54 protein-coding genes and 1 pseudogene (1 of these 55 running past the window's edge) are annotated in these 55,772 nt (G+C 69.0%); 22 read left to right on the top strand and 33 right to left on the bottom strand.

Features of this window, described 5'->3' with window-relative positions; genetic code table 11:
- Both ACIBL3_RS33230 and ACIBL3_RS33225 read left to right on the top strand, forming a co-directional pair.
- A protein-coding gene (locus ACIBL3_RS33230) for a LacI family DNA-binding transcriptional regulator (RefSeq protein WP_396357750.1) crosses the window boundary here: on the top strand, positions 1-952 show its 3' portion. The gene continues 71 nt to the left of window position 1, outside the view; 952 of the gene's 1,023 nt are visible here — the last part of the coding sequence; its start codon lies beyond the left edge, outside the window; its stop codon occupies positions 950-952.
- Positions 953-989: 37 nt separating this feature from the next.
- A complete protein-coding gene (locus ACIBL3_RS33225; protein WP_396357749.1) occupies positions 990-3,632 on the top strand; it encodes a glycogen debranching protein in 2,643 nt (880 codons plus the stop codon).
- A gap of 457 nt (positions 3,633-4,089) precedes the next feature.
- Here the strand turns inward: ACIBL3_RS33225 and ACIBL3_RS33220 are convergent, their stop codons facing one another.
- The 10 genes from ACIBL3_RS33220 to ACIBL3_RS33175 all read right to left on the bottom strand — a co-directional run bounded on the left by ACIBL3_RS33220 (position 4,090) and on the right by ACIBL3_RS33175 (position 12,058).
- The gene (locus ACIBL3_RS33220; protein ID WP_396357748.1) at positions 4,090-4,863 is read right to left on the bottom strand and encodes a hypothetical protein; all 774 of its coding nucleotides are present in this window, start codon (positions 4,861-4,863) and stop codon (positions 4,090-4,092) included.
- Positions 4,860-5,816, bottom strand: coding sequence for an ATP-binding cassette domain-containing protein (locus tag ACIBL3_RS33215; RefSeq protein WP_396357747.1), 957 nt, complete (start codon positions 5,814-5,816; stop codon positions 4,860-4,862). Before ACIBL3_RS33215 ends, ACIBL3_RS33220 begins: the two co-directional genes overlap by 4 nt.
- Positions 5,816-6,175, bottom strand: a complete 360-nt coding sequence (locus ACIBL3_RS33210) for a GntR family transcriptional regulator (protein WP_396357746.1) — start codon at positions 6,173-6,175, stop codon at positions 5,816-5,818. Before ACIBL3_RS33210 ends, ACIBL3_RS33215 begins: the two co-directional genes overlap by 1 nt.
- Before the next feature lie 91 nt (positions 6,176-6,266).
- Positions 6,267-7,010, bottom strand: a complete 744-nt coding sequence (locus tag ACIBL3_RS33205; RefSeq protein WP_396357745.1) for a GPP34 family phosphoprotein — start codon at positions 7,008-7,010, stop codon at positions 6,267-6,269.
- A complete protein-coding gene (locus ACIBL3_RS33200; RefSeq protein WP_396357744.1) occupies positions 7,003-7,212 on the bottom strand; it encodes a hypothetical protein in 210 nt (69 codons plus the stop codon). Before ACIBL3_RS33200 ends, ACIBL3_RS33205 begins: the two co-directional genes overlap by 8 nt.
- Positions 7,213-7,221: 9 nt before the next feature.
- On the bottom strand, positions 7,222-8,133 hold the full coding sequence (locus ACIBL3_RS33195; protein ID WP_396357743.1) for an SPFH domain-containing protein: 912 nt from the start codon (positions 8,131-8,133) through the stop codon (positions 7,222-7,224).
- Positions 8,134-8,218: 85 nt separating this feature from the next.
- Positions 8,219-8,911 carry an aminotransferase class IV gene (locus ACIBL3_RS33190; RefSeq protein WP_396357742.1) on the bottom strand — a complete coding sequence of 231 codons (693 nt, stop codon included), beginning with the start codon at positions 8,909-8,911 and terminating at the stop codon, positions 8,219-8,221.
- Entirely contained in the window at positions 8,908-10,284 is a 1,377-nt protein-coding gene (gene pabB, locus ACIBL3_RS33185) for an aminodeoxychorismate synthase component I (RefSeq protein WP_396357741.1), read from the bottom strand. Before pabB ends, ACIBL3_RS33190 begins: the two co-directional genes overlap by 4 nt.
- A 42-nt stretch (positions 10,285-10,326) precedes the next feature.
- Positions 10,327-11,106 carry a class I SAM-dependent methyltransferase gene (locus ACIBL3_RS33180; RefSeq protein ID WP_396357740.1) on the bottom strand — a complete coding sequence of 260 codons (780 nt, stop codon included), beginning with the start codon at positions 11,104-11,106 and terminating at the stop codon, positions 10,327-10,329.
- Between the two features lie 247 nt (positions 11,107-11,353).
- On the bottom strand, positions 11,354-12,058 hold the full coding sequence (locus ACIBL3_RS33175; protein ID WP_396357739.1) for a metal-dependent transcriptional regulator: 705 nt from the start codon (positions 12,056-12,058) through the stop codon (positions 11,354-11,356).
- A 125-nt stretch (positions 12,059-12,183) separates the two neighbouring features.
- Between ACIBL3_RS33175 and ACIBL3_RS33170 the strand changes: the two genes are divergently transcribed.
- The 4 genes from ACIBL3_RS33170 (at position 12,184) to ACIBL3_RS33155 (ending at position 15,877) form a co-directional block, all read left to right on the top strand.
- The gene (locus tag ACIBL3_RS33170; protein ID WP_396357738.1) at positions 12,184-13,494 is read left to right on the top strand and encodes a cryptochrome/photolyase family protein; all 1,311 of its coding nucleotides are present in this window, start codon (positions 12,184-12,186) and stop codon (positions 13,492-13,494) included.
- A gap of 72 nt (positions 13,495-13,566) precedes the next feature.
- The gene (locus ACIBL3_RS33165; protein WP_396357737.1) at positions 13,567-13,959 is read left to right on the top strand and encodes a GntR family transcriptional regulator; all 393 of its coding nucleotides are present in this window, start codon (positions 13,567-13,569) and stop codon (positions 13,957-13,959) included.
- Entirely contained in the window at positions 13,956-14,840 is an 885-nt protein-coding gene (locus ACIBL3_RS33160) for an ABC transporter ATP-binding protein (RefSeq protein ID WP_396357736.1), read from the top strand. Before ACIBL3_RS33165 ends, ACIBL3_RS33160 begins: the two co-directional genes overlap by 4 nt.
- The gene (locus tag ACIBL3_RS33155) at positions 14,837-15,877 is read left to right on the top strand and encodes an ABC transporter permease (protein WP_396357734.1); all 1,041 of its coding nucleotides are present in this window, start codon (positions 14,837-14,839) and stop codon (positions 15,875-15,877) included. The genes ACIBL3_RS33160 and ACIBL3_RS33155 overlap by 4 nt, the downstream gene beginning before the upstream one ends.
- On the opposite strand, the gene ACIBL3_RS33150 is transcribed toward ACIBL3_RS33155, so the two are convergent.
- From ACIBL3_RS33150 to ACIBL3_RS33140, 3 genes are all read right to left on the bottom strand, one after another.
- Positions 15,843-17,180: an APC family permease gene (locus ACIBL3_RS33150; RefSeq protein ID WP_396357733.1), complete on the bottom strand. Its 1,338-nt coding sequence runs from the start codon at positions 17,178-17,180 to the stop codon at positions 15,843-15,845. The genes ACIBL3_RS33155 and ACIBL3_RS33150 overlap by 35 nt on opposite strands.
- Positions 17,137-17,661, bottom strand: coding sequence for a hypothetical protein (locus ACIBL3_RS33145; protein WP_396357732.1), 525 nt, complete (start codon positions 17,659-17,661; stop codon positions 17,137-17,139). Before ACIBL3_RS33145 ends, ACIBL3_RS33150 begins: the two co-directional genes overlap by 44 nt.
- A gap of 72 nt (positions 17,662-17,733) precedes the next feature.
- Positions 17,734-18,291: a hypothetical protein gene (locus ACIBL3_RS33140; protein WP_396357731.1), complete on the bottom strand. Its 558-nt coding sequence runs from the start codon at positions 18,289-18,291 to the stop codon at positions 17,734-17,736.
- An 83-nt stretch (positions 18,292-18,374) separates the two neighbouring features.
- On the opposite strand from ACIBL3_RS33140, the gene ACIBL3_RS33135 reads away from it, so the two are divergent.
- Positions 18,375-18,629: a hypothetical protein gene (locus ACIBL3_RS33135; RefSeq protein WP_396357730.1), complete on the top strand. Its 255-nt coding sequence runs from the start codon at positions 18,375-18,377 to the stop codon at positions 18,627-18,629.
- Here ACIBL3_RS33135 and ACIBL3_RS33130 read toward each other — a convergent pair.
- The 5 genes from ACIBL3_RS33130 to ACIBL3_RS33110 all read right to left on the bottom strand — a co-directional run bounded on the left by ACIBL3_RS33130 (position 18,626) and on the right by ACIBL3_RS33110 (position 23,236).
- Positions 18,626-19,462, bottom strand: coding sequence for a ketose-bisphosphate aldolase (locus ACIBL3_RS33130; protein WP_396357729.1), 837 nt, complete (start codon positions 19,460-19,462; stop codon positions 18,626-18,628). The genes ACIBL3_RS33135 and ACIBL3_RS33130 overlap by 4 nt on opposite strands.
- Before the next feature lie 11 nt (positions 19,463-19,473).
- Positions 19,474-20,379 (bottom strand): 1-phosphofructokinase family hexose kinase, encoded by a 906-nt coding sequence (locus tag ACIBL3_RS33125; protein ID WP_396357728.1) that lies wholly within the window; start codon positions 20,377-20,379, stop codon positions 19,474-19,476.
- A 7-nt stretch (positions 20,380-20,386) separates the two neighbouring features.
- On the bottom strand, positions 20,387-21,517 hold the full coding sequence (gene nagA, locus ACIBL3_RS33120) for an N-acetylglucosamine-6-phosphate deacetylase (protein ID WP_396357727.1): 1,131 nt from the start codon (positions 21,515-21,517) through the stop codon (positions 20,387-20,389).
- On the bottom strand, positions 21,514-22,464 hold the full coding sequence (locus ACIBL3_RS33115; protein WP_396357726.1) for an ROK family protein: 951 nt from the start codon (positions 22,462-22,464) through the stop codon (positions 21,514-21,516). The genes nagA and ACIBL3_RS33115 overlap by 4 nt, the downstream gene beginning before the upstream one ends.
- Before the next feature lie 145 nt (positions 22,465-22,609).
- The gene (locus ACIBL3_RS33110) at positions 22,610-23,236 is read right to left on the bottom strand and encodes a TetR/AcrR family transcriptional regulator (RefSeq protein ID WP_396357725.1); all 627 of its coding nucleotides are present in this window, start codon (positions 23,234-23,236) and stop codon (positions 22,610-22,612) included.
- Between the two features lie 292 nt (positions 23,237-23,528).
- On the opposite strand from ACIBL3_RS33110, the gene ACIBL3_RS33105 reads away from it, so the two are divergent.
- Positions 23,529-24,248 (top strand): hypothetical protein, encoded by a 720-nt coding sequence (locus ACIBL3_RS33105; protein ID WP_396357724.1) that lies wholly within the window; start codon positions 23,529-23,531, stop codon positions 24,246-24,248.
- Here ACIBL3_RS33105 and ACIBL3_RS33100 read toward each other — a convergent pair.
- The 4 genes from ACIBL3_RS33100 to ACIBL3_RS33085 all read right to left on the bottom strand — a co-directional run bounded on the left by ACIBL3_RS33100 (position 24,245) and on the right by ACIBL3_RS33085 (position 27,135).
- Positions 24,245-24,859: a CGNR zinc finger domain-containing protein gene (locus tag ACIBL3_RS33100; protein ID WP_396357723.1), complete on the bottom strand. Its 615-nt coding sequence runs from the start codon at positions 24,857-24,859 to the stop codon at positions 24,245-24,247. The genes ACIBL3_RS33105 and ACIBL3_RS33100 overlap by 4 nt on opposite strands.
- Before the next feature lie 4 nt (positions 24,860-24,863).
- A complete protein-coding gene (locus tag ACIBL3_RS33095; RefSeq protein ID WP_396357722.1) occupies positions 24,864-25,850 on the bottom strand; it encodes an SPFH domain-containing protein in 987 nt (328 codons plus the stop codon).
- Positions 25,850-26,140: a hypothetical protein gene (locus ACIBL3_RS33090; RefSeq protein WP_396357721.1), complete on the bottom strand. Its 291-nt coding sequence runs from the start codon at positions 26,138-26,140 to the stop codon at positions 25,850-25,852. Before ACIBL3_RS33090 ends, ACIBL3_RS33095 begins: the two co-directional genes overlap by 1 nt.
- Before the next feature lie 281 nt (positions 26,141-26,421).
- Positions 26,422-27,135: a TetR/AcrR family transcriptional regulator gene (locus ACIBL3_RS33085; protein WP_396357720.1), complete on the bottom strand. Its 714-nt coding sequence runs from the start codon at positions 27,133-27,135 to the stop codon at positions 26,422-26,424.
- 113 nt (positions 27,136-27,248) lie between these two features.
- Here ACIBL3_RS33085 and ACIBL3_RS33080 point away from each other — a divergent pair, with 113 nt between their 5' ends.
- Positions 27,249-29,429: an MMPL family transporter gene (locus tag ACIBL3_RS33080; protein ID WP_396357719.1), complete on the top strand. Its 2,181-nt coding sequence runs from the start codon at positions 27,249-27,251 to the stop codon at positions 29,427-29,429.
- On the opposite strand, the gene pdxH is transcribed toward ACIBL3_RS33080, so the two are convergent.
- From pdxH to ACIBL3_RS33065, 3 genes are read right to left on the bottom strand one after another with little or no spacing between them, the layout of a single operon-like run.
- Positions 29,378-30,019 (bottom strand): pyridoxamine 5'-phosphate oxidase, encoded by a 642-nt coding sequence (pdxH, locus tag ACIBL3_RS33075; RefSeq protein WP_396357718.1) that lies wholly within the window; start codon positions 30,017-30,019, stop codon positions 29,378-29,380. The two genes, ACIBL3_RS33080 and pdxH, sit on opposite strands and share 52 nt — an antisense overlap.
- Positions 30,020-30,061: 42 nt before the next feature.
- Positions 30,062-31,990 (bottom strand): hypothetical protein, encoded by a 1,929-nt coding sequence (locus tag ACIBL3_RS33070; protein ID WP_396357717.1) that lies wholly within the window; start codon positions 31,988-31,990, stop codon positions 30,062-30,064.
- A 31-nt stretch (positions 31,991-32,021) separates the two neighbouring features.
- Positions 32,022-32,696, bottom strand: coding sequence for a hypothetical protein (locus ACIBL3_RS33065; RefSeq protein WP_396357716.1), 675 nt, complete (start codon positions 32,694-32,696; stop codon positions 32,022-32,024).
- A gap of 217 nt (positions 32,697-32,913) precedes the next feature.
- Here ACIBL3_RS33065 and ACIBL3_RS33060 point away from each other — a divergent pair, with 217 nt between their 5' ends.
- Entirely contained in the window at positions 32,914-34,026 is a 1,113-nt protein-coding gene (locus ACIBL3_RS33060) for a citrate synthase 2 (RefSeq protein ID WP_396357715.1), read from the top strand.
- On the opposite strand, the gene ACIBL3_RS33055 is transcribed toward ACIBL3_RS33060, so the two are convergent.
- A complete protein-coding gene (locus ACIBL3_RS33055) occupies positions 34,027-34,803 on the bottom strand; it encodes a helix-turn-helix domain-containing protein (RefSeq protein WP_396357714.1) in 777 nt (258 codons plus the stop codon). It lies immediately after the preceding gene.
- A 123-nt stretch (positions 34,804-34,926) separates the two neighbouring features.
- On the opposite strand from ACIBL3_RS33055, the gene ACIBL3_RS33050 reads away from it, so the two are divergent.
- The gene (locus tag ACIBL3_RS33050; protein ID WP_396357713.1) at positions 34,927-35,790 is read left to right on the top strand and encodes a phytanoyl-CoA dioxygenase family protein; all 864 of its coding nucleotides are present in this window, start codon (positions 34,927-34,929) and stop codon (positions 35,788-35,790) included.
- Between the two features lie 142 nt (positions 35,791-35,932).
- Positions 35,933-37,072: a phosphoserine transaminase gene (gene serC, locus ACIBL3_RS33045; protein WP_396357712.1), complete on the top strand. Its 1,140-nt coding sequence runs from the start codon at positions 35,933-35,935 to the stop codon at positions 37,070-37,072.
- 66 nt (positions 37,073-37,138) lie between these two features.
- Here the strand turns inward: serC and ACIBL3_RS33040 are convergent, their stop codons facing one another.
- From ACIBL3_RS33040 to ACIBL3_RS33030, 3 genes are all read right to left on the bottom strand, one after another.
- Positions 37,139-38,281 carry a hypothetical protein gene (locus ACIBL3_RS33040; protein ID WP_396357711.1) on the bottom strand — a complete coding sequence of 381 codons (1,143 nt, stop codon included), beginning with the start codon at positions 38,279-38,281 and terminating at the stop codon, positions 37,139-37,141.
- Complete coding sequence (locus tag ACIBL3_RS33035; RefSeq protein ID WP_396357710.1) at positions 38,281-39,567, bottom strand: class I SAM-dependent methyltransferase; 1,287 nt, start codon at positions 39,565-39,567, stop codon at positions 38,281-38,283. Before ACIBL3_RS33035 ends, ACIBL3_RS33040 begins: the two co-directional genes overlap by 1 nt.
- Positions 39,568-39,661: 94 nt before the next feature.
- Positions 39,662-40,027, bottom strand: coding sequence for a hypothetical protein (locus tag ACIBL3_RS33030; protein ID WP_396357709.1), 366 nt, complete (start codon positions 40,025-40,027; stop codon positions 39,662-39,664).
- Positions 40,028-40,217: 190 nt separating this feature from the next.
- On the opposite strand from ACIBL3_RS33030, the gene ACIBL3_RS33025 reads away from it, so the two are divergent.
- Positions 40,218-40,817 (top strand): helix-turn-helix domain-containing protein, encoded by a 600-nt coding sequence (locus ACIBL3_RS33025; protein WP_396357708.1) that lies wholly within the window; start codon positions 40,218-40,220, stop codon positions 40,815-40,817.
- 9 nt (positions 40,818-40,826) lie between these two features.
- Positions 40,827-42,116 (top strand): MFS transporter, encoded by a 1,290-nt coding sequence (locus ACIBL3_RS33020; RefSeq protein WP_396357707.1) that lies wholly within the window; start codon positions 40,827-40,829, stop codon positions 42,114-42,116.
- Here the strand turns inward: ACIBL3_RS33020 and ACIBL3_RS33015 are convergent.
- Complete coding sequence (locus ACIBL3_RS33015; RefSeq protein WP_396357706.1) at positions 42,046-43,158, bottom strand: hypothetical protein; 1,113 nt, start codon at positions 43,156-43,158, stop codon at positions 42,046-42,048. The genes ACIBL3_RS33020 and ACIBL3_RS33015 overlap by 71 nt on opposite strands.
- A gap of 163 nt (positions 43,159-43,321) precedes the next feature.
- On the bottom strand, positions 43,322-44,959 hold the full coding sequence (locus ACIBL3_RS33010; protein WP_396357705.1) for an acyltransferase: 1,638 nt from the start codon (positions 44,957-44,959) through the stop codon (positions 43,322-43,324).
- 86 nt (positions 44,960-45,045) lie between these two features.
- Between ACIBL3_RS33010 and ACIBL3_RS33005 the strand changes: the two genes are divergently transcribed.
- The 5 genes and pseudogenes from ACIBL3_RS33005 to ACIBL3_RS32985 all read left to right on the top strand — a co-directional run bounded on the left by ACIBL3_RS33005 (position 45,046) and on the right by ACIBL3_RS32985 (position 49,779).
- Positions 45,046-46,113, top strand: coding sequence for a LacI family DNA-binding transcriptional regulator (locus ACIBL3_RS33005; protein ID WP_396357704.1), 1,068 nt, complete (start codon positions 45,046-45,048; stop codon positions 46,111-46,113).
- Positions 46,114-46,614: 501 nt separating this feature from the next.
- Complete coding sequence (locus ACIBL3_RS33000) at positions 46,615-47,937, top strand: ABC transporter substrate-binding protein (RefSeq protein WP_396357703.1); 1,323 nt, start codon at positions 46,615-46,617, stop codon at positions 47,935-47,937.
- Between the two features lie 91 nt (positions 47,938-48,028).
- Positions 48,029-48,997 carry a carbohydrate ABC transporter permease gene (locus ACIBL3_RS32995; protein ID WP_396357702.1) on the top strand — a complete coding sequence of 323 codons (969 nt, stop codon included), beginning with the start codon at positions 48,029-48,031 and terminating at the stop codon, positions 48,995-48,997.
- Between the two features lie 76 nt (positions 48,998-49,073).
- Positions 49,074-49,496 (top strand): annotated as a pseudogene (locus tag ACIBL3_RS32990) (carbohydrate ABC transporter permease); the annotation flags it as partial.
- A gap of 70 nt (positions 49,497-49,566) precedes the next feature.
- Positions 49,567-49,779, top strand: coding sequence for a TetR family transcriptional regulator (locus ACIBL3_RS32985; protein ID WP_396357894.1), 213 nt, complete (start codon positions 49,567-49,569; stop codon positions 49,777-49,779).
- 12 nt (positions 49,780-49,791) lie between these two features.
- Here the strand turns inward: ACIBL3_RS32985 and thpR are convergent, their stop codons facing one another.
- Positions 49,792-50,355, bottom strand: coding sequence for an RNA 2',3'-cyclic phosphodiesterase (gene thpR, locus ACIBL3_RS32980; protein WP_396357701.1), 564 nt, complete (start codon positions 50,353-50,355; stop codon positions 49,792-49,794).
- A 33-nt stretch (positions 50,356-50,388) separates the two neighbouring features.
- On the opposite strand from thpR, the gene ACIBL3_RS32975 reads away from it, so the two are divergent.
- A complete protein-coding gene (locus ACIBL3_RS32975; RefSeq protein ID WP_396357700.1) occupies positions 50,389-51,843 on the top strand; it encodes an LLM class flavin-dependent oxidoreductase in 1,455 nt (484 codons plus the stop codon).
- Here ACIBL3_RS32975 and ACIBL3_RS32970 read toward each other — a convergent pair.
- Complete coding sequence (locus ACIBL3_RS32970; RefSeq protein ID WP_396357699.1) at positions 51,826-53,229, bottom strand: mycothione reductase; 1,404 nt, start codon at positions 53,227-53,229, stop codon at positions 51,826-51,828. The genes ACIBL3_RS32975 and ACIBL3_RS32970 overlap by 18 nt on opposite strands.
- A 56-nt stretch (positions 53,230-53,285) precedes the next feature.
- Between ACIBL3_RS32970 and ACIBL3_RS32965 the strand changes: the two genes are divergently transcribed.
- Together ACIBL3_RS32965 and ACIBL3_RS32960 are read left to right on the top strand one after the other, a co-directional pair.
- On the top strand, positions 53,286-53,996 hold the full coding sequence (locus ACIBL3_RS32965) for a DUF4429 domain-containing protein (protein ID WP_396357698.1): 711 nt from the start codon (positions 53,286-53,288) through the stop codon (positions 53,994-53,996).
- 119 nt (positions 53,997-54,115) lie between these two features.
- Positions 54,116-55,543 carry an IS1380 family transposase gene (locus tag ACIBL3_RS32960; RefSeq protein ID WP_396357697.1) on the top strand — a complete coding sequence of 476 codons (1,428 nt, stop codon included), beginning with the start codon at positions 54,116-54,118 and terminating at the stop codon, positions 55,541-55,543.
- The last annotated feature ends 229 nt before the right edge of the window (positions 55,544-55,772 follow it).

The following is a 55,772-nucleotide window of genomic DNA, read 5'->3' as shown; positions in this document are numbered from 1 at the left end:
ACCCCATCGCCTCCGGCCCGACACGCTCGAACGAGTGAATCGCTCGATCGAGCTGCTCAACTACCGGCCCAATCGTAATGCCCGCAGCCTGCGCACCAGCGCGGTCGAGCTGATCGGCTACTGCGTCCCGAGCTGGCCGAACCAGACCCACCTGGTGATGGACCAGTTCCTGCACGCGCTCTGCGCCGCGGCGGAGACGAGCGGCCGGCACATCCTGCTGTTCACCGCCCCCGCAGCCGTCGACGGCATGCCCGTGTACGACGACCTGCACGCCCGTCGTCTGGTCGACGGGTTCGTGCTCTCGCAGACGGAGACACACGACCCGCGGCACGGCTGGCTGAAGGACAAGCAGATCCCGTTCGTGTCCTTCGGCCGCGTGTGGAAGCAGACCACCCAGCCCGGACCGTGGGTCGACGTCGACGGCGCCGCCGGGTCCGCGCTGGCTGTGCAGCACCTGTACGACGGCGGCCGCCGCCGGATCGCGTTCCTCAGCTGGCCGAAGTCGTCCGGCCTGGCCGAGGACCGCTTGACCGGCTGGCGCAACCGCTGCAAGAAGCTCGGGCTGACTACCGCCGGGCTGGCGGCTCGCTGCACCGAGGACAGCATCGACGAAGGCGCCCGAGCCACCGCCGAGCTGCTGGACAGCGACCATCCGCCGGACGGAATCGTTGCCCTGAGCGACATTCTCGCGCTCGGCGCGCACCGCGAGCTGAGCGACCGTGGCCTGACCCCGGGCGTCGACGTCGGCGTCACCGGCTTCGACGACTCCCCCCTCGCCTCGGTCGTCTCCCCCGGCCTGACCAGCCTCCGGCAACCGATGGACCAGATCGCCGCCGAGCTGATCGCCATTCTCACCAAGACCCCGAGTCTCACCGGCACGCCGAACGGCATGCCGACCGAACGCCTGCTGCAACCCGAACTGGTGATCAGGGGTAGTTCAGCCCCTGGCTGATTGCGGTGCACGCGCGCCGCGAGAAGGAGGACCCGCCATGTCTCCCCGCCCAACCGTCAGACGCAGCACAGCGCCACCGCGCCGGGCCCGGCGTACGGCCGGCGTCACGCTGCTTGCCGCCGCCACGATCCTGGCCGGCACCGCCTCCGCCACCGCCGGCTCGCCCCCGTCCCAGGGCAGCGCCGGACCAACTGTCCAACCATCAGAGCTCTCCGAGACGACCCGGCTGGCCGACCGGCGGTCACTGGTCGTCGGCGACCGCGCCTACGCGATGGGCGACGAGACCGGCCTGTACCCCGCCGCCGGGTGGCACATCCGCGGTGAGATGGGCGGCTTCTGGACCCAGCCGATCAAGCTCCTCGACGGCCTGTGGTTCGGCCTCGACGGCGCCTGGCTCGGCAAGGACGTGGCCGCGCAGAAGTACACCAGCGGCCACGGCTACAGCCGCATCGACTACACCGGCGACGTCAGCGTCCGCCGTACCGACTTCGTCCCGGACGGCATCCGGGCGACGCTGGTCGGCCTGACACTGGAGTCCGGTACGGCGAAGACGGTCAAGCTCGACGTGGACGCGCACTCCGAGCTGATGGCGTCGTACCCGTGGGGCTGGACGACCCCGAGCGCTGCCGCCGCCAACCTGCCGGACACGGGCGCCTACGCGGACGGCTCGCTGCGGTTCCGTGAGCAGGGCACGCCGTCGTACCCGAACGCGACCGAGCACGACTACGCCGCGTTCGTCGGATCGTCCCTGCGTCCGACGAGCCACGCCCTCAGCCCGAACAACCGTGGCCCGCAGGACCCAGCAGTGATCTGCCCGGCCGACGGTACGACGCCCGCACGCTGCGACGACTCGCTGGTCGGCAAGGGCACCGGCGGCCGGCTCACATACGACGTGAAGTTGGCGGCGGGTGAATCGAAGACCATCTGGTTCGCCGTGGCCGGGTCGGACGACGGTACGTCGGCGGCGCAACGCGAGTACCGTCGTGCCCTGAGCAGCCCGGATGCGTTGCTCAAGGCAAAGATCCGGGACCGCAAGGAGATCGACAGTCTGTCCGCGGTGGACCTGCCTGGTGACCGGCTACTGCAGCAGAGTGTCGAGTGGAGCAAGCAGAACCTCGCCGACTCCGTGCAGGAGGCACGCAACCTGCGCATCCGGGACGTCAACGAGGGCAGGGACTACCCGGCACCGGTGGGCACCGTCGAGGCGGCGCGCTGGTTCGGCGCGGGCTTCCCGGACTACCCGTGGCTCTTCGCGACCGATGGTGAGTACATGGCGTTCGCCGCGGTCGCGGCAGGCCAGTTCGACACCGTGAAGGAGCACCTGCGCGCGCTGCGGGACATCAGCGACATCCTGAACAACCGCAGCGGCAAGGTCGCGCACGAAGTGGTCCCGACCGGTGACGTGTACTTCGGCTCGAACCAGAGCGCGGGCAACACCGACGAGACGGTGAAGTTCCCGAGCGCGGTCGCGCTGCTGTGGCGGTGGACCGGTGACGACAGGTTCCGCGACTCGATGTACGACTTCAGCGTCCGTAACCTGCAGTACGTCTACCGTGAGCTGGACAAGGACAACGACGGCTGGCCGGAGGGCCTCGCGAACGTCGAGCGAGCCGGCATGGGTGTCGAGAAGCTCGACAGCACCGTCTACCTCGCCCGCGGTCTGCGCGACCTCGCCGACCTGGCCGCTTCCAAGCGCGACACCACGGTCCAGCAGTGGGCGACCGCCCGCGCGAACGACCTCGAGTCCCGCTTCGAGGCGCAGTGGTGGGTCCCGCAGGCGATGGGGTACGCCGACTCGGTCGACGACCCCGCGAATCCGGCCAACGACAACACACCGATCTTCCAGCGGCACTGGATCGGTGTCACTCCGATGGAGGCCGTCCTGACCCGGCCCGGTCAGCCGGCGTCCCCGCTGGCGTCGGCCGAGCACGGACAGATCGCGCTCGAGCAGCGCGAGAGGCCTTGTTTCACAGGGGAGTTCGGCCTGTACCACACCGGCACCGGACCGACCTCCGACCCGGCCGGCAATCCTGGACCGTCGTGTGACCCGATCGTCTCGCAGGTGAGGAGCGAGCGGGCGATGTTCGGCCTGAACACCTCGATCATGGCTGTTGCTGAGGGCAACTTCGGTCGGCTGGGCCAGGACCAGCAGCAGGTCTACACGACCGGCAACGCGCGCATCCAGCTCGACCCGTCGGTCTGGGAGACGCCGGGCGCGATGCCGGAGATCGCACCGTCGCCCGACTCGCCGGCGAACATCGGCCGGCCGTTCTACGACCGCTCGATGGCACTCCAGGCGTGGGGCGCGTACGGCATCCTGTGGCCGGTCGTGCACCAGCAACTCGGTGTCGCGCCGGATCTCGGGCACGGCAAGGTCGCGGTGATTCCGCAGCTGCCGGAGGGCCAGCAGAAGGTGGCCGGTAGCAACATCCGGCTCGGTCGCGGGTCTGTCGATGTGTCCGCACGCCTTGCAGGTAAGGAATTGCGGACCGATGTGACGGTCAAGGGGGTCGGCGCGAAGTTCACGATCGGCGCCGTACTGCCAGCCGGTGCGACCGTCAAGAGTGTCACGCTGGACGGCAGCTCGGCGTCGTACCAGCTCGTCACCACGACGCGTGGGGTGGAGGTGCACGTTGCGGCGCGCGGTTCGTCCTCGGCGCTGAAGATCACACTCAATTGATTGAACTCCGGGCTCCCTGACTCAGGCCCCGGACCGCCGGCCGGCGCACATCCGTTCTGTGCGCCGGCCGGCTTGTGTCGTGGGTTAACGGCACCGGCCGGTACCGGTGAAGCACAAGGAAGCGGGGCCCCTCCGAGTATGAGTCGGAGGGGCCCCGCAATAGCTGAAGGAAGGTGACGTCTCCAGCCTCCCGAACGAATCCGTGGGGCCGGCAGACCCCGTCACCGGTCTACCTCGGTGGGGATCCCCACCGCCTGGGTCCTCGGTTTCCGCTCGACCCGCCGCTCAGATCAGAAGCGGCGTGTCGACATTTTTACCGCTGTCGCAGGGGGCCGCACAACCCTTTCCTGCCGAGAGATTTCGTCAAATCGCCACCTGGCGCGTGTCATCCACAGTGATACCGGAACCATCCACAGGTAACCCCCGACTTATACACACCCCCTGTGTATAAGTCGGCTCAGCTCTTCGACGGTTTGAGTCCCATCGGCCGCAGCAGCAGGTAGCCGGCGTAGCACCCGAGCGCACTGACCACCAGGATGGACGGTGCGGCGACAGCGAGTGCCGGACGATGGTAGTCGAGGCGGCTCAGCACGTCGGCGAGCCACTGAGCGATCAACAAGAACTCGGCGGCCGCCGCCGGGATCACCGCGAGCGGCAGCATCAGCACGCCGCGCCAGAAGCCGAACCGGTAGAACGTGATGCCGAGCAGCCAGCCGGCCGCCTCGTGCGACAGGATCAGCAGGAAGAACTCGGTGAAGATCAGCCCGCGCTGTGACGTGTCGGTGAACAGGTGCGGGTTCTGCAGCGCCTGCGACCACCCCTGCGCGCTGTAGACGACGTGCTCGACCTGGTACACCAGCACCCACAACGCCGCGGTCGCGAGCGCGGCGCCGGTGAGATAGATGCCTGCGGCAACGGAGAACATCCGCCGGGTCACACCTTGCGCGATCAGCAGGGTGAAGAACCCCGGGGTCAGCGTGATGCCCATCGCCATCGAGAAGTACTTCGGCGACTGGGTTCCGAAGTCCCACATGCTCTGGTCGAGACCGCCGGTGGCGATCAGGAACCCGACACCGATCGCGGTGAACGACACCAGCATGACGGCCCAGTACCCGATCACTGCCGGCCGGGTGCCGACCACCATCGCCAGCAGCGCCTGTCGCAGCCGGTGAGTCGCAGTGACACCACGTGGAAGCGCGTACGCCGGGGCTGCCTTGTCGAGCGCGGTCACCGGCGGACTCCCTTGCCGTTGGACGTGAGATGCACGAAGAGGTCCTGCAGTCCCACCGGCCCGATCTCGAGCCCGGCTGCACCAGCCTCGGCGACCAGGTCAGGATCGAGGTCGCCCAGCACGGTGGTGGACTTGGTGCCGCCGAGCCGCTCCTCCGCGAGCACGGTGAGCCCGGCCGTGAACCTGTCCACCACCGTCGCCGGCCCGACGATCGAGGCGCCACGACCGCGCAACGCGTCCACCGGCGCCTGGGTGACCAGCCGACCGTTGTCCAGGATGACGATCTCCTCGAGCATCGTGCTGACCTCGCTCACCAGGTGTGTCGACAGCACGATCGTGCGTGGCACCTCGGTGTAGTCGGCGAGCAGTGCGTCGTAGAACAGATTGCGGGACGGCACGTCCATACCGAGGTAGGTCTCGTCGAAGATGGTCAGCGGCGCGCGGCTGGCCAGCCCGAGGACGACGCCGAGCGCGGACTTCTTACCGCGGGACAGCTTGTGCACCTTCTTGTTCGTCGGCACCTCGAAGCGGTCCAGCAGGTCACCGGCGAGCTCGCTGTCCCAGAACGGGCGCAGGCTGGCGGCGAGACCGAGCACGTGCTTGACCGGCGCCGACGCGACCAGGTCGCCCGATTCGCGGATCAGGCAGATCCGGCTGGTGACGACCGCGTTCTCGTAGGGCTCGGCCGCCGTACCGAGGTGGCCGCCGTCGATCACGACGCGACCTTCGTCCGGCTGCCGGAAGCCGGCCAGCGTCGCCGCGAGCGTGCTCTTGCCGGAACCGTTGCGGCCGAGCAGGCCATGGATCTTGCCCGGCGCCAGCCGCAGGTCGAGCCGGTCCAGCGCGGACTCGCCGGCGAACCGGACCGACAGGTTCTCCGTCCGCGCCGCGAGCGGTGGCTCGACGTCCGTCGTACGCGCGAGCTCGGCTGTTTCCAAGGTGCGGTTGGTCATCACGCGTCCCCGTAGGTTCGGATGTGCTGGACGACGTCCTTCAGTGGTACGCCGATCGCCGTGGCCTCGCGGATCATCGGGTCGACCACGTCGGCGAAGAACGAGTCCCGCCGGCCGGTGCGGAGCAGCTCGCGCGCGTTCGGGCTGACGAACATCCCGATCCCGCGCTTCTTGTAGAGCACGCCCTCGTCGACCAGCTGGGCGAAACCTTTCGCCGCGGTGGCCGGGTTGATCCGGTAGAACGCGGCGTACTGGTTCGTCGACATCACCTGCTCGTCCTCGGCGAGGGCGCCGGTGACGATGTCGTTCTTGATCTGCTCGGCGATCTGCAGGTAGATCGGACTCCGATCGTCGAACATCCCGGCCTCCTCTCGGCCACGACAGGTTCTTAGGTTCATTACTTGAGTAACGAACCATAGCACCCACCCGGGTCAACAGCGACTGGGCTGGTCAGCCACCGGCCGACGAGTGCGACTGCTGCAGCGCCTTCTTCAGGGCTGGGACGACCGGGCCGACCCGTACGGCGAGCTGCGCGAGGCGATCCTTGTGGCGTTTGCGCTGATCCTTGGTCAGGACGGTGTGGAGGTCGCCGGTTGCGGCCAAGGAGATGACCGCGGCGTCGCGGAGGTCGACCCGGGTGACGAGCCGGGCGGGTCGGAGGGTGTCGGTCGCGTTGCGCAGGAGCTGACGCCGTACGAGCGGGTGCCGCAGGGTGATGCGGTCGGCGGGGAACAGGCCGAGGATGCGGTAGTGCTCGACCTTGATCAGGCGGGCACGTTCGAGCTCGTCCCGGACCTCCCGGACGATCCGGCCGTGGCGGCGGTCGATCCAGGTCCGCCACTTGCGCGGACCGATCCGGCGGATGTCGTTCAGCACCGCGGCCAGGACCGGGTCGACCGGGTCGGCCGCCTTGGTCAGCCGGGCCCGGCCGTTGTCGTCGGCAAGGTTTCCGCTGAGCTGCAGGTCAATGAGCGCGGCCGCAGGGAGAGTTCTTCCCAGCCTCGTCCACCGGCCGGTCAGGCGGCCCGTCGACGGGTCGTAGGCGAGCAGGAAGATCCTTGCAGCCAAGGCGTCCGGGGCCTTCACCCTGCCCAGCGCGGCGACCTGACGGCGACGAACCGGCGGCCGTCGCGGCAGCGTCCCGCGGGTGCCACGCACCAGGGTCAGATGGTTGCCTGAGGCGACTTCAGTCATCGTCTTCCTCCTTGGACGGGCGGCCCGGCCGGCGCATCTTACCGACTCCGGACGGGAGCCGGCCGGCGTCGGCGAGCGCCCGGCGGAGCAGGTACTCGATCTGGGCGTTGGTGCTGCGCAGGTCGTCGGCCGCCCAGCGGGCCAGCGCGTCGTGCACCACGGGATCCAGCCGGAGCAGGATCTTCTTGCGTTCGACGGCCACGGCGGCCGCTCACTGGTAGAGCGTGCCGGTGTTCACGACCGGCTGGGCATCCCGATCGCCACACAGGACCACCATCAGGTTGCTGACCATGGTCGCCTTGCGCTCCTCGTCCAACTCGACGACCTCATGCTCGGAGAGCCGGGCCAGGGCGAGCTCGACCATGCCGACCGCGCCCTCGACGATCCGCTGGCGAGCGGCCACGACGGCGCCCGCCTGCTGACGGCGCAGCATCGCCTGGGCGATCTCGGGCGCGTAGGCCAGGTGCGTGATCCGGGACTCGATCACGCGGACCCCGGCGGCCTGCACCCGGGCGGAGATCTCGGTGGACAGCGTCTCAGTGATCTCGTCGGTGCTGTCCCGCAGCGACAGCGCGCCGTCCTCGGTGTGCACGTCGTACGGGTAGCTGTTGGCGATGTGCCGGACCGCGGTCTCGGTCTGGATCGCGACGAACTCGACGAAGTCGTCCACCTCGAACGTCGCCTGCGCGGTGTCCTCGACCTGCCAGACCACCACTGCCGCGATCTCGATCGGGTTGCCGTCGGCATCGTTGACCTTGGCAACGGCGGTCTCGTGGTTGCGGATCCGGGTGGACACTTCCTTGCGGGTGGCGATCGGGTTCACCCAACGCAGCCCGTCGGTGCGGATCGTCCCGGCGTACCGACCGAGGATCTGCAGCACCCGCGCGCGGCCCGGCGCCACCGGCGTCAGCCCACCGGCCACGATCAGCCCGGCCAGGAAGACCAGGATGGAGATCACGACCACTGCGCCCTGCCCGTTCCCGATTCCGAGGACGAACAGCACCACGCCGACGATCACCAGCACCAACGCGAGCGCGGCCATCGGCCACCCGTTGATCTCCCGGGCCGCCCGCTCGGTCACCTTCGGGGCCGGCATCTCGACCGCAACATCCAAGTCCGCCATCACAAGCTCCTCTCGATAGCCTCAAGGTAGCATTGTGATATCACTTTTTCAACACAGCTCCGCCGCCTTGCGGCAGCGGCGCGTGCTACAGCGGTTGGGCGAGGTCGGTCAGGCGCTGTTGCCAGGTGGTCGACTGGGAGTTGGGGAGCGGGTCGATCGCGGAGTCGGACCAGGCGTGGATCGGGCGGATGCCGTGCAGCGCGTTGAGCAGCCAGACCTCACAGGACTGGAGGTCGGCGGGAGTGGCCGCGCGTTCGGCGACCTCGACACCTTGAGCCTGGGCGATCCGGCGGAGCAGCTTGGCCGTGACGGACGGGAGCAGTGGACGGTCGGCCGGCGGGAAGCACAGCACGTCGTCGTCCCACCAGGCGATAGCGGAGTACGCCGCCTCCAGCACGGTGCCGTCCTGGTCGAGCAGCAGGATCTCGTCGGCGCGGTTGGCCACAGTCTCCCGGAGCTTGCCGAGCAACTCCAGATCCGGGCCCTTCACTCGCGGCGCCGTCCGCGGATCCGGACCGTCGTGGACGACGACCCGGAGCCGACCCCCGATCGGCGGCGCCGGCCGGAGCTGGACGGCCAGCTCACCCGAGTCCTTCAACTCGAACCGCGGGAACCAGCGCCCGAACCCGGGCAGCCGGCCGATCTGCTCGGCCCAGAACGCCGAAGCGTCGACGCCGACCGCCGCGCACGACCCGACGAACCGCTCCCGGTGCAGCTCTACCCCCCGAGCCTTCCCGTTCGCCACCAGGAACGAATCCGCCACCTGCAAACCACTCATTTCCCCCACCCTTCGGCCGCGGCGTCCCCGCCCACGGCTGCCGTTGCCTTCAGCACCATTTCGTCGTACTCCGCGACCGGGTCCGAGTCGAGCACGATCGCACCCCCCGTGCCGATCACGGTCTCCGACGGCGTCAAGACCGCCGTACGGATCACCACACTGAGGTTCGCCCGCCCGTCCAAGGTCAGGTAGCCGAGCACCCCCGAGTACACCCCGCGCGCACTGTCCTCGAGCCCGTCGAGGATCTCCATGGTCCGGATCTTCGGCGCCCCGGTCATCGACCCCGGCGGGAAGCAGGCCCGGACCGCGTCGACCGCGGACACCCCGGGCCGCAGCCGGCCACGCACGGTGGTGACGAGCTGGTGCACGGTCCGGTAGCTCTCGACCTGCATCAGCTGCGGGACGTGCACGGTCCCCGGTTCGCTCACCCGGCCGAGGTCGTTGCGGATCAGATCGACGATCATCAGGTTCTCGGCCCGGGTCTTCTCGTCCTCGGCGAGCGCCTTCGCGGCCAGCTTGTCCTGCATCGGGTCGGGGTCCCGCGGTGCGGTGCCCTTGATCGGCCGGCACTCGGCCCAGCCGTCCGCGTCCACGCTCAGGAACCGCTCGGGTGACGAGCTGGCCACCGCGAGGTCGCCGTACCGGAGGAAGGCGGCGTACGGCGCCGGGTTGTGCGCGCGCTGCCAGAGGAAGAAGTCGAACGGCTCCGGTACGGCGGGCAGCCGGACGCGGTTCGTCAGGCAGACCTCATATGTCTCCCCGGCCTCGAGCGCGGCCATGCACTTGCCGACCCCGGCCAGGTACGTCGCCCGGTCCTGCTCCAGGTGCGCTTCGAGGTCGAGTCGCGCGACGGCCGGCGGCTCGACCTCGGCCATCGACCAGTGCGAGGCGATCCGCGCGGCCCGGTCCAGCCAGCCGTCGTCGGCCGAGTCGAGGCTGACCAGGTAGCTCGTGTCCCGGTCGTGGTCGATGACGACGAACCGGTTCGCCCAGATCCACAACGCGTCCGGCGTCGGCGACTCGTGCGCCGCGGCTCCCCCGGTCAGCGCCTTGAGCTCGTAGCCGAAGTACCCGACGTACCCGCCGTTGAACAGCCCGGCGAGCTCGTCCGGTACGCCGTCCAGCCGGGCAGCCCGGTCCGCGATCAGCCCCTGCAACTCCGCGAACACGTCGCCGTCGGCAACGGCCCGTACGACGACCTCCGCGTCGGCGCCGAGCGTCGTACCGAGCACCGAGACCCGGCGAACCGCCCGATCGGTCAGGCTGCCGTCCAGCCAGAACGCAACGGACTCACCGGCCAGCAGCTCGCGGTAGACCGTCTCACCGTCGAGCGCCCGATCCACCCTCCGCACGAACCAGCGCAGCGCACTCACAGGCACACGTTACCTACCGTGGGCCCGGTTGGACTCCCGCGATCAAGTGCCGGTCAGTGCAAGCTTCGTGCGCATTGCGGTGATTCGGCGGATCGGGATGGCGACCTCGAGGCCGTCTTTCGACTCGGCGCGGTCGGCGAGCCAGCCGGCGGCGGTGTCCCGGCGGGCGTCCGGCGTACCGGGGAGGTAGAGCGCGTTGACCAGGCGCTGGGCGTCGTCGCGGGTGCGGATCAGGTAGACGTACCGCTCGCGCTGGCTCTCCATCACGTGGAAGCCAGCGTGGTGCAGCTTGTCCTTCAGTTCGGTGATCTCGCCACCGGCAGGGAACTGCGGAGTCGACCTGAGCCGCGTGGTCAGCCCGCTCAGCGTGCGGATGTCACCGCGCCGCAGCGGTCGCACGGCGGGCACGATCGCCGCGAGTACGCCGCCCCGCCGCAGTACCCGAGCCGCCTCGGACAGGACAGCGGGGAGTGGCTGCAGCACCGCCAGGCCCATCGAGCAGGTGACGACGTCGAAGACCTCGTTCGCGAACGGCAGGTGCAGCGCGTCCGCCTGGACCTTCGGACCCGGCGCACCAGCGAGCTGAGCCGGGTTGTTGTCGACACCGACGACCCACCGCCCGTACAGCTCCCGGGCGACCGGGCCGTTGCCACACGCGAGGTCGAGCACCCGGCGCGCCTCACCGGAGACGGCGCGCACCAGCCAGCGGTACGGCGTGTGGTCGCCTGCTACCGCGCGGGACAGCAGGGCTTCGGTGCTGCCCGGCGTCGCGGTGTGGAACTCCCGCAGGTACGCCGGCCAGTCGATCTCGTTCTCAGGCATCGCGGACAGAGGCTACCTCTTGCACACACCCTGTACAGCATCGAGCGCTGAGCGTGCGCAGTCTTAATACAGCTTTGAACGTTAGAGGGGGTCTGGGATTTCTGCGCCGTCGCGAGCAGGTGCTCGGCGGAGTGCAGCGCAAGGCGGAGGGCGAGGCTCGGAGTGGGGTTCTCCGTGCCTCGTCCTCCAACGCCGCGATGTGCCCGTCGAGCGCCGCGCAGTAGGCGCAGAAATCCCAGACCCCCTCTTAGACCCGGCTCACGAAGATGTGCCCGGCCGTCTCATCGCTGATCACGCCGCCGGCGTCGCGGCTGCCGACCAGCACACCGTCGGCATCGAGGGTGGAGTCAACCTCGCGGCCCGGCAGCGCGCCCGCCTTGCGCAGCACCGCCATCGCGCCGTCGTCGGTCTGGACCGGCTCGGCGATCCGGCGGACCAGCACCCGGACGCTCTCGCCGGTGGCCTGGTCGAGCACCTTGTCCAGCGGCTCCACGCCGATCCGGAACTCCTCGATGCCACTCGCCTCGCCCTCGTTGAGCAGCTCCTCCAGACCCGGGATCGGGTTGCCGTACGGCGACTCGGTCGGGTGGTTCAGGATCTTGAGCAGCCGGAGCTCGACCGCGTCGCTCATCACGTGTTCCCAGCGGCAGGCCTCGGCGTGCACGTCCTCCCACTCGAGCCCGATCACGTCGACCAGCAGCCGCTCGGCGAGGCGGTGCTTGCGCATCACCCGGGTCGCCTGCTTGCGGCCGACGTCGGTGAGCTCGAGGTGCCGGTCACCCTCGACCGTGACGAGCCCGTCGCGCTCCATCCGGGCCACCGTCTGGCTGACCGTCGGACCGGACTGGTGCAGCCGCTCGGCGATCCGCGCGCGCAGCGGGAGGATGCCCTCTTCTTCCAGCTCGTAGATGGTCCGCAGGTACATCTCGGTGGTATCGATCAGCTCGCTCACGAAAACCATTCTCGCCTATGCAGGCAAGCCTTACCCAATTCCGGTGAACGCCACCGGTCCGCGACACGCACAGTCGCGGACATCTCAGTTCGCTTACAGGCGGTGCTGGGCACCAGGATGAGGTGATGGCACCGGCAGTGATGTGGTTTCGGCGGGATCTTCGGCTGGCGGACAACCCGGCGCTGCTGGACGCGGTCGCTGCCGGGGACGGGCGCGTGGTGGGTTTGTTCGTGCTTGATCCCGCGCTCTGGGATCCGGCCGGCGAGGCTCGACGGGAGCATCTGACCGCTTCACTGCGGAGCCTGTCCGAGTCCATCGGCGGCAAGCTCGTCGTACGGCGGGGAAACCCTGCCGACGTGGTCCCCGCGGTCGCCAAGGAGGTCGGCGCGGCGAGTGTCCACATCAGCGCGGACCATGCGCCGTACGGGCGTCGTCGTGATGCCGCGGTCGAGGAGGCTCTCGACTGTCCGTTGGTGGCGACAGGATCGCCGTACGCCGTCGCGCCGGGGCGGGTGCTCAACAAGCAAGACCGGTTCTACCAGGTGTTCACGCCGTACTTCCGCGCGTGGCTGGACCATGGGTGGCGGCAACCGGTCGATGCGCCCTCGAAGGTACGCTGGGTTGGCCTCGACGGTGAGTCATTGCCCAAGACAACGGTCGACGACGCGGGCGAGCAGGCTGCGCTCAAGCGTTGGCACGACTACCTGGAGGAGGTCGTGCGGTACGACGACGAGCGCGACCGGCCCGATCTCGACAGCACCTCACGGATGTCGGTCCCGCTGAAGTACGGCGAGCTGCACCCGCGCACGATGCTCGCCGACCTGGCCCGCAAGCGCAGCGCGGGCGCGGAGGCGTACCGGCGCGAGCTCGCCTGGCGGGAGTTCTGCGCCGACCTGCTGGCGCGGAACCCGCAGGCCGCGTGGAAGCCGTTGCGGTCGGAGTTCGAGCGGATGGAGTACGACGAACCCGGCGAGCTCTTCGACGCCTGGTGCGCGGGACGGACCGGTTTCCCGTTCGTGGACGCCGGGATGCGGCAACTCGCGGAGTCCGGCTTCCTGCACAACCGGGTCCGGATGGTCGTCGCGTCCTTCCTGGTCAAGGACCTGCATGTGCACTGGAAGTACGGCGCCCGCTGGTTCATGCGGTCGCTGCGGGACGGCGACCTCGCCTCGAACTCGCTGAACTGGCAGTGGGTGGCCGGCTGCGGCGCGGACGCGGCGCCGTACTTCCGGATCTTCAACCCGGTCGGTCAGGGCACCAAGTTCGACCCGGACGGCGAGTACGTCCGCCGCTGGGTGCCCGAACTGCGGCACCTCGACGGCAAGTCCGCCCACGAACCGTGGAAGCACGGCGGCGCCGACGGCTACCCGGACCCGGTCGTCGACCACGCCGAGGCCCGCCGCGAGGCGCTCCGCCGGTACGACGCCATCCGCTGAACCCCTTCGCTCTTGACTCGGTCCAGCGGCATACCCCTATAGTGCTAGTTACCTAGATGAATGGGGTTGTAGATGATCGAGTTCCATCTGGACGGCCGGTCGGGGGTCTCGCCGTACCAGCAGATCGTTCAGCAGACCCGGAACGCGCTGCGGCTCGGGCTGCTGCGGGAGGGGGACCAGCTGCCGACCGTGAAGGACGTGGTCGCGGCGCTGGCGATCAACCCGAACACGGTGCTCAAGGCCTACCGCGAGCTCGAGCACGAAGGCCTGGTCCAGGCCCGTCCCGGCCGCGGCACCTTCGTCACCCGGACGCTGACCGACAACACGCTCGCCGCGCACGGCCCGCTCCGGCAGGACCTCCGCCGCTGGCTCACCAAAGCCCGCAAAGCCGGCCTCGACGACGAAAGCATCGAGGCCCTCTTCATGACAACCTTTCGGACCGCCTCTGAGGAGGAAATAGCATGACCGCGGTTCTGCGGGCCCACGGGCTGGGGAAGAGGTATGGGCGGCGGTGGGCGTTGGCCGACTGTGAGCTGGAGGTGCCCTCGGGGCATGTGGTTGGGCTGGTGGGGCCCAACGGTGCTGGTAAGAGCACGCTGCTGAATCTGTCGGTGGGGATGCTGACGCCGACCGCGGGGTCGGTCGAGGTGCTGGAGGCGCCGGCCGGGGCACAGCAGGCGAAGGTGGGGTACGTTGCGCAGGACACGCCGACGTACAGCCGGCTGAGTGTCGCCGATCATCTGAAGCTGGGCGCCCGGCTCAATCCGGCGTGGGACGATTCCCTTGCGCAGCAACGGGTTCAGCGGCTCGGGTTCGACCTGAAGCAGCGCGCCGGGAAGCTTTCGGGTGGGCAGCGGGCGCAGCTCGCGTTGACGCTCGGACTGGCGAAGCGGCCCGAGTTGCTGATCCTCGACGAGCCGGTCGCGGCGCTCGATCCGCTGGCCCGGCGCGAGTTCCTGCAGGATCTGATGGAGGCAGTCGCCGAGCAGGAGCTGAGCGTCCTGCTGTCCTCGCACCTCGTCTCCGACCTGGAACGCGCCTGCGACTACCTGATCGTGCTGGTCGATTCGCGGGTACAGGTCAGCGGCGAGATCGACACGCTGCTGGCGACGCACCACCGGCTCACCGGGCCGCGGAAGAGCGCGAAGGAGCTGCCGCGCGACCAGCACGTGGTCACCGAGAGCCACACGGACCGGCAGTCCACGTTCTTGATCCGGACCGACCGGCCGATCCTCGATCCGGCCTGGAACGTCACCCAACTCACGCTCGAGGACCTGGTCCTGGCCTACATGAGCCGCAATGTCGCGGCCAAGCCCGAGCGTCCGGTTCTGGAGGTGCAGCGATGATCTGGCTGACCTGGCGGCAGTTCCGTGTCCAGTTCCTGGTGGTCGCGGCGGTGATCGCCGTGGCCGTCGGCTTCCTGATCGCTACCGGACCGGGTCTCGCCGACGACTACCGGCGACTGACCACGGGGTTCATCCGCAACTTGTCGTTCGAGCGGCTCAACCCGCAGCTGTACTACATCGGCCAGGCGCTGCTGTACGCCGTACCACCGGTGGTCGGGGCGTTCTGGGGCGCACCGCTGATCGCGCGGGAGCTGGAGATCGGGACGCACCGGCTGGTCTGGAGCCAGAGCATCGGCCGGCGGCGCTGGCTCGCCACGAAGGTCGGGTTCGCCGGCCTGTCCGCGATCGCGATCACTGGCCTGCTCAGCCTCGCGGTGACCTGGTGGTCGGACCCGATCGACGACGCGATCAACGCCGGCCAGGAGTCGAACACCTACCTGCCGCGGATGTTCCCGCCGGTGTTCTCCGGCCGTGGCCTGGTCCCGATCGGGTACGCCGCCTTCGCGTTCGCTCTCGGGGTCGCCGTCGGCCTCGTCGTACGGCGGACTCTCGTCGCGCTCGCGGTCACACTGGCTGCCGTGATCCTGGTGCAGATCCTCACGCCGACCTTCGTCCGGCCGCACCTGATGGCGCCGACGGAGCAGAACATCACCCTCACCAAGGACAACGTGCGCGGCTTCATGATGACCGGCGATCGAATGGATCCAACGCTCAGGCAACTGGAGGTGGCGAGCGGGTCCGTCGGGGCCTGGAAGTTCTCCGACAAGACCGTCGACAAGTCTGGGCAGGAAATCAGCTCCCTGCCGGGCTGGGCGATCAAATGTGCGCCACGAGACCCGCACGGCCCGATCAGCACTCCGGAAGAGCAGGATGCCTGCTACCAGCGGCTCGCGGACGAGGGGTATCACCAGCACATCAAGTACTTCACCGCGGATACCTTCTGGGCACTGCAGTGGCGCGAGTTCGGGTTGTTCATGCTGCTGGCACTCGGCCTGACCGGCTTCAGCTTCTGGCGGATCCGGAGCGACCTTTCCTGAGCCGTCGTATCAGCAGGGCGACCGCGAGCAGGGCGGCGGCCACCACAGCCGAGGTCCACGGCAGGGTGACCGCGAGCACGACGCACCCGACCAGGCCGAGCACGTTGACGGCGCGCGGCCAGCGACGCTGATCGGCCGGTTGGGTGAACGCGGACGCGTTCGCGATCGCGTAGTAGAGCAGTACGCCGAACGACGAGAAGCCGATCACGCCGCGCAGATCGGTGGTGAGCACCAGGATCCCGACCACCACGGCGAGCGCGAGCTCGGCGTGGTGCGGGACCTGGAAGCGCGGATGTACGGCGGCCAGCCAGCCGGGGAGATCGTGGTTGCGGGCCATCGCCAGCGCGGTCCGGCCGATGCCGGCGATCAGGGCGAGCAACGCGCCCAGGCTGGCGAGGGCAGCGCCGACCCGCACCACTGGTTCGGCCCAGGCCGCGTCGACAGCCTCGGCCAGTGGCGCGGTCGTCGTCGCCGGGTCGAGCACTCTCAGGAGCGCGATGCCGATGAGCAGGTAGATGCCGATGGCAATGAGAAGCGCGATGGTGATCGCTCGCGGGATGGTCCGCTGGGGTTCGCGGACCTCCTCGCCCATCGTCGCGATCCGCGCGTAGCCCGCGAACGCGAAGAACAGCAGGCCGGCCGCCTGCAACACTCCGTAGACCGAGGTGTCGGAGAGCGCCGGCAGCTCCCGGGGTGAGCCGTTCGTGAAGAGCAGCACCAGGACGACGGCGAGCACCGCGAGGGTGCACGAGACCAGGATTCTGGTCAGCCGGGCGGTCCTGGTCACCCCGCGATAGTTCACCGCAGCGAGCGCGACGACAGCCGCGAGAGCAAGCAGCCGTTGCAGCCACTCGGTCCCCGGTACGGCGTACGTCGCGAACGTCAGCGCCATCGCCGCACACGACGCGGTCTTGCCGATGACGAAACACCACCCGGCCGCGAACCCCCACCACTCCCCCAGCCGCTCGCGCCCGTAGACGTACGTCCCGCCGGACACCGGGTAGACCGCCGCAAGCTGCGCCGACGACACCGCGTTGCAATAGGCAACAAACGCGGCGATCACCAGCCCGAGCAGCAACCCTGATCCCGCTGCCTGCGCGGCCGGCACCCAGACCGCGAACACCCCAGCTCCGACCATCGAGCCGACACCGATCACGACCGCGTCGGTCAAGCCGAGCCGCCGCGCCAACGACGGCTGGGTCTGCGACGCGGGTTGCGCGTGCGGCTCGGGCTGGGCTTCAGGCGGGGTGGACGGCATCTCAGTCGCCCGCCGCCATCGCCGCAGCGATCTTCCGCTCGGCATCGGCGACGACCTCCCTTGGCGCTTCGGGCAGCAGGTCCGCCCACAGCGGCAGCATCTCCCGGCGGGCCTCGAGCATGCCGAGCGGCCGCGGGAAGAACCACACGTGGAAGTGGGCCGAACCGTCGCCCCAACGATAGACGTGCACCCGCGCGATGTCGCCCAGTGCGAGGATCGCGCGCTCGACCCTGGCAACCACCGGCCCGTAACTCGCTGCGACCCGGTCGGGCAGGTCGGCGAACGAGTCGTGGTGTCCGCGGCTGGCCAGCCAGACCACACCGGGGATGGTGACATCGGCTGCGCGGCACAGCGCCCAGTCGTCGTCGACCCAGAGCGGCGGCTCGTGCTCGGACTGCTCGTAGTTCGCCAGCCAGTCGCACAGACCGCACGGGTCACCGCCGGGCTCCCCGACCCGCGGCGGCTCCGGGATCACCCGCGGCTGCGGCTCCAGGCGGACGAGTGGTTCGGCGTACGGAAGAGTCATGGCGGTCCCTCCAGAACGTGGTTTCCGCCAGTGAAACACGTCCGTTGCAGAAATTGCAACGGCCATGTTTCATCAGAACGCGACGACGCCGCGCAGCACCAGGTCGAGGGTGAGCCGGCGGACCCGGGCGCGGGACCAGTGGTGCCGGCCGCGCATGTGCACGTACGTGAAGGTCGCGGACACCATCAGCACCTCGGCCACGTCGCTGATCCGGCCGTGCGGGTGCAGGGTGCCGTCGGCCTCGCCCTCGCGGAGGAACCGCTCGAACGGGTCGATGAACGACACCGGGCCGTTGCGCGCCTGCTCCTGGTGGAAGACCAGGTCCGAGGACATGATGAGCGGCAAATGCCGGTCGATCACGTCGAACAAGGCTTCCAGCGTCCGGACCAGGCCTTCACGACCGGTGCCGGAGCCCGCAAGCACCGGCCACATGGTGTTCCGGTAGTCCTCGGCCAGCGCGTCGAGCAGCGCGTTCAGCAGGACGTCGACGGTCACACCCTGCCGCCACAGCGTGACCCGGGAGCGGCCGACCTTCCCGGCCACCCGTTCCAGCGTGACCCCGGTCCAGCCGTGCTCGGCCAGCACCGCGATGGTCGCCGTCCGCAGCGTCTCGTCCACCGTCACGGTCATCCGGCCGGCTCCTCACCCGCGAGTATTGTGCAACACGATCGTTGCACGGCACCATGACTGTACCAAGCGCACGAGGAGTGGACGTGGACAGCAGAACCGAGATCACGCTCCGGCTCACCGACCACGAGCGGACCGGGCTGACCGCGCTCGCGGCCGGGCTCCGCGAGGTGGCCGAGTCCGACCTGTCCGAGGAGGACGCCATGGTCGCCGCGCTGGAGCTCGCCCTCACCCGGTTGATCGAGGACTTCGAGGTTCCCGACCCGAAAGCACGCGAGCAGGTCCAGGCCGCGCGTGACGAGCTGCGCGCGCACTGGGTGCGCGGCAGCGCGACCCTTTAGACAGCCTTCAGGACGCCCAGCAGGCGGGCGACCTCGGCAGCAACGGCGTCGCGAGCCGGTCCGAGGTACTTCCGGGTGTCCACCAGCTTCGGGTTCGCGTCGAGGGTCTGACGGACCGACTCGGTGAACACGTTGTTGAGGTGGGTGGCGATGTTGACCTTCGTCATGCCGGCCTCGACGGCCCGGGTCAGATCCGGGTCGGCCACGCCGGACGAGCCGTGCAGGACGAGGGGTACGGCGACCGCGGCGTGCAGCTCACCGATCAGGTCGAAGTCGAGGGTGGCGGTGCGTTCGGTCATCGCGTGCCACGAGCCGACGGCGACCGCGAGCGCGTCGACACCGGTGGCTTCGGCGAAGGCAACCGCCTCGTCGGGGCGGGTCCGGGCGCCGGGTGCGTGGACGCCGTCCTTGCCGCCGACCTCACCGATCTCGGCCTCGACGAAGACACCGTGGTCGTGGCAGAACTTCGTCACTTCGCTGGTCGCCGCGACATTGTCGGCGTACTCCAGCTTGGAGGCGTCGTACATGACGGAGGTGAAGCCGAGCGAGACGGCTTCGGTGACCAGGTCGCGGTCCATCGCGTGGTCGAGGTGGACGACGACCGGGACGGACGCGGCGGCCGCGGCGGCGAGGGTGGCGACACCGATCGGCTTCAGGGCGCCGTGGTACTTCACCGCGTTCTCGCTGATCTGCAGGATCACCGGCGCACCGGCCTGCTCGGCGCCGGCGATCAGCGCGGTCGCGTGCTCCAGCTGGATCACGTTGAACGCGCCGACCCCTCGGCCTGCCCTGGCAGCAGCCAGCACGACCTCGGCCCCGGATACCAACGGCATGAGCTCTCCTCCTAGTTCACGGCAACCTGAGGTTGCCACCGCCGGTACGCGGCAAGATCGATGTCGCCGGCAACCGGCGTCAGCACGGCAGCAGCCGACGCGGCGACAGCAGACTTCAGTACGACGGACCAGTCCGGATCCGACGCCTCCGCGACGGCCGCTGCGACGACAGCCGTACACGCATCGCCTGCACCCGTGGGGTTTCCGGACACCTGCTCGACAGGAAGCGCGCGCCAGACACCTTTGTGGCTGGCGGCAACCATTCCGCGGGATCCGTCGGTGATCACGGCCGCGGTCGCGCCGAGCTGGACCAGCTCGCGCGCACCCTCTTCGACCGTGGTGTCACCCAGCGCGTCCCGCAACTCGGCCGCGTTGGATCGCACGACCGCACCAGCCTTGGCGGCCGCGGTCAGCGCGTCACCACCCGCGTCGATGACCGTCAGCACGTCGTGATGCCGAGCCCGGACCGCGATCTCGGCATACGCATCGGCCGGCAACCCCGGCGGCAGGCTGCCCGAGCACGCGAGCACTCCCAGCCGCCCCCACGGCATCCGGTCGAGGAACGCGCGCCACTCGTCGGCGGTCACCGACGGACCGGCCTCGTTGAAGATCGTCGCGTCCCCGTCGGCGCCGTTGACGATGGCAACAGTACGGCGGGTCTCGCCGGCGATCGGAGTCAGCAGAGCAGTCAGCCCGGCGTCGAACAGTTCCTCGGCGACGAGCTCACCGGTGAGTCCGCCGACGAACCCGAGGACGAGCACCTGGTGCCCGAGCGTCGAGGCCACCCGGGCGACGTTCACGCCCTTGCCGCCGGCCCGCTGCCGGATCCCACCAACGCGATGACTGCCGCCGACGACGAGCTCGTCGACCTCGTAGGTGACGTCCAGCGCGAGGTTGAGGGTGACGGTGCCGATCATGGTCCGATCAGTCCAGCCACGACCCGGCCCGCATCACCTTCTGGACGGCGTACTCCGCGTCCAGTAGCACCAGGTCGGCCCGCTTACCGGTCTCGATCGCGCCGACGTCGTACCAGCCGAAGGTCTGAGCCGGCGTGGTCGACGCCATCCGGGACGCGTCCACCAAGGACACCCCGGACTTGACCGCGTTGGCGTAGGCGACGTCCATCGTCAGCGTGCTGCCGGCGATCGAGTGCGTGCCGTGGGCCAGGGTGACCAGCCCGTCCTTCACGTCCACCTCGAGGTTGCCGAGCTTGTACCGGCCTTCCGGCATCCCGGTCGCCTCCATGGCGTCGGTGATCAGCGCGATCCGGCTGACGCCCGCGGCGGCGAGCGCGACCCGGACGACCTGCGGATCCAGGTGCAGCCCGTCGTTGATCACCTCGAGCAGCAGCCGGTCGTCGTTGATCGCGGCGCCGACCGGACCGGGGTCGCGGTGGTGGAACGGCCGCATCCCGTTGAACAGGTGCGTCGCGACGGTCGCACCGGCGTCCGCACCGGCGATCATCTGCTCGTACGTCGCGTCGGTGTGCCCGAGCGCCGCGACCGCGCCGGCGTCGACCACCTGCCGGATCGCGTCCAGTCCGTTCTCGAGCTCCGGTGCGATCGTCACCATCCGGACGACATCGCTGAGCACCTTCGCCACGTCCTCCTTGACCGGCGGCCGCAGCAGCGAGGGCTCATGCGCACCGCAGCGCGCCTCGGACAGGAACGGGCCTTCCAGGTGGACGCCGGCGATCACGCCGTCCGCGACGAGGTCGGCCAGGCACGCGGTCTGCGAGACCAGGTCGTCGAGCGGCGACGTGACCAGGCTGGCCATGGTCGTCGTCGTACCGTGCTTGGCGTGGAAGGCCGCGACCTTGCGCGCCTCTTCCGGGTCGGTGGTCGAGTACGTCGATCCGCCGCCGCCGTGGGTGTGGATGTCGACGAAGCCCGGGACGACGGTGACGTCGCCGAGCTCCTCCGGCCGTTTGCCGTCGGCCGGCATCCCGTCGGAACGGCGGCCCAGCGCGACGATGTCCTCGTCGACCACCTGGATCCACGCGTTCTCCAGGACATCATCCGGCGTAACCAGCCGGCCCACCCTGTACGTCGTCATGCCGTCCCCTCGTTCTCGTCCGCGGTGACGCGGTCCCAGGCCATCAGCGCGGCGCCGAGGCAGCCGGCCTCCTCACCCAGTACGGCGGCGACGATCTCCGGCTCGCGCTGGAACGTCAGCCGTGCGTGGATGCCGTCGCGGAGCGGCTGCAGCAGCGTCTCGCCTGCTCCCACCAGTCCACCACCGATCGCGATCCGCGTGGGCGCGACCAGGGTCGTGTAGAGCACGAGAGCGTCGACGAGGACGGTGAGCGCGTCGTCCCAGACCTGCGCGGCATCCGGGTCGCCGGCGGCGAGCAGCTCCAGCACCTCACGGGCGCCGTCCACGGTCCGTCCGGTGCGAGCGCCGTACCTGCGAGCCAGAGCGGCGGCGGAGGCGACGGTCTCGAGGCAGCCCCACTGGCCGCAGGCGCACAGCTCGGCGGCGTCACCGTGCACGAACCGGGTGTGGCCGAGCTCACCGGCGTACCCGTCGCCGCTGACCAGGGAGCCGTCGACCACCATCGCGGCCGCGATCCCGGTGCCGAGCGGCAGGAACATCGAGTTCGTGGTGCCGGCCAGGGCGCCGTGCCGGAGCTCGGCGTACCCGCCCGCGCGCACGTCGTGGGCGAGCACGACCGGTACGCCGTCGCCCACCGCGGCGGTCAGCTCGGCGAGCACCGGCGTACCGACCCAGGCCAGGTTCTCCGCGCTGACGGTGCCGGTGGCGGCGTCGATGACACCGGGGACGACGACGCCGATCGCACGCACCCGGTGGCCGTCCGCGGTCGCCTTCTGGCTGAGCTCGACGACGGTCTCCAGCAGGGCGTCGAGCACGGCGCGGCCCCCAGCGTCCCGGGGTGTCGGCCTGGTCTCGCGGTGCAGCACGGCACCGTCGGCGGCGACCAGGCCGCACTTCATCCGGGTTCCACCGAGATCGACGGCAACCACGACTTCACAGGGGTCCACGGAGCGCCATTATGCAGCGTTACCCGGCAGTCCGAACATCCGTGAGCAATCCTTGGACAGCTCTGGCCAGACCACCTGTGAGGCTGGTCCGGTTGCGTCCGAAGAACCGCGGGCAGGGCGCCGCGGGTGATCGGCCGCCTCCGGATCAGGCGCGCAGGCCGCGGTCGAAGGCCGCGACCAGGAACGCGATCAGGTTCTCGGCCAGCTTGCCGGAATTCTCCGCGTCCTCCAGGCCCGGTGCCCGCGACAGCGCCTGCGACTGGTGCAGGGCGAGCAGGCCGAGCATGTTCACGTACCCGAACGCGACCGCGTCCGGGTTCGCGTGCGGTAGTGCCGACTGCAGCGCGGCCAGGTACCGGGCCTCGATCGGGTCGGACTCGGCCGCGTACAGGTCGCGGATCCGCTGGCTCGGATCGAACGCGATCCGGCCGATGAACCGCGCGACCACGGCACCGCGATCCCCCCGGCGCAGGACCAGGTCCAGCCCGGGCTCGATGAACGCGCGGATCAGCTCCTCCGGCGTCGGGCCACCTCTTGCCTCGAGCTGATCCAGGCGGCGCCGGCGTTCGGTGTTGACCGGCGCCATCGCGCGCGCCACCGCCGCGCGCAGCAGCGCCTCCTTCGAGCCGAAGTGGTAGTTGACCGCCGCGATGTTCGCGGCTGCCGCGACCGTGATGGCGCGCAGCGACGTGCCTTCGTAACCCCCTTCGCCGAATCGCTGCTCAGCAACGTTGAGCAACCTCTCCCGGGTCGTTTCGACCGGTGTCTCCACAGAGTTCTCCTTCCCCCCGGCCACTGCTTGCTCAGGCACCCCACCTGCTCACTCGCCGTAGCCTGCAGTCAGCATAGTTCAAGCGGTCGTTTGAACAGGAGTACTCAGCTCAGTTATCTCCGAGAATTCCTCAGATTTCCCTGAAACTCCTTCTTTCCCGCCTGGATCGGTCTCACACCTGTGTATTTCACCAAGCGTCAAGACATCCGCCGCCGACGGGGCACAAAGGTTTGTTTGGTTACTCTGTGTGGCAAGACAGCGCACCAACCGTGAGCGACTAGGGTGAGGGGGCATGTGGATCGCCAAGCGGTTTCAGGGCCCCGAGAGATCCGGCAACGGCGGCTATGTGGCCGGACAGGTCGGGACCGCGCTGGCCGGTCTGATCGACGCCGGGACCGTGCCGCAGGTGACTTTGCGGATGCCGCCGCCGCTGGAGCGGGAGCTCGACCTGCGCGCCGACGCGTCGGGCGCGTGGCTGAGCGATGGCGAGTCCTTGGTGGCCAACGCCGTACCCGTCGGCGCTGACTTTCTGGCCGACGCGGTGGTCGATCCGGTGTCGCCGGAGGAGGCTCTTGCGGCCGAGGCGTCGTACCGGGGTCTGCAGAAGCACCCGTTCCCGTCGTGCTTCGTGTGTGGACCGGCCAACGACGGCGGGTTGCAGCTCAAGCCCGGTCCACTGGGCGACGGGCGTACGGCGTGCACTTGGAAGCCGGCCACCGACCTTGCGACCGGCGAGGACGATCTGGTGGACGCGGTGTTCGTTTGGGCCGCGCTGGACTGCCCGGGCGGCTGGGCGATCGACCTGGAGGGCCGACCGTCGGTGCTCGGCCAACTGACAGCGTGCATCGACGCACGCCCGCGGGTCGGCGAGGCCTGTGTGGCGCTCGGCCGCTACCTGGGTGAGGACGGCCGCAAGACGTTCACCGCCAGCACCCTGTACGACGCCGACGGCCGGATCCTCGCCCGCGCCCGGCACACGTGGATCGCGGTGGACCCGGCGCTCTTCAACTAGCGCACCCGGGCGGCGTGGGCCCGGACCTTCGCGCGGTTCCCGCAGGTCGCCATCGAGCACCAGCGCCGGCGCCCGCGCGGATCGAGGAACAACCAACCGCACGACTCCCCCGGGCATCTGCGAACGTGCGCGTGCGCATGGCCGGTCAGCAGCTCACCCGCGAGCAACGCAATGTTGTCGAGGGGCTGCGCCAAGTCCTCCGGCAACTCCCACGTCGCACTCTCTTCGGTACGCACGAGCTGCCGCCGGCCGGATGCGTGCTCGATCACCCGGGCCACTGCTTCGAAGGCCGCACCGGTCGTTCGGCCGGTCAGGACGTCGTACAGATCGGCCCTGAACTCCAGGGCCGTGTGCAGCCGGCGGACCGCCTCGGCCGGCTTGCCGCCGGCCTGCTCGCGCAGCCGGGAGACGGTCGCCGGCGGCAACAGACCGACGTACGAGTTCCAGATCAGGAAGGCGTCGTACGACGTCAGCCACTCGGTCCGGGCCGGGCCACGGACGGTGGTCCAGTCGGACCGAGTGTTGACGAAGTCGAGCACCGGGTCCGCGCCGACCGGCCGCGGCAGGACGACGCCCTGCACGAGCTCGAGGTGCGACGGGATCCCGGTCATCTGGTCAGCGGTTCGGCTGGCCGGACTGGTTCGGCTGGGTGGTCTGGACCGTTGTCGGCACCGGGATGCTCACGTTGCCGTTCTGCGGGATCACCATGAACTGGATGCTGCCCGACTCGATCGCGGTCTTCAGTAGGTAGCCCTGCGAACCCAGCAGCGCGACCTGCTGCTTGACCGACTGCAGCTCGACGTTGACCTGCTGGTTCTTCTGCTCCTGCGTCGCCCGCGCCAGCTCGGCCCGCTGCTTGGCCTCCAAGCCGTCGATGATGCCCTTGTCCAGCGGCGTCGGCTTCTGGATCGTGAACGACAGCTCGCCGCACGGGTTGTTCCCGGTGTACGACGGCCCGCAGAAGTAGTCACCGCCGACGGCGGCCGGCAGCAGCCGGGTGAACTCCTCGGCCGCGGCCTTCTGGAAGGCGGACTTCTTCGCCTCGTTGTTGTAGAGCTCGGCCCAGTTGTAGTTGGTCGCGACCGCCGACAGCGCGCGGTCGATCTGCGGCCGGAAGTAGCTCTGCAGCATGTCGTTCCAGCCGTCGTCCTCGTAGGCGTCGGTCTTCAGGCCGATCCGCTCGTGGAAGGACCTCAGGGTCACCTCGTTGCGGTTGAGGGTGAAGTAGACCTGCACCCGGACGCCGAGCCGGACGTTGTCCTTGCTGACCACGGTGACCTCGTCGGCGCTGTCGGTGTCCGCGCCGTCGCCGCCGATGATGTAGGAGCGCTGGTCGATCGGGTAGGCGTAGACGGTGTCACCGGGGCCGATCAGCTTGTTCGTCGAGCCGGGCGGGATGATCGACTTGAAGGACTTGTCCTCGACCACGCCGCCGCCGTAGTGCAGGCCGATCTTGTTCGCGTCGGTGTCGGCGAAGTTGAAGATGTTGAACAGCACGATGACGAAGATCACGGCCAGCACCACCCCGCCGATCACCTTGCCCTTGACCCCGCCGCTCCCCTTGGCCTTCACCGCGGCCGCGGCGTTCCCCAGCTTTGCCATCAGTCGTCGAGCTCCTTGCGTTCTACCAGTCGCCGGATGTCGGCGAGGGTCAGGTCGGCGGTCACCGCGACGTCGCGCGGCACCGACGGGTGCGAGCTGAGCGTACGCAGGCCCTGCTCGGCAGCCGCGACCGCCCGTTCCAGCGCCCTGGCCTCGTGCAGCAGCGCCCGGTTCTCGGCGTGCAGCTCGGCCAGCGCCCGCTCTGCCTGGGCGGCCCGGCGGTACGACGCCCACGCGAACCAGCCGGTTCCTATCAGCAGCACGAGCGGAATCAGGCCGAATCTGATCATGGCCCGATTGTCGTTCATCCCTGGGCGAAAACCGGTTGAACGGGGGTCCGGCCGGCAGTAGGTTTTCGGTACACGCGAAGGGAGGTGGTCCAACGCATGAATTGCTATCGGACTCGTGAGGTGGCGGCGGGTTGACCGCCAACCACTGAATAAGTGGGACAAGTGGTCGGCCAATCCAACGCCAGCCACCGGGCCCGCGGGCAGTCAGGTCAGTCCGCCTGACCCAGAAGTTCGGCCACCCGGTCGTTCGCCTGGAAGCGTCCGCGGGCTTCCTTATGTCCTCATTCGGGGACCGGGCAGTCCAGCCCGAGCGCCTCGCCGATCTCGAAGAGCTGGGCCTCGAAGTAGGCGCCGGCGTCGTCCAGCGCCCAGTGCAGCTGGCCGAACACCTCCATGCAGATCAGGCCGTAGAGCCGGGTCCAGTAGTTCAGCGACAGGTAGATCGCGCCGGGTGGCATCCCGTCGAAGTACTCCGACTTGCGGGCCAGCTGCGCCACCAGCACCGGGCCGAGCTCCTGCTCGGACGGATGCGGGAACGGCTTCTGGTGCCAGACCTGCGCGACCAGCGCCTTGAACACCGCCGCGAACCGCATCGCCGCCTGATGGCCGGGAAGGTTCTCGTGGCCTTCGGCGTCCGGGTCCGGGATCGCGGTGCCGAACAGCAGCCCGAACTCGGCCGGGTGGGCCAGCGCCCAGTCCCGTAGACCGTTCGCGAGCAGGTAGAGCTGGGCGCCCAGGTCCGGGTCGGCCTCGTTCTGCTGCAACTCCACCAGCGCGGCGGTCAGTTCGTCGTACAGGTCGGCGATCAGCGCCTGGAGGAGTGCCTCGTGGCTCGGGAAGTACCGGTAGAGGGCGGGCGGGGTGAGGCCGAGCTCGCGGGCGACGGCGCGCAGACCGACCGCGGCCACGCCGCCGCTGACCAGCAACCGCCGCGCGGCGGCCTTGATCTCGGCCAGCGTCGCGGCTCGTTGGCGATCGCGCCGACTCGGTTCCACAGATTCTCCCTTGACAAGCGTGCCTACCGGGTCTTTAGAGTTAACACCGTTAACAGTTAACGGTGTTAACGCAGTCATCCGACGCTCAAATCTACGCCCTGGGGGAGAGTTTCGTGTTCGAGACGCTCGGCCGGTTCACCTATCGGCGCCGCCGCCTGGTGCTCGCCCTGACCGCAGTCCTAGTCGCCGTCGGCCTCGCCTGGGGCACCGGTGTGTTCGGCTCGCTGGCCAACGGCGGGTTCGACGCACCCGACACCGAGGGACACCGCGCGGTCGCCACCATCGAGCAGGCGATCGGCCCGACCGGGACCGACGTCATCCTGCTGTACGACGGCGGCACGCAGACCGTGGCCGACCCGGCCTTCCGGCAAGCGGTGGAGAGCCACCTGTCCGGGCTGCCGTCGGCTGACGTGATCGGCAAGCAGACGTACTGGAGCACCCGGTCGCCGGTGTTCGTGTCCAAGGATCAGCACAGCACGTACGCCGTACTGACGCTGGCCGGTGCGGACGAGGAAGCGCGACTGGCGACGTTCGACCGGATCGCCGACAAGTTGCGCGCGGCCCCGGACGGGCTGGAGGTGAAGGTCGGCGGCGAGGTGGCGGTGTTCGAGGAGGTGAACACCCAGACCGAGCACGACATCGTCCGGGCGGAGACTATCTCGACGCCGATCGTGCTGGTGCTGCTGGTCGTCGTCTTCGGTGGCCTGGTCGCCGCCAGCCTGCCGCTGTTCGTCGGCGCGCTGGCCATCCTGGGCGCGTTCGTGCTGCTCCGCGGCCTGTCGCTGGTGACCGACGTGTCGATCTTCTCGATCAACATCGTCACCATGATCGGGCTCGGGCTGGCGATCGACTACGCGCTGTTCATCGTCACCCGGTTCCGCGAGGAGCTTGCCAAGGGCAATGACGTGGAGACCGCGCTGGCGGTGACGATGTCGACGGCCGGCCGGACGGTGGCGTTCTCCGGGATCACGGTGGGCGTTGCGATCAGCAGCCTGGTGCTGTTCCCGGTGATGTTCCTGCGCTCGATGGCGTACGGCGGAGCGGCGGCGGTCGCGGTCGCGATGGTGGCGGCGTTGACCGCGCTGCCCGCGTTGCTCGCCGTACTCGGCCACCGGGTGAACAACCTGCGGATCTTCAAGCCGAGGAAGGCGTCTGCTGAGCACGGCGCGTGGTACCGGCTGGCGCACAGCGTGATGAAGCGGCCGGTGCGGTACGTGGTGGTGCTGATTCCGATCCTGCTGGTGCTCGGGATTCCGTTCCTGCAGGCGCAGTTGGGCGGGGTCGACCACCGCGCGCTGCCCGAGGGAGCGACGTCCCGGACCGTGACGGAGACACTGCAGCGAGACTTCGCCGGGGCCGGCGGGTCGGACATCTTCGTCGCAGTGCGGTTCGAGTCAGCGCCCGCGGATCCGGCGGCGGCGTTGGCCGGCTACGTGGGCACCTTGCAGCAGATCGCGGACGTCGACAACGTGCGGCTCGGTGGCTACAAGGACGGTGTGGCCTCGGTGGTGGTGCACACGCACTTCACCGGACAGGAGTTGCCCGCGCGGGACGTCGTAGATGATGTGCGGGCAGTGGCCGCGCCGACCGGGACCTCGGTCGAGGTCGGTGGCGAGACGGCGGCCGTGATCGATCTGCTCGACGTGCTGGCCGAGCGGGCGCCGTACATGGCCGGGTTCATCGTGCTGGTCACGTTCGTACTGCTGTTCGTTGCCTTCGGCTCCTTCGTGCTGCCGGCCAAGGCGCTGGTGATGAACGTGCTGTCGCTGTCGGCCGCGTTCGGCGCGATGGTGTGGATCTTCCAGGACGGCAACCTGTCCGGGCTGCTCGACTTCACCCCGGCCGGGTTCCTGGACGCGACCAACCCGGTGCTGCTGTTCGCGGTCCTGTTCGGGCTGTCGATGGACTACGAGGTGTTCCTGCTCAGCCGGATCCGGGAGGAGTACGACCGGACCGGCGACAACACCCAGGCGGTGGCGCTCGGGCTGCAGCGGACCGGCGGGATCATCACCAGCGCGGCGTTGCTGCTGATCATCGTGGTGGCCGCGTTCTCCACCTCGGGCATCGTGTTCGTGAAGATGATCGGGGTCGGGCTGGTGATCGCGATCGCGCTCGACGCGACCATCGTCCGGGCGCTGCTGGTGCCGGCGACGATGCGGCTGCTCGGCCGCCGGAACTGGTGGGCGCCTGGCCCGCTGGTGCGGTGGTGGGAACGGTACGGCTTCCGGGAGACGTCGGACCCTCAGGGCTGGAGCCGGGAGAGTTCCCAGCCGTCGGAACTGGTCCGGCGGTAGGCCAGGCGGTCGTGCAGCCGCCCGGTCCGGCCCTGCCAGAACTCGAAGGTGTGCGGGTACACGAGGTAGCCACCCCAGAAGTACGGCGTGGCGATCTCGGTGCCCTCCGGCCACTGCCGCTCGTACGACGCGTACTGCAGGTCGAGCTCCTCGCGGGACTCGACCGGCTGGCTCTGCTGCGACGCCCAGGCGCCGAGTTGTGACTCGCGTGGGCGGGCGGCGAAGTACGCGTCGACCTCGTCGGTGGGGAGCTTGCTGACCGTGCCCTCGACCCGGACCTGCCGCTCCATTGCGTGCCAGGGGAAGACGAGTGCGCAGTGCGGGTTCGCTGCCAGGTCGTCGGCCTTGCGGGACTGCTGGTTCGTGTAGAACACGAGGCCGCGGGCGTCCAGCCCCTTGAGGAGGACGGTCCGGGCGGACGGGCGGCCGTCGGCGTCCGCGGTCGCCAGCACCATCGCGTTCGGCTCGGGCAGGCCGGCTTCGGTCGCCTGCCCGAGCCAGGTACGGAACTGGACGATCGGGTCCGGGTCCACCTGGCTCTCGAGCAGTTCACCTAGTTGGTAGAGGCGCCGCATCTCCGCAAGATCCACGGTCCGAGCCTACTGACTAGGTTCTGACTGCGGGATCAGCAGTCAGAACCTGAGGCTGCGCCAGGATCGTCCGAGTCTGGTACTGCGGAACGCCTTCCACACCCGGCTGCGCGCCAAGCGCCGTACGACCGGGTGCTTCACCAGGCGTCTGCTGGGCGCAGCGGCTTTCGCGGGTGGTGGCGGGCTGCTCAGCTTGACCGCCGGCCGTGCGGGGCGTGCTGGCAGGTGGCGGTTGACCTCGTCCAGGTGCTGGTCGAAGGTCGCCCGCCAGAGCGCCTGGTTGAGCGCGGCCTCGCCCGCCGCCGAACTCGCTCCGGCTATGGATGCCGCCCACAACGTGCTGACTGCTTGCGGGTCGAAGCCGTCGACGTCGGTGATGAGCTCTGCGATTCGATCGCGGTCGGGGGCGTCGGCGAGGCAGCGTGGTCTTGCCGGGGTTCGGCGCGCTACCGGCTGTGGCTTGAAGAACGGGATGTCCGCCCACTCCGGGATCAGCCGTTGCACGAGTTGCCGGTGCAGGGCGTTGTCGACCCGTTCCGCCGGGCTGAGGGCGAACGCAGACCGCACGAACGACGGGACGAGCAGCGGTGACACGACTCCGCTGCGCTCTCCCGTCGTACCCCAGCGGCGGAGCCGTTCGACGAGGTAGAAGTAGTCGAGCATGGTCGCGTTCTCGATGCCGCCGTGCACCGCGGTCCGCAGTACTCGGTCGATCTGCTCGGCGACGGCCATGCGGGAGAGTTCGGCCGGACCGGCGGTCGGCATCAGCCGGGTCTGCAGGCGGCTGCCGAAAGCATGCACCTTGTCGTGCAGGGGAAGCGCGTCCAGCTGCAGTACGTCGGCCGGGTAGAAGTGGCCGTGAGCAACTTCTCCGCCGGCGCCGCCGATGGCCAGGTGGACGACGTTGGCGAGGGTGGCCGGCGGGGCGTGGAAAAGGTAGCTGGCCGGGCGGAGTCCCTCGGCGTACCGGTGCCAGCGGAGAGCACGGTCGACCAGTGGCGGCGGCGTGGCTGGACGCGGGTTGGCCACGGGCTTGACGGGCTGCGGTTTGGCCGGTGCCGGGGTCGCGTGCTCGACCTGGAAGGGCAGTGCCTGGACGAGAGTCTCGGCTACCTGCAGTTCACCGGGGACTGCGTCGTAGCTGTTGAGCTTCAGGTCCACACCGGCCGTGAGGAACGCGGCAGCGACCACTCTGGAGTCCCGGCCACCGCTGAGGTCGACAGTCGGCTTGCCGGGCCACAGGCGGGCCACTGACTTCGCCACGTCCTGCAGCGCTTCGGCTGTCTCGTCCACAGTGTCCGGACTGTCGGTGGACCAGATGCTGGTGGTCTCGATGCGGGTGACCGTCTGCCTGCGACTCCTCCCGTCGGCAACAATGTGCGTCGCCCCTGGTACGGCGAGCACACCGTCGTACGGGGTGCTGTCGTCCATGAACCAGCCACACGCCGCGGCATAGCTCCAGCCCCGTGGCGCGGCTGCGGCGGTCATGCCGGCGAACAGCAGCGCCGCGGCAGGGCGGTTGCTCCACACCCAGCCGTCCGACAGTCGCAGTTGGAACAGCCTGCCGACGCCAATGGAGTCGGTGAAGAGGTCTAGGCGCTCCTCGGCTGGATGTAGCGCCGCCATGGTGAACGGTGGCGCCAACTCCAGGAAGTCCGCCGGAGTACGCCGTACTGCATGGGCCAGCCGTGCCGGACCGTCGTACGGCGAGACGTCGCCGATGACACGTTGATAGCCGAGCGGTGCGTACAGACTGGCTACCCGGAGATCGCTGGTGTCGTGCCAGGAAGGCCAGAGGCACGTGGTGTCGTCGCGATCCCAGATATGCAGGCCGATCGTGCTCGTGTCACAGCCCTTGTGGGTGGCCTTCTGATCCCACAGCCCGTCGTAGTACGCCTCGACCCGTGCGACCCCCGCCGCTGCCCTGGTCCCTGTCTCCCCGTGGAACGCATAGGCGACCAATGTTTCCATGCAGAGCCAGATGCAGGCCCCGCGCGGAAAGTTATCGCGGCGGCTGCTGCTGCCCTGGGTGCCCGCCCGGCGGTTGCTGACCGTAGTGCTGCGGTGGCTGCTGCGCGGGGAAGGTCTGGCCGTGCTGCGGCTGCTGGGCCGGGTACGGCTGTTGCTGCTGGGCCGGGTACGGCTGTTGCTGCTGGCCCGGGTAGCCGCCCCATTGCTGCTGCTGCGCTGGGTACACCGAGCCGTAGGCCCGGTCCTGCGCCCGTCCCTGGGCGGTCAGCAGCCGGTGCACCTTGGCGTCCGACGCCCAGCGCCGTACGCCGACCAGCAGGACGACGATGCCCAGGAACAGGAAGGTTCCGTCGAGCATCATGTACGGGATCAGCCGCCGCGTTCCGGGCACCTCGAAGACCTTGACCAGGTCGAACGCCTGCCGCAGCGGGAGGAGCAGGAAGGCCAGGCCGAACAGCGTCATGAACGCACCGGCGCCGGTCATCACGCCGGACCCGATCGTGGGCACGGCCATCAGCACGGCCGCGACGACGGCGGTACCCAGCAGCAGGACGAGCCACGGCAGGCTGCGGCCGAGGTCTTGGTCGAGCATCCCTCCGCGCAGCATGGCGAGCTTCGAGGAGGCGTAGGACGTGCCGACCATGGTCGCGTAACCGATGACTACCCCGATGACGAGTCCGAGTCCGGGAATGGGCTTAGCGGGCATGCGCACGAGACTAGACCTCTCCCCGGTTCAGCCGGCCGCCCTCACGAACCGCTGTCTCATCCCCCGGTCCCCCGGCCCGCACGTGCTCGTGGCGACGTGCCGAGCACGTCACAGATCTGTCCGGGGGTCGCCGCCGAGAACTATGCTGCCTGGGCGCCTAGCAGTGCGCCGGCCACTGGTGGGCCTGGTGCGCTGACCACGAGGACGAGGGAGCCGCATGTCAGATCCGAGGACCGAGGTGCAGCACGGGCTGGAAGGCGTGGTCGCGTTCGACACGCAGATCGCCGAGCCGGACAAGGAAGGTTCGGCGCTGCGCTATCGCGGCGTGGACATCGAGGACCTGGTCGGCCGGGTGCCGTTCGAGAACGTCTGGGGCCTGCTCGTCGACGGCGCCTTCACCCCCGGTCTGCCGCCGGCCGAACCGTTCCCGCTGCCGGTCCACACCGGCGACGTGCGGGTCGACGTACAGTCCGCGCTGGCGATGCTCGCACCCGCCTGGGGTCTGCGGCCGCTCTACGACATCGACGACGTCCAGGCTCGTGAGGACCTGTCGCGCGCCGCGGTGATGGCACTGTCGTACGTCGCCCAGGCCGCTCGTGGCATCGGGCAACCGATGGTGCCGCAACGCGAGGTGGACAAGGCGAAGACGATCACCGAGCGGTTCATGATCCGGTGGCGCGGCGAGCCCGACCCGAAGCACGTGAAGGCGGTCGACGCCTACTGGACCTCGGCAGCCGAGCACGGCATGAACGCCTCCACCTTCACCGCCCGGGTGATCGCCTCGACCGGTGCGGACGTGGCAGCTGCGCTGTCCGGTGCTGTCGGAGCCATGTCCGGCCCGCTGCACGGTGGAGCACCTGCACGTGTGCTGACGATGATCGAGGGTGTGGAGCGCAGCGGCGACGCGAGTGCCTACGTCAAGGGCCTACTGGACGCCGGTGAACGGCTGATGGGCTTCGGGCACCGCGTGTACCGCGCGGAGGACCCGCGGGCTCGCGTGCTTCGTCGTACGGCGCGAGAGCTCGACGCACCGCGCTACGAGGTAGCCGAGGCGTTGGAGCAGGCCGCACTCACCGAGCTGCGCGATCGCCGGCCGGACCGGGTGCTGGAGACGAACGTGGAGTTCTGGGCGGCCATCGTGCTGGACTTCGCCGAAGTACCGCCGCCGATGTTCACGTCCATGTTCACCTGCGCCCGCACAGCCGGCTGGAGCGCGCACGTGCTGGAGCAGAAGCGCACGGGCCGCCTGATCCGCCCGTCGGCCATCTACTCCGGTCCGCCCACCCGCCCCGCCACGTCCATCGAGGGCTGGAACCCCGACTGGGCCTAGTCACACGCGGGCTGAGCTCGGCGACCTACCTGTGCGCTGCTTGTACTGCCTGCTGAAGTACGGCACGTCGGTGTACCCCAACGCAGCAGCAACCTGCGTCACCGTCATCCCGGTCTCGGTGAGCAGTTGGTCGGCCCGATCGATCCGCGCTTGGATGAGGTACTGCGCCGGCGACATCCCCAGCTGGGCGACGAACCGCCGGGTGAACTGTGCCCGCGACAAAGCCGCCCGCCGAGCCATCTCGGCAACCGTCCACTCCCGCCCAGGATCCTGCCGAAGTTGCCGAGCCACCTCATCGACCACGGTGTCCGTGCCGCTCCGCCCCGGGTTGTGCACCGCGTCCCAGATCATCCCCAGCAACTGCTCCAAACACAGCTCAGCCTGCCGCCTCCCGAGCAGATCGCCCCGCCGATACCCCGCATCAGAAGCCCGCGCCAACACCCCGAGCAACTCACGATCCACCACCTCGCCCCACCGAATTCCCGGCACCACGCCGGCCCCGGCCTCGAAGTGCATTCCGAAGACCAGGAGGCGGCGCTTCGGGTCGTGGCCGGCGGTGGGTGCATCGCCTGGCGCGAAGACCGCGCAGATGCCCGGATGAAGCTCCCGATCGGCTCCGTCCAGCTCGAGTCGACCGCGCCCGTCCAGCACGCACCACAACAGGTGGTCCGGGAGTGGTCGCGACACCCATGACCAGCTCGACTCACAGCGCCAGAAGGTCGGCGCCGACAGCAGCCGCAACTTGAGCGGCTCACCCGCCGCCAACCCGTGCGCCAATAGTTCAACTCCTTGCGCCGATCCTCCGTGGCCCGACCCGGGTGCCGACTCGGAGAATTGCAGTCAAGGAACCAGAGTACGGCGATCCGGTCCTAGCCACCGGGACTACTGCGGGAGTAGCGCATGAGCGTTTCGTACAAGGTCGAGGAGCACCACGCCTCGACGTACAAGGAAGAGTTCGACCGCACCGGGTACACGCTGGTGCGCGGGCTGTTCAGCACCGACGAGGCCGAGCGACTGCGGGACCACTACATGGAACTGCGGAAGCGTGGGTCGGACCCGCACGACTTCGCCGGCCACACGTCCGTCAGCCGCGACCCGCTGCGCAGGTACCCGCGAATGGCGCAGATGCACCGCTGGGACGACGTCTCGCTGCGCTGGCTGACTGACGAGCGGATCGATCAGGTGATGACGGCGCTGCTCGGCAGGTCGCCGTACGCGGTCCAGACGATGCTCTACTTCAAGCCGCCGGGGTCCCGCGGGCAGGCGCTGCACCAGGACAACTTTTACCTGAAGGCGGAGCCGGGGACGTGTGTCGCCGCGTGGATGGCGCTCGACCGGGTGGACCAGGCGAACGGCTGCCTCGAGGTCGTCCCCGGTAGCCACCGCTGGCCGATCCTGTGCACCGAGAAGGCGGACACCAAGATCAGCTTCACCGACATCACGGTCCCGCTGCCGGACACCGACGCCGCCGTACCGGTCGAGATGGAGCCCGGGGACGTGCTGTTCTTCCACGGCGCCCTGGTCCACGGCAGCGCGCCGAACGTCACCACCGACCGGTTCCGGCGCGCGCTGATCGGCCACTACATCGAGGGCGAGGCCGAGCGGGTCGCGCAGTACTACCACCCGGCCCTCCGGATGGACGGCAGTCCGCTGGAGCTCGACGTGGCCGAAGGCGGCGGCGCGTGCGGCGAGTGGGTCGAGGGCCCCGACGGCCCGGTGGTCCAGCTGACCGGCACCGAGACCATCACCCGCAAGCACGAGTAGCCGACTCGCGGCGGGTTTGTGGGTGCGGGCCGCACGGGTCGGGTGAGACCCGGGGTGGTGGGTTGGGTGGGGTGTGGGAGGATAGAGCGCGCTGACAGCGTCGTCGGCTCTGGAATGGCAGACGACGAAGGGAAAGACGCTGGTGACCAGCGCCGATCAGAACAACACAGTCCAGATTCCTGCAGAGCTCAAGCCCGTGGACGGCCGCTTCGGCGCGGGACCGTCGAAGGTGCGCCCGGAGGCCGTCGCCGCGCTCGCGACCGAGGGCGCCAAGCTGCTCGGTACGTCGCACCGCCAGGCGCCGGTGAAGAACCTGGTGGCCCGGGTGCAGCAGGGCGTGTCCGACCTGTTCCAGCTGCCGGACGGCTACCAGGTCGTGCTCGGCAACGGCGGTTCGACCGCGTTCTGGGACGTCGCGACGTTCGGGCTGATCCGGGGGAAGAGCCAGCACCTGAGCTTCGGCGAGTTCTCCTCGAAGTTCGCCAAGGCCGCGCAGCTCGCGCCGCACCTCGGTGAGCCGAGCATCGTCAAGTCCGACCCGGGCACCCGGCCGGTCGCGGTCGCCGAGGCGGGCGTCGACCTGTACGCGTGGCCGCACAACGAGACCTCGACCGGCGTGATGGCACCGGTCAAGCGGGTCGAGAGCGCCGACGAGGGCGCGCTGGTCGCGATCGACGCCACCTCGGGCGCCGGCGGCCTGCCGGTCGACATCAACGAGGTCGACGTCTACTACTTCGCGCCGCAGAAGTGCTTCGCCTCCGACGGCGGCCTGTGGATCGCCGTGATGAGCCCGGCAGCGCTGGCCCGGGTCGAGGAGATCACCGCGAGCGGCCGGTGGATCCCGGCGTTCCTGGACCTCGCCACCGCGGTCGACAACTCCACCAAGCACCAGACGTACAACACGCCGTCACTGGCCACGCTGTTCCTGATGGCGGAGCAGACCGACTGGATCAACAACCAGGGTGGCCTGGAGTGGAGCGTGGCCCGGACGACCGACTCGAGCAACCGGCTGTACACGTGGGCCGAGAAGTCCGAGTACGCGACGCCGTACGTCGAGGACCCGGACGCTCGCTCGCTGGTGATCGGGACCGTGGACCTGGACGACTCGATCGACGCCGCCGCGGTCGCCAAGACGCTGCGCGCCAACGGGATCGTCGACACCGAGCCCTACCGCAAGCTCGGCCGCAACCAGCTGCGCGTCGCGATGTTCCCGTCGGTCGACCCCGACGACGTCGAGAAGCTCACCCAGGCCATCGACTACGTGGTCGAGCGCCAGAAGTAGCCCCTCGCCAACCACCACGTCAGCAGCCGCCGCCCACACCCCGGACGGCGGCTGCTCCACGTGTGGTCAGTGGTGGGTGCGGCGGCGGGGGGTTGTTGGGGACTGGCCGGTGAGGCGGGCGTTTTCGGCCATCCGGTCCAGGCGTTCGCGGCGACCTGGGGGGAACGTAACGATGGTGATGAGGAGGGCGAAGGCGGCGGCGCCGATCAGGATCCAGCGCAGGTTGCTGCTCTTCCCCGCTTCGCTGCTCGACTCGCTGCCGGTGGCCGGCTTGGGCGTCGCGGAGGCGGCGGGTGGGGTGGCCGCGGCCTTCGCGGGGATCGGGACCTGGTAGACGGGCGAGTCTACGCCCTCGGTGCCGGCCAGCACTGTCTGCCCGTCGGGCCCGACGGCTACCGACTCGCCCTGCGACGCCGAGACGGTGGCGCTCGCGACCAGGGCCGGTGTCTCACCCCAGGCGATGGTCGAGATGCCCGTGTAGGTCCGCAGCACCACCCGCTGACCGTCCGGGAGGAAGGTGCCGTCGGTGAACGTGCCCTTCGGAGCGGGCGCGAGCTTGGTGAGCTCGTTGGTGCCCTGCCGGGACGGGGCCGGCGGGGCCGCGTAGATCGAGCCGGCGCCCTTCGTGGACTTCGTGACGATGAACAACTGGTTCGTACCGGGCTCGACCAGCAGGGTCTCGGCGTCGTGCGCGCCGTCCGGGTAGGTGAAGTCGTACCGGTGGTAGGTGACGCTGGGGTTGTCGGCCAGTTCGGCCGGCTCCGGGATCGTGTAGATCTCGATCTGGTCCCGGTTGGCCTGGGCGTCACCGATGTCGGCGATGTAGATCGTCCCGTCGCCGTCCACCGCGACCGCCTCGACGTCCTGGACGTCCGCCTTGAAGCCGAGCACCATCCGGACCTTGCCGGTGATGTCGACGCCGAACACCCGCGCGCGATCGCCGGAGTCGTTCACCGTCCACCACAGGTCGTACCTCTGGCTCTTCGCCAGGCCGGACGACTCCTCGATCCGATCGTCGCGGATCGTGAACAGCTTCTTCACACCCGGCGACGGGTCGGCCGCAGGCGCCTGCACACCGGCAGGCGGCGACCCACCCTGCGCGGTGGTGGCGGACTCGGGCGGGAGAGCTGATGCTCCGGCTGGGAGCGCCGTGCCGGCAAGGCTGAAGAATCCGGCCGCCAGCAGGGCGAGGCCGGCCCGGATCCGCATCAGGACCCCACCTCCACACCAGCACCACCGACGGAGTGGGAGTCGGGGGGCGCGAGGAGGAGTTGGGCGAGGCGGGGGTTGACGTGCCAAGCGGTGGTGAGGGACTCGTATTCGGCGTGGAGGTCGGGGGTGGGGTGAGCGCCGGTTCGGGCTGCGCGCAGGAGGAGGTTGCGCGGGGTGTGCTGACTGTCCACGAACTGCACGACCTCCACCCGGTATCCGACCTGTCGCAGCACCGCCGCCCGCAGGGTATCCGTCAGGACGTCGGCAAACCGCTCACGAACGATGCCATATCGCGTCATCAGCGCGTACGGCGCCGGTGGTGTGACGCCTTTGAGCTGCTTTTGGATGTCGTGATGGCAACACGGAGCGGCGAGCACCAGCGGAGCCTCCCAGCGGACGGCTCGAGCCAGAGCGTCGTCGGTCGCGGTGTCGCAGGCGTGGAGCGCCAGCACGACGTCCGGGCGTACGTCGAGCTCCGCATCCTGGATCGTCGCGTCGACGAACCGCAGATGCTCCTGCCAGCCGAGCGCCGTCACGACCCTGGTGTTGCGCTTGCGCGCCGCCGGGTTGTGGTCGATACCAGTCATTCGTACGTCGTGACCCGCCGACGTCAGCAAGTGGTAGGCGGCCAGCGTCAGGTAGGCGTTGCCACAGCCGAGGTCGACCACCTGCAGCGGCCTGCCGGTCGCGATCCTGCCAGCGGAGATCGCCTCGTCGAGCGCCGGCGCCAACTGCTTGCAGAACTCCTCGACCTGCTTGTACTTCGCCTGGCGGGACGGCTTCACCCGGCCGTGGTGGTCACTGATCCCGAGCTCGATCAGGAACGGCGCACCCGGCTCGAGCACCCGCTGCTTCATCCGGTCGTGGCTGGTCGCCTGCTCCCGGGACTCCGCTTGCCGGTGGAGAAGCTCCTTGCCCTTCTTCGTGTACCGCAGCCGCAGCGTCTCAGTCGTCGTCTCGACGTGCCACGTCCCGTACGGGAGGTCGAGCAGCTCGTCGACGGCCTTGTCCGCCTCCGGTCCGGCGACGTTGCGGGTGTGCGCCTGGCGTTCGTCGTACTCGGTGATCTGCAGGTGGCGGACGTCTTTGAGGTCGACGTAGCGGAGCTCCACGCGCTGGTAGTGCGGTGGTTCCAGGCCGCGGCGACGGCCCGAGGCGACCGCGCGGACGAGGGTGCCCCGGTCCAGCAGCGCGGGCCGAATCACGTCGCGCATGCCGGACTCCGCTCCGGAACCGGTGGCCGGCTCGCCGGAGCTCCGATCCGGATCCGCGTCTGACTGCATCGCGCCATTGTCCCCGACCCCTTGGTCCGATCACAAAACGGTCTCGCCCGACGCCACACAGCCATCCGGCCGGGCGCTTCTCCGCGAGCGTCGGTCATTCGAGTTTCTCGTCTTCCTTCAGCAGGCCCAGGCTGCGCAGGCGGGTGGCGATTCCCCCTTGTTGACGCCCCAGAGCTTCGACCAGTTCGTCCTTGGTCGCACCGCCGCGGAAGAGCTCGGCCAAGGTGTGCTCCTCCTCGGCGGACCAGGGGCGGAACGCGTTCGGGTGGTTCTTGCGGGCCGCCTTGATCCGGTGGGTCATCGAGCGGGTGTCGAGCAACTCCAGGGACCGGATGCGCGCCTGCCGGTGCCGGCCGACCTCCTCGCCGTCGCGCCAGAACACCACCACGCCGTCGTCGAAGGTCATCAGCTCGGCCGGGACGTCGCAGTAGTCGTCGGCCTCGAGCATCACTCGCATCATGGCTGGTTGTCTCCGTTTCGTCGGACGGTCCGGCGGCCACGGCGGCGCTTCCGGTCCCGTTTCTCGACAGAGAAGATGCCGCGATTCGCCCCCTGCCCGACCACCGATTCGCAAGCTGTGGACAACCAACCGCACAACTCATTTGCAAAATCTCTTTGCAAACTGTCTTTGCAGTCCTACTCTCGGAGACATGAGCGATGACGAACCCGCAGAGGCAGCACTGATCGGTGGCAAGACGGTCCGGCTGGACCGACACCTGATCAGGGCACTGGCGCATCCGATGCGGAACCGGATGCTCGGGCTGCTGCGGATGTACGGCCCGCAGACGGCGACCACGCTGGCCGGGCGGCTCGGGGTGAACACCGGTGCGACCAGCTACCACCTGCGGCAGCTGGCCGAGGCAGGACTGGTGGAGGAGGACGACACCCGCGGGAACGCGCGGGACCGCTGGTGGAAGTCGGCGCACCAGGGGACGGCGTTCGACGCGGCGGAGCTGCTCGACCAGGAGCCGGAGCTGACACTGGGCTTCCTGCACGGGATCGGGCAGACGTACGCGGAGAACATGTTCGGCTTCATCGACGCGATGCAGACGCTGCCGCCGGAGTGGCGGGACGCCAGCATGCTGTCGGACTACATGTTCCACCTGCGCCCCGAGGAGCTGAAGGCGATGCTGGCCGAGGTGATGGCGGTGTTCGAGAAGTACAAGACACCGGATCTCACGGCTCCGCTACCCGAGGGCGCCGAGCAGGTGTCGGTCCAGATCCAGGCGTACCCGCGCGAGACCCGCTAAGTGGCGAGCGTGAGGCGGACAAGAGCAACTGGGGACCGAGCGCCGCTGGTGGCGTTCCTGGTCGCCAACGTCGTGTCGATCTGTGGGACCAGGGTCAGCGCGATCGCGATTCCGTGGTTCGTGCTGATGACTACGGGGTCGCCGCTCAAGACCGGACTGGTGGCGTTGGCGGAGATGGGTCCGCTGGTGCTGTGCAAGGCGGTCGGCGGACCGATGATCGACCGGGTGGGTCCGCGGCGGATCAGCGTGCTGGCGGACACGGCCAGCACCGGCGTGGTGGCGCTGATTCCCTTGCTGCACACGATGAACGCGTTGTCGTTCCCGCTGTTGCTGGCGCTGGTCGCCGTAGCAGGAGCGCTCCGCGGACCGGGCGACGCAGCCAAGGCTACGCTCATCCCCGACATCGCCCACGCCGCGAAGGTGCCGCTGGAACGCGTCACCGGCTTGGAGAGCACGACCGAGCGACTGGCCGGGTTCATCGCGTTCGCTGTCGCCGGCGGGCTGATCACGCTCGTCGGCGAGGTCAACGCGTTGTGGATCGACGCGGCGTCGTTCGGCGTCTGCGCCGTACTCATCCAGCGCTGGATCCCCAGGGAGCACCAGAAAGCCGACAGACTGGACGAGGGGAGCTACAAGGAGCGGCTGCTCGACGGATGGCGGTTCCTGCGCAAGGACAAGCTGATGATGCCGCTCGTCCTGATGATCGCGGTGACCAACCTGCTCGACGCCGCGGTCGGCGCCGTACTGCTGCCGGTCTGGATCAGGGAGCACGGCTTCGGGCCCGGCCACACCAGCCTGATCCTCACGTCGTTCGGAGTGACCGCCACGCTGTTCGCACTGGTCGCGTCAGCAGTCGGCGACCGCATCCCGCGGAAGGTGGTCTTCACGGTGGCGTTCCTGATCTGTGGCGCGCCGCGGTTCGTGGTGATGGCGTTCGATGCGCCGGTGTGGGCAGTGATGGCGGTGTACGCCGTCGGCGGCATCGGAGCCGGTTTCATCAACCCGGTGCTGGGCGCGCTGTTCATCGAGCGCATCCCCCGGCACATGCTCGGCCGGGTCAACTCGTTGGCCGACTCGGTCGCGTGGCTCGGCGTACCACTCGGCGGCGTAGTGGCCGGCGCGGCGATCGCGGGCGTCGGTCTGGTGCCCGCACTGCTCGCTGCCGGTGCGGTCTACTTCGTCGCGACCATGTCCCCAGTGTTCTTCGGCCGCAACGAGAGCTGGAAAGCTACACCGGATCCGACGGGTCCTCGGGGAACGGCGGCCGATTCGGATCTGGAGGCAGTCCCCACGTCTTAGCCTTCTTCGCCTCGGTCTCCTTGCGACGCAGCCGGTCCCGTTCCGCACTCAGCAGTCCGAGCAGTGCGAGGTCGAGCAGCATCCCGGTCACCGCCGCGAACTGCGTGCCCGCGAACTGGAACACCTGCGTGACCAGCAACGACACCAGCACCGCCAGCTCGAACAACCGGATCGCACGGACCCGGTTCCCCTTCCGCAACTGCAGTGCACCGCGCACCGTGAAAGAGGCCGACAGCAAGCTTCCCGCGGCGACCCCGAGCACCGGGATGTCTGTGGCCAATCCGTCGTCGTACCGGATCCCGGCCGCGATGGCGGGCGCACCGATCGCTTGGACGACCAGTACGGCGACTGCCACCCGAGGCGCGAGTGGATGCGAGGCCAGCCGGTCGAACCCACGCTGCAACGCCTGCCATGCAGCGTCGACCGGAGCGGCGAGCTCCACCTCGTCGGCAGGGCACGCGGCCAGCAGGTCTCTGGTCTCGCGCCGGCCGTCGACATCCAGACCGACCTGGCGAAGCTGCTCCGAGGCCTGCGCCAGTCGGCGCCGCGACAGGCCACCGGCGACCCCCTCGACGGCGTGGTCGACCACATTGGCCAACTGCTCGCGTTCGTCGATCGGCCGGCGGGTGGTGAGGAACCGGGTGCCGAGCACGATCAGCACGAAGACGACGTACACGATCGCCGCGGTCGGTTGGTAGAAGTAGTTGTTGTCCGAGGTGACGAACTTCCCGACCTCGTCGATGAACAGGCCGAACCCGACCCCGCCGATCAGCGCCGCCGCGGGCCGCACGACCGGACCGACGTACGCGAGCAGCAGGGAGATCGCGACCAGCATGAGCAGGCCGCCGGGGAGGACGTGGGCGATGTGCAGGCCCTTGCCGCCGATCTGCGGGTAGCCGCTCAGGCCGAGGAACAGCCGGGTGATCAGGACCGTCGCCACCCCGGACACCACGAACGTGGTCAGGTGCTCGGCGGACCGGACGTTGCGCACCAGCCCCGCCCGCATCAGGTACGGCGACCGCGCTCCCGTCATGGTGCTCATGCGGCACTACGTTAGTTGTCTCAGCGTCAGCGGACGAGGGCCGCGATGACGACCATGGCAACCAGTGCGGCCAGTACGAGCGAAGTCACCAATCGGCGGGTGCGGGGGTCCACCTGCTCAGGCTAATAGAACCCCGCGTGCCCCGAATCAGGGCAGGGGGTAGTTACCGAGGACTGATCAGGGGCTCCGGGCGGTGTACGCCGCGTGGGCGGTAGCCGACGGCGTCGGTCAGGCCCAGGTAGTCCGAGAGCAGCCAGATGATGGACAGCCACATCTCGGTGCCCTGCAGCCCGGGGATGGCGCGGTCGTCGGTGCCGTCCGGCGCGAACGCGAACCCGGCGCCGTCGACCCACCGATCCAGGATGCGGGTGAGCTGGTCCTCGGCCCACCGGGTGCCGTCCGCCCGGCCGACGTCGGTCTGCTTGCCGGCCAGCCAGAGCGGGTGGATGACGTCCAGGACATTGCACGCGTTGTAGCCGTCCCCGGTGAACATTCGCCGGTCGTTGCTGTGGGCAAGTACCGTCTTGACCGCCTGCTCCGGATACGGCAGCGGCAGTCCGAACTGTGCGTACGTCCCGCGCGTCAACCGGTAGAAGCCGTTCACGACCTGCAGCCAGCCGTCGTCCGGATGCTGCTGACCCCACATGCCGGTCGCCGGATCGACGCGCAGCAGGAGCCATCCCATCAAGGTCTCCAGCGGACCGGATTCCCCGTGATCCTTGAGGTTTCGCGCCAACGCGGTGCCGAGGCCGTCGATCCCCGAACCCGACGACCAGGCGTGCCGTTCCCACGGCAGCTTGTCGAGCTCCTCGGGCGTGAAGTCGGTCGTGATCGGGTGCTCGAAGCTGCTCTCCAGCACCTGCAACGCGTACCCGACACAGAGCACGTGATAGCTCGCCGGCCCCTGCAGGACGGACAGTTTGTCATCCGAGGATACGTCGAGACCGGCGTCGGCGAGGTCTCCTGGTGAGACCAGTCCGGTCGCGGGATCCTGGCGGTGACGCAGGCGGCGGACCAGGTCGTCACGCGTGCGCCCGTCCGGCGTACGTCGTACCAGGACGTCGGCGATCTCGACGGCGTCGCACCACGGACGGATCGCCGGCTCGTGACCGAGGTCGGGGCGGTCGACGAAACGCTCGCCGTCCCAGCACCGCTTCAGTACGTCGTCCACCTGCTCGCGAGCCTTCTCGGTGAATGCGGCGAGTCGCTGGGAGAGGTCGCCGCCCGACCGGACCGGGGTCTCGCCCGAGCGAGAACGCAGTACCCGGGCCGGGTTGCCGGCGGCAATCGTGTTCGCGGGGACGTCCTTGGTGACGACCGCACCGGCGCCGATGATCGAGTGCGGGCCGATGGTGACACCGTCGAGGACCGTCACGTTCGAGCCGATCCAGACGTCGTCGCCGATGGTGATGCCGAGCGCCGTGTGCTTCTGGCGGAAGATCGGCTGCCCCGGCGCGGTCCCGTGGTTGAACGCCAGCAGCGACGTGTGCGCGCCGATCCGGACGCCGTCGCCGATGGTGATCCGGCCGCGGACCACCGAGAACGGGTTGATCGTCGTGTCCGACCCGAGCGTGACGTGCCCGGTCACGTACGCGTGCGCCGCGATGTACGACCGCTCCCCCATCCGCAGCTCGTCGCAGTACACGGCCGCCGACTCCGCGACGTACACGTCGGCCGCGAGCGAGAGCGAGCCCCCGAGCCGCTGCTGCCGCTCGGTCTGGCGCTTGCGCTCGTCGTCGGAGCCGATCCGGGCGTACTCCCAGGGCAGGAAATCCAGTCGCAGCGGTTCACCAGAGGTCATGGGAAAACGCTATCCAAACTATGGAACTCCCGCTACCCCGGAAAACTCGCTGCTACCCTCTCGCCTGTGCGGGGTACCAGGCAGACATGACGACACCCGGATCCTTGGCCGGCGACGGTCCGGCGAGCAGTGGCGGGCGCCGGCGAGTCACCATCAGCGATCTGGCACGCCGTCTGCACATCTCCAAGGCGTCGGTCTCGTACGCGCTGAACGGCCGCGCCGGCGTCAGCGAGGAGACCCGGCAGCGGGTGCTCGACCTCGCCGAGGAACTCGGCTTCCACCCGAACTCGGCCGCGGTCGCGCTGTCCGCGAGCCGGACCCGGACGATCGGCATCGTGATCGCCCGCGACCCCACGCTGATCTCGACCGAGGCGTTCTACATGCGCACCCTGGTCGGCATCGAGCAGTACCTGAACGAAGTCGACTCGTCACTGCTGCTCCGGCTGACGGGCGAGCACGGCGAGGATCTCGACGTACTGCGGCGCTGGTCCCGGCAGGGGCGCGTCGACGGTTTCATCCTGTTCGACGAGCATGACGACGACCCACGGATCACGCTGCTCAAGGAGCTCGGGATGCCGTGCGTGGTGGTCAGCTCCAACGACCCCGACGACCAGGTCGGCCGGCTGATCAGCTCGCCGGCCGAGACGGTCACGCTGCTGCTCGACCACCTGGCCGAGCTCGGGCACCGCGACATCGCGCACATCAGCGGGCCCTTCACCTTCGTCCACGAGCAGCTCCGGGTGCGGATGCTGGGCGAGGAGGCCGAGCGGCGCGGGATGACGGTGCGGCACATCGAGGGCAGCTACCGGTACGACGACGGCGCCGAGCTGACCCGCCGGCTGCTGAACGACCCGAAGCCGCCGACCGCGATCGTGCTGGGCAACGACCTGATGGCGGTGGCCGCGCTGCGGGTGGCGATGGACCTCGGGACCGGCGTACCGGGTGAGGTGTCGATCCTTGCCTGGGACGACTCGCCGCTGTGCGAGCTGGCGCGTCCGGGGATCACCGCGATCGACCAGAAGACGATGGAACGCGGCCGCGCCGCCGCCGACCTCCTCCTCCGGGTAGCGGGAGGCGAGCCGGACCTCCACGAGCAGGCCCCGGCCGGCGAACTCCACCCCCGCGAGTCCACTGGCCCAGCCCCCAGAAGCTGAGCCGCCCGAGGCCAACGCCCTGGGCAGGCGACGTTCGAGGGGATATCCGGCTCTTCTGCTGTCTGTGTGGAAGGCGGAGCCTGGAGCCCGCGGCGCGGCGGGACATGTTGTGGTGGGCGGGGACATGCGGTGTCAGGTCCTACCCAACCAGTTCCTGTCCCAGGACACCGAGCAGGGACACCGAGTAGGACACCGCGGTGGTGCCGCGCAGAGCCACCACACATCGAGCAGAAGAGCCGGATTTCCCCTCGAGCGCGGCCGTCCGGGGCTGGGGGCGGGGTCAGCAGGGCGTTTTTCAAGACTCTGTGAAATCGGATGGTTTCGGAGGGTGTTGGATTGCGTTTGCCGGGGTGCCGCGGGAGGTTGGGGAACGTCACGAGGTAGTAACGAACCTGCGTGAACTGAACCGGTTAGGGTTTCGAAACTTAACCGGTTAGGCCACTATTGGGCCGATCCGCCTCCGCAGGTCCGCGGGGGCTCGACGGGACGAGGGAGTCCGACGTGAGACTGCGTTCGCTTGTAGCCGCAGCAGCGGTGACCGCCCTGGGAATCAGCCTGGCCGCCTGCGGTGGCAGCGACTCGGGCGATTCCTCCGGCGGCAGCTCGGGTGGAGACCAGACGCTGACCTACTGGGCCAGCAACCAGGGCACCAGCCTGGACAACGACAAGGAGGTGCTGACCCCGGTCCTGCAGAAGTTCACCCAGGAGACCGGCATCAAGGTCAACCTCGAGGTGATCGGCTGGAACGACCTGCAGACCAGGATCCAGACCGCGATCACCTCCGGCCAGGCGCCGGACGTGGTCAACATCGGCAACACCTGGGCCGCCTCGCTGCAGGCGACCGACGCGTTCCTGCCGTTCGACGGCGACGCGATGACCGCGATCGGCGGCAAGGACAAGTTCGTGCCGACGGCCCTGGCGACCGGCGGCAAGGAGGGCACCGACCCGACCTCGGTCCCGCTCTACGGCCTGGCGTACGGCCTGTACTACAACAAGGCGATGTTCGCCGCGGCCGGGCTGCAGCCGCCGAAGACCTGGGAGGAGATGGTCACCGCGGCCAAGAAGCTGACCAACCCGGCGAAGAACCAGTACGGCATGGCGCTGGCGGCCGGCAGCTACACCGAGAACGTGCACTTCGCGTTCATCAACGCCGCGCAGAACGGCGCCGACTGGTTCGACCAGGACGGCAAGCCGACCTTCACCGGTGACGGGCAGGTGCAGGGTGTGCTGCGGTACCTCGACCTGATGCAGAAGGACAAGGTCGCGAACCCGTCCAACGCGCAGTACGACAACGGCACCAAGTCGGTGAACGACTTCGCGAACAAGAAGGTCGCGATGATCATCAACCAGAACAACGCCGACTCCTCGATCGCCGCCAACGGCATGAAGAGCAGCGAGTACGGCGTGGTGGCGTTCCCGGCACCGCAAGGCGCGGCCAACCAGACCGCCAGCCACGTGGCCGGGATCAACCTGTCGATCTTCAAGAACACCAAGAACAAGGACGCGGCGCTGAAGTTCGTGAAGTACATGACGGACGCGAACACGCAGACCACGCTGGGCAAGCCGTTCGCCTCGCTGCCGGTGCTGAAGGACGCGAAGCCGGTCTTCACCGACGACGCCGAGGAGGCCGCGACCTTCCAGGACATCTACAACACCAAGTCCAAGCCGCTGCCGCTGGTGCCGGCCGAGGACCAGTACGAGAGCACCGTGGGCAAGGCGATGAACGCGATGTTCGCCAAGATCGCCACCGGCGGGACGGTGACCGCCGACGACGTGAAGGCGGCCCTGAAGACCGCCGAGGATCAAGTGGCCGCGAGTAGCTGACGCACCACCAGATGGCCCGGGCGGGAGGCGCGCCCGGGCCATCGACCACGTCAGCCGACCACTGCGATCCCAAGACAGGAGGCGACCCAGGATGGCCGTCGCCACGGCGGAAGCGCCGGTGCAAACCGCCAAACCCAAGCGTGGGCCGGAGCGCCGGCCCGGTCTGAGCCGGTGGCTCCCCTACCTGCTGCTGGCCCCGGCAGTGCTGCTCGAACTGCTCATCCACATCATCCCGATGCTGGTCGGGATCTGGATGAGCTTCGTCAAGCTGACCAAGTTCTTCATCGCGAACTGGTCCGCCGCGCCCTGGGCCGGGCTCGGCAACTACAAGGTGGCCCTCGACTTCGACAACGCCGTCGGCGAGGGGCTGCTGAAGTCCTTCGGCGTCACGGTCGCCTTCTCACTCACCACGGTCGCGCTGTCCTGGGTGCTCGGAATGGCCGCGGCGGTCGCGCTGCAGCCGCCGTTCCGCGGCCGGAGCTGGGTCCGCACCCTGTTCCTGGTGCCGTACGCGCTCCCGGCGTACGCGGGGATCCTGACCTGGAACTTCATGCTGCAGCGCGACACCGGCATCGTGAACCACATCCTGGTCGACAACCTCGGGCTGAGCAGCGACCGGCCGTTCTGGCTGATCGGCGGCAACGCGCTGGTCTCGCTGATCGTGGTCGCGGTCTGGAAGCTGTGGACGTTCGCGTTCCTCACCCTGATGGCCGGGCTGCAGAGCATCCCGAACGACATCTATGAGGCGGCCTCGGTGGACGGCGCCGGCAACCTGCGGCAGTGGCGCAACATCACGTTGCCGTCACTGCGGCCGGTCAACCTGGTGCTCGTGCTGGTGCTGTTCCTGTGGACGTTCAGCGACTTCAACACGCCGTATGTGCTCTTCGGTACGGCGCAGCCGCCGGCGGGTGACCTGATCACCTTCCACATCTACAACGCGTCGTTCCTGACCTGGAACTTCGGCACCGGGGCGGCGATGTCCGTGCTGCTGCTGATCTTCCTGATGGTTGTCACCGGCATCTACCTGCTCGTCACCGGAAGGAGGTCGCGTCGTGCGTGAGACCAGGGGCTTCAAGATCTACCGGGGCGCCGTCCTCGGCGTCCTCGGCCTGTTCGTGCTGATCCCGCTGTACGTGATGGTCACGTCGTCGCTGAAACCGCTGAAGGACGTCCAGGGCGCGTTCACCTGGTGGCCGTCGAACCTGACGCTGGCGCCGTTCGTCGACATGTGGAAGACGGTGCCGCTGGCCCGGTACTTCGTGAACAGCACGATCGTCTCGGTGGCCGCGACGGTGTTCTCGGTCGCGATCGCGATCCTGGCCGCGTTCGCGGTGTCGCGGTTCCGGTTCCGCGGCCGAACCGTGTTCACCACCACGGTGCTGTCGACGCAGATGTTCCCGGGTGTGCTGTTCCTGCTGCCGTTGTTCCTGATCTTCGTGAACATCAACAACGAGCTCGGACTGCAGTTGGTCGGGACCCGGCTGGGCCTGATCATCACCTACCTGACGTTCAGCCTGCCGTTCTCGATCTGGATGCTGGCCGGATACTTCGACAGCATCCCGCGGGAGCTGGACGAGGCCGCGCTGGTGGACGGTTGCGGCCCGATGGGCGCGCTCTGCCGCCCGGGGACTGTCCCGATACGGCTACGGCAATCTCGCTCTCGAGCAGGTCGCCGCCGACGCCGGCTACACCCGCGGGGCGCTCTACCACCTGTTCAAGAGCGGCCGCCTGGGCGCGCTCTACCTGGCCGCGATCCTGCCGTTCCGCTACGTCCTCGTCTATCCCCCGCTACTCAAGGGCATCGGCAAGTCGTGGGCGACTACCCTGGGTAAGGTGGCCTGAGACTTCCTGGGATCAACCCAGGAACTCCCATTCGCCCACTGTGGTGTACGCCGCACTGCGTCCCGGGCCAGCGCCGAGCCGGGATTCGATCAGCTGCAGACTCCCCGCGGTCCACGACGGGCCGTCGTACGTGTCGAAGATCCGCACCCACCGGGTCGCGTCCACCGGCCGCCGCAGCCGGGCCAAGGTGACGTGCGGGGTGAACCTACGGCCCTCCACGGTGACGCCCGCGCGGTTGGCCGCCGCCCGCGTGGTCATCGCCAGATGCTTGAGCGACTCGGTCTCGTCGCGCACCCCGGCGTACAGCACCCGCGCGTCAGGCACACCCGGGAACGCCCCGGCTCCGGTGAGTTGCAACTCGAACGGCGGCTGCCGTTTCGCGGCCCGCTCCAGCCGCGCCCCCAGCTCGTCGGTCTTCCAGTCCGGCACCTCGCCGAGGAAGGCCAAGGTGATGTGCCAGTGCTCGTCCGAGGCCCACCGGATGTCGTCATCCGGATGCTCCCGCCGCGGCTCCACGAACTCGCTCAGATCCTCCACTACGTCCATCGGCGGCACCACGGCCACGAACAATCGCATCCCAAAATGCTATCGGTGCGCGAAACTGCTTTTGTGGATGAGCTGAAGTTGCCGTCGCCGTGTGTGGTGATCCTGGCTGGGCCGGGGGCGTCGGGGAAGTCGACGTGGGCGGCGGAGCGGTTCGCTGCGGACCTGATCGTGTCGAGTGATCGGCTGCGGGCGCTGGTGGGGGCCGGAGAGGACGACATCGCGGCCAGCACGGACGCGTTCGCGTTGCTGGAAGAGGTGGTACGGCAACGAATCGGGCGCCGGCTGACGACGGTGATCGACACTCTCGGGCTGGATCGGGAGCGCCGGGTGCGCTGGCTCGGGCTGGCCCGGGAGGCCGGGATGCCTTGTGTTGCAGTGGGTTTCGACACGCCGGCGGCCGAGTGCCGGCGGCGGAACCGGGAGCGGGCGAAGCGGATCCCGGCCGATGCGCTGACCTCGCAGTTGCGATCATGGACCGCCGTCAAGAAGGAGTTGCCGACCGAGGGGTACGACGACGTGCTCGAGCCGGCTGTGGTTCGCGTCGTACCGTCGGCGTTCGTGGCGGCCGAAGCGGCGGCGCTGCGGCAGGAGGAAACGCCTACAGGGTTGCGATTCGGGCTGCAGTTGAGCAGCTACACCCACAAGGCCGGACGGGCGGGGACGGCGACCTGGATCCGTGAGGTCGCGGGCCGGGCCGAGGCTGCTGGGTTCGATGCGATCTACGTGATGGATCACTTCCGGCAGATTCCTCAGGTCGGGCGGGCCTGGGATGACTTCCTGGAGAGCTGGACGACGCTCGGGTACCTGGCGGCCTGTACGACGCGGGTGCGGCTGGGGACTCTGGTCTCCGGGATCACCTACCGGAACGTCGCGCATCTGGGGAAGATCGCCGCGACGCTCGACGTACTGAGTGGTGGGCGGGCTGTCTGCGGTGTCGGGCTGGCGTGGTTCGAGCAGGAGCACAAGGCTTACGGTTGGCCGTTCCCGCCGGTGTCCGAGCGCTACCTCATGCTCGAGGACGCGTTGCAACTGCTGCCGGTTTTGTGGGGACCAGGCAACAAACCGTTCCACGGCAAGGTGCTCGACGTACCGGACACCACCTGCTATCCGCGACCGCTGCAGGAGCGTTTGCCGTTGCTGGTCGGCGGAAGCGGGCCGCGGACCTTGCGGTTGGCGGCGCGCTACGCCGATGCCGTGAACGTGTTCGGCGATGTCGCTCAGGTGCGCAAGCGGGCCGGCATCGTGCGGGAGCTCAGCGACTCCGTGGAGCTGACGCACTTGTCCACAACCCTTGTGGGCAAGGATCATCGGGACGTGGACGAGCTGGTGTCGCGCCTGCGCCCGCGCAACCAGGACCCGGCCAAGTACGCCGCCTCCGTCAACGCCGGCACCGTCGCCGACCAGATCGGCCGCCTCCGCGAACTGTCCGAGGCCGGGGTCGCCGAGGTGATGATCAGCGTCCCGGACCTCGACACGCTCGAGACCGTCGGCGAGGTGATCTCAGCTTTTCGGCCTTAGGTCCAGCTTGAGCAAGGCGTTCTCGATCAGCTCCGACATCGCCGGGTGGATCCAGTACTGGTTGCGGGCCATCGAGTACGCGTCCAGGCCGAAGCTCATCGCCTGGATGACCGGCTGGATCACCGAGGACGCCTGCGGGCCGATGATGTGGCAGCCGATGATCTGCCCGGTGTCGGCGTCGGCGAGGACCTTGGCGAAGCCGGTGGTGTCCTCCATCGCCCAGCCGTACGCGATATCGGCGTACTGCTGACGACCTACGACGTACCGGATCCCGCGCTCGCGCGCCTCCTCCTCGGTGAGGCCGACTGCGGCGACCTGCGGGGAGCTGAAGACGGCGTGCGGGACGAAGCGGTGGTCGGAGGTGATCCGGTCGTCCGGGTTGAGCAGGTTGTGCTTGACCACCCGCGCCTCGTGGTTCGCGACGTGCTTCAGCTGGTGTGGTGAGGTGACGTCGCCGAGTGCGTAGATGCCGTCGGCAGTGGTCTGCTGGTACTCGTCGACGACCACGCGCCGCTCGGCGTCGATCGCGACACCGGCGGCGTCCAGGTTCAGGGTGTCCGAGTTCGGCGTCCGGCCGACGGCGACCAGCACCTCGTCGACCACGAGCTCGTCGACACCGCCCGGGCTGAGCATCTCCAGCGCGATCGACCCGTCCGCCCGGCGCTGCGCGCTGACCGTGTCGTGCTCGAGGCGGACGTCGTACTTACCCTGCGCGATCTCGGTGAACCGCTCGGCGATCTCGGTGTCCTCGTGCCGCATCAGCAGCCCGGAGCGGGCGATCAGCGTGACCTCGACGCCGTACGACGAGAACACGTGCGCGAACTCGGCCGCGACGAAGCCGCTGCCGATGATGCCGAGTCGCCGGGGCAGCTCGTCGATCCGCATGATCGTGTTCGAGGTGTGGTAGCCGGTCTCCTCGAGACCGGGGATGAACGGCACGATCGGGCGGCTGCCCGTGGCGAGCACGAACCGGTCGGCGGTGAGCACGCTGGTCGTGCCGTCCTTGCCGTCGACGGTGAGCTCCTTCGCGTCGGTGAACCGGCCGGTGCCGTCGTACACGGTGACGTTCGCGTTGTCGGCGTGGTGGTGCCGGTACTCCGAGCCGCTCGCCGCGATCGGGTCGATCCGGCCGAAGATCCGGTCCCGGACGGCCGGCCAGCGGACCCCGTCCAGCGTCTCGTCGACGCCGTACCGGGAGCTGATCGACGGGGTCGCGGCCAGGTCGGCGGTGTGCACGAACATCTTGGTCGGGATGCAGCCGACGTTGAGGCAGGTGCCGCCGAACGTGTCCCGCTCGACGATCGCCACCTTCCGGTCCGCGAACCGCCGGTTCACGATCGTGTTCCCCGAACCGGTCCCGATGATCACCAGGTCGTAATGAGTCACACTCCATTCTGGCCCGTCCGTGCGGGATCATGGGGACGGTGTCAGGCAGTGAGTTGGTGAGCAGCAACGGAACGCTCGGATGGGACGGATTCGGGACGCTCCGGATCCGGTACGACGCGTCCGCGGCCGGACTGGAGAAGCTCGCCAGATCCCTGCGCACCCGGTTGGGTGAGCGGACCGTTCCGGTCGAGGCTTTGCAGGGGATCAGCCTGAGCATGAGCCCAGGGGCTCCGGTCGTCACTCTCGAGCTCCGGGAACACGCCGATCCGCTGCTGTCGGTGAGCGGTGGGTCCTTCGCCGCGCTGCTCGATCCGTACCGATTCTTCCTCGACGCCGCGGACCGGTCGACCGCCGAATGGCTGGTCGCCGACGTCAAGGCGATGCTCGCTCGTCGCCAGGTGCCCACCTCGCCCTCGCTGCAGTGGCTGGTCGCGCCGCCGGTTGCGCCGGACCGGATCGAGGGGCGGGACGCGACCGTGTTCCTGGCCGGCGGTCACCTGGCGTTCGCCTACAAGTGGACGGCGAGCCGGAAGAAGAAGGCGGACGGCGAGCGGTTGTCGGTGCCGCTGGCCGACATCACCGACGTCGAGTGGACGCCGAACGAGGGGCGGCTGCGGACCAAGGGCTTCTTCCGGATCAGCACCGCGCGGACCGCGCTCGAGCGGCCCAAACCGCGGCACGATCCGGCGGCGCTGCTGACCGACCCACGCACCGACGTCGACGTCCTGTTCTTCGCCGCGCGGCTGCTGACCCGGATCCGGCCCTAGCCTCGAGATTTCATGTCGCGTCGGTTGAGTCCGGCGCGTAACGCACGGAAGTGCCTGTCCTGCTTGGGATTCTTGTGATTGCGAAGTCAGAAGATTCTCAAGAGGAAGGCACTCCGTAGGTGAATCGTAGCGGGTTGGCTGGTGTGGTTCTGGATCCGGAGCGCGAGTCGTTGGTGTCGTCGGCTGGTGGGGTGCTGTTGGGGCAGGTGGTGCGGGCCTCGGGGCTGCAGCGGATGTTGTCGGCCGGGCTGGCGCCGTGGCGGTCGACACGAACGGTTCACGATCCGGGCAAGGTGTTGATCGATCTCGCGACCGCGGTGGCGTTGGGTGGGGACTGTGCTGCTGATGTGGCGGTGGTGCGGGCCCAGCCTGACCTGTTCGGTGCGGTGGCCTCTGATCCGACGGTGTCGCGGGTGATCGCGAGGCTGGCCGCGGACGCCGGACAGGTGGTGCCGGCGATCCGGGCCGCGCGGGCGAAGGCGCGTGCGGCGGTATGGGCCCGGCGCCGTCCGCTGGCCGGTACTGCGGGGAGCCGGGACGGTGGCCTGGTGATCGTGGACCTGGACGCCACGCTGGTGACCGCGCATTCGGACAAGGAGCATGCCGCGCCGACCTACAAGAAGGGGTTCGGGTTCGCGCCGATGTGCGCGTTCGTCGACCACGGCGAGTACGGCACCGGCGAAGTACTGGCCCTGGACCTGCGGCCGGGCAACGCCTCACCGTTCAACGCCGCCGACCACATACGTTGCCTGGACGCGGCCCTCGCGCAGTTGCCGGAGACCGAGCGGGGCCAGGTGCTGGTCCGCGCCGACGCCGGCGGCGGCTCGAAGGCGTTCCTGCATCACGTCACCGACCTCGATCTGGAGTACTCGATCGGGTTCCCCGCCCAGGGCCCCGTCGAGACCGCGATCGAGACCATCCCCGAATCGGCCTGGATCGATGCCATCGACAGTGACGGCCTGCCGCGCGACGGTGCCCAGGTCGCCGACCTGACCGACTGGATGCCCACCCCGACCATGCCGACGCGTTCGGTGGCCCGGTTCGGTCCGCAGCACTGGCCAGACACCATGCGCGTCATCGCCCGCCGCGAACGGCCCCACCCCGGCGCGCAACTGCGGCTGACCGACCGCAACGGGTGGCGGATCACCTGCTTCGCCACCAACACCCCCATCGACCCCACCGGACGCCGCGGCTGGCCAGTCCAGGACCTCGAGGTCCGGCACCGCCAACGCGCCCGCGCCGAGGACCGCATCCGCAACCTGAAAGACACCGGGCTGCGGAACCTGCCCTTCCACGGCTACACCCACAACCAGATCTGGCTCGAGATCGTCGCGCTGGCCGCCGACCTGCTCACCTGGACCCAAACCCTCGCCTTCCACGACCACGCACCCGCCCGCCGCTGGGAACCCAAACGACTCCGCCTCCGGATCCTCCACGTCGCCGGCCGCATCACCCGCACCGCCCGCCGAAACCATCTCCGGCTACCCCGCGACTGGCCCTGGAACCAGCTCATCGACACCGGCTGGGCAGCCCTGCGAACCACCTAACAGCTCAACCCCGACCCCACAACCAGGACCCGGAGAACCGGCGGACCCAGCGCCGGAGCCCTCCCATGCCCGACCCCACACAACCCCTCCACCCCCACCCCAACCACTCATCCACCAGTCAGACGAAAGATCGAGGCTGATATGTAGGACCTGTTTGTCAAGTGGGCGTGGCGAATCGGTCCTGATGTCGGGTCAGGACTAGGAGAGGGTTCCCCGCCGTGGGGTGCCG

Origin of the sequence: Kribbella sp. NPDC050124 (assembly GCF_044460355.1) — a bacterium.
Taxonomy (GTDB): Bacteria; Actinomycetota; Actinomycetes; order Propionibacteriales; family Kribbellaceae; genus Kribbella.
This window is presented reverse-complemented; position numbering and strand designations above follow the sequence as displayed.

Coding starts and splice junctions, on each gene's coding strand:
- ACIBL3_RS33160 (WP_396357736.1), top strand. CDS start 13,956: ATGACCGCGGTTCTGCGGGCCCACGGGCTGGGGAAGAGGTATGGGCGG.
- ACIBL3_RS33010 (WP_396357705.1), bottom strand. CDS start 44,959: ATGACCTCTGGTGAACCGCTGCGACTGGATTTCCTGCCCTGGGAGTAC.
- ACIBL3_RS33060 (WP_396357715.1), top strand. CDS start 32,914: ATGTCAGATCCGAGGACCGAGGTGCAGCACGGGCTGGAAGGCGTGGTC.
- ACIBL3_RS33025 (WP_396357708.1), top strand. CDS start 40,218: ATGAGCGATGACGAACCCGCAGAGGCAGCACTGATCGGTGGCAAGACG.
- ACIBL3_RS33070 (WP_396357717.1), bottom strand. CDS start 31,990: ATGGAAACATTGGTCGCCTATGCGTTCCACGGGGAGACAGGGACCAGG.
- ACIBL3_RS33205 (WP_396357745.1), bottom strand. CDS start 7,010: ATGACTGAAGTCGCCTCAGGCAACCATCTGACCCTGGTGCGTGGCACC.
- ACIBL3_RS33125 (WP_396357728.1), bottom strand. CDS start 20,379: ATGATCGGCACCGTCACCCTCAACCTCGCGCTGGACGTCACCTACGAG.
- ACIBL3_RS33095 (WP_396357722.1), bottom strand. CDS start 25,850: ATGGCAAAGCTGGGGAACGCCGCGGCCGCGGTGAAGGCCAAGGGGAGC.
- ACIBL3_RS33040 (WP_396357711.1), bottom strand. CDS start 38,281: ATGCGGATCCGGGCCGGCCTCGCCCTGCTGGCGGCCGGATTCTTCAGC.
- ACIBL3_RS33155 (WP_396357734.1), top strand. CDS start 14,837: ATGATCTGGCTGACCTGGCGGCAGTTCCGTGTCCAGTTCCTGGTGGTC.
- ACIBL3_RS33145 (WP_396357732.1), bottom strand. CDS start 17,661: ATGACTCTTCCGTACGCCGAACCACTCGTCCGCCTGGAGCCGCAGCCG.
- ACIBL3_RS33050 (WP_396357713.1), top strand. CDS start 34,927: ATGAGCGTTTCGTACAAGGTCGAGGAGCACCACGCCTCGACGTACAAG.
- ACIBL3_RS33165 (WP_396357737.1), top strand. CDS start 13,567: ATGATCGAGTTCCATCTGGACGGCCGGTCGGGGGTCTCGCCGTACCAG.
- ACIBL3_RS33215 (WP_396357747.1), bottom strand. CDS start 5,816: ATGACCAACCGCACCTTGGAAACAGCCGAGCTCGCGCGTACGACGGAC.
- ACIBL3_RS33195 (WP_396357743.1), bottom strand. CDS start 8,133: ATGGCGGACTTGGATGTTGCGGTCGAGATGCCGGCCCCGAAGGTGACC.
- ACIBL3_RS32995 (WP_396357702.1), top strand. CDS start 48,029: ATGGCCGTCGCCACGGCGGAAGCGCCGGTGCAAACCGCCAAACCCAAG.
- nagA (WP_396357727.1), bottom strand. CDS start 21,517: ATGACGACGTACAGGGTGGGCCGGCTGGTTACGCCGGATGATGTCCTG.
- ACIBL3_RS33005 (WP_396357704.1), top strand. CDS start 45,046: ATGACGACACCCGGATCCTTGGCCGGCGACGGTCCGGCGAGCAGTGGC.
- ACIBL3_RS33100 (WP_396357723.1), bottom strand. CDS start 24,859: ATGACCGGGATCCCGTCGCACCTCGAGCTCGTGCAGGGCGTCGTCCTG.
- ACIBL3_RS33090 (WP_396357721.1), bottom strand. CDS start 26,140: ATGATCAGATTCGGCCTGATTCCGCTCGTGCTGCTGATAGGAACCGGC.
- ACIBL3_RS33065 (WP_396357716.1), bottom strand. CDS start 32,696: ATGCCCGCTAAGCCCATTCCCGGACTCGGACTCGTCATCGGGGTAGTC.
- ACIBL3_RS33130 (WP_396357729.1), bottom strand. CDS start 19,462: ATGCCGTTGGTATCCGGGGCCGAGGTCGTGCTGGCTGCTGCCAGGGCA.
- ACIBL3_RS33105 (WP_396357724.1), top strand. CDS start 23,529: ATGTGGATCGCCAAGCGGTTTCAGGGCCCCGAGAGATCCGGCAACGGC.
- ACIBL3_RS33210 (WP_396357746.1), bottom strand. CDS start 6,175: ATGTTCGACGATCGGAGTCCGATCTACCTGCAGATCGCCGAGCAGATC.
- ACIBL3_RS33015 (WP_396357706.1), bottom strand. CDS start 43,158: ATGAGCACCATGACGGGAGCGCGGTCGCCGTACCTGATGCGGGCGGGG.
- ACIBL3_RS33030 (WP_396357709.1), bottom strand. CDS start 40,027: ATGATGCGAGTGATGCTCGAGGCCGACGACTACTGCGACGTCCCGGCC.
- ACIBL3_RS33225 (WP_396357749.1), top strand. CDS start 990: ATGTCTCCCCGCCCAACCGTCAGACGCAGCACAGCGCCACCGCGCCGG.
- ACIBL3_RS33150 (WP_396357733.1), bottom strand. CDS start 17,180: ATGCCGAGCGGAAGATCGCTGCGGCGATGGCGGCGGGCGACTGAGATG.
- thpR (WP_396357701.1), bottom strand. CDS start 50,355: ATGCGATTGTTCGTGGCCGTGGTGCCGCCGATGGACGTAGTGGAGGAT.
- ACIBL3_RS33180 (WP_396357740.1), bottom strand. CDS start 11,106: ATGCCTGAGAACGAGATCGACTGGCCGGCGTACCTGCGGGAGTTCCAC.
- ACIBL3_RS33190 (WP_396357742.1), bottom strand. CDS start 8,911: ATGAGTGGTTTGCAGGTGGCGGATTCGTTCCTGGTGGCGAACGGGAAG.
- ACIBL3_RS33035 (WP_396357710.1), bottom strand. CDS start 39,567: ATGCAGTCAGACGCGGATCCGGATCGGAGCTCCGGCGAGCCGGCCACC.
- ACIBL3_RS33140 (WP_396357731.1), bottom strand. CDS start 18,291: ATGACCGTGACGGTGGACGAGACGCTGCGGACGGCGACCATCGCGGTG.
- ACIBL3_RS33170 (WP_396357738.1), top strand. CDS start 12,184: ATGGCACCGGCAGTGATGTGGTTTCGGCGGGATCTTCGGCTGGCGGAC.